Source organism: Mesorhizobium sp. WSM1343 (assembly GCF_055901535.1).
Window position 1 is genome coordinate 5,640,054 of the sequence record NZ_CM148370.1, and the last position, 56,052, is coordinate 5,696,105.

Annotated in this window: 56 protein-coding genes and 2 pseudogenes (2 of these 58 running past the window's edge); 33 read left to right on the top strand and 25 right to left on the bottom strand. The window is 61.7% G+C overall.

Features of this window, described 5'->3' with window-relative positions; all coding sequences use genetic code 11:
• The 5 genes and pseudogenes from AC0NIL_RS27475 to AC0NIL_RS27495 all read right to left on the bottom strand — a co-directional run.
• A protein-coding gene (locus tag AC0NIL_RS27475) for an Ig-like domain-containing protein (RefSeq protein WP_474048261.1) crosses the window boundary here: on the bottom strand, nt 1–1,017 show its start. 6,348 nt of this gene lie to the left of the window's left edge; only the first 1,017 of its 7,365 coding nucleotides appear in the window; it begins with the start codon at nt 1,015–1,017; its stop codon lies beyond the left edge, outside the window.
• Between the two features lie 199 nt (nt 1,018–1,216).
• A pseudogene (locus AC0NIL_RS27480) lies at nt 1,217–4,078 on the bottom strand (Ig-like domain-containing protein); the annotation flags it as partial.
• Between the two features lies 1 nt (nt 4,079).
• A complete protein-coding gene (locus AC0NIL_RS27485; RefSeq protein WP_275953908.1) occupies nt 4,080–4,220 on the bottom strand; it encodes a hypothetical protein in 141 nt (46 codons plus the stop codon).
• 715 nt (nt 4,221–4,935) lie between these two features.
• On the bottom strand, nt 4,936–5,538 hold the full coding sequence (locus AC0NIL_RS27490; RefSeq protein WP_024502379.1) for a general stress protein: 603 nt from the start codon (nt 5,536–5,538) through the stop codon (nt 4,936–4,938).
• Between the two features lie 20 nt (nt 5,539–5,558).
• A pseudogene (locus AC0NIL_RS27495) lies at nt 5,559–6,301 on the bottom strand (DUF4142 domain-containing protein).
• A 163-nt stretch (nt 6,302–6,464) separates the two neighbouring features.
• On the opposite strand from AC0NIL_RS27495, the gene AC0NIL_RS27500 reads away from it, so the two are divergent.
• Nucleotides 6,465–6,644: a hypothetical protein gene (locus AC0NIL_RS27500; protein ID WP_024502377.1), complete on the top strand. Its 180-nt coding sequence runs from the start codon at nt 6,465–6,467 to the stop codon at nt 6,642–6,644.
• Between the two features lie 152 nt (nt 6,645–6,796).
• Nucleotides 6,797–7,051 carry a DUF982 domain-containing protein gene (locus AC0NIL_RS27505; protein WP_275953909.1) on the top strand — a complete coding sequence of 85 codons (255 nt, stop codon included), beginning with the start codon at nt 6,797–6,799 and terminating at the stop codon, nt 7,049–7,051.
• A 447-nt stretch (nt 7,052–7,498) separates the two neighbouring features.
• On the opposite strand, the gene AC0NIL_RS27510 is transcribed toward AC0NIL_RS27505, so the two are convergent.
• The 9 genes from AC0NIL_RS27510 to AC0NIL_RS27550 form a co-directional block, all read right to left on the bottom strand.
• Nucleotides 7,499–7,834, bottom strand: a complete 336-nt coding sequence (locus AC0NIL_RS27510; protein WP_244506918.1) for a hypothetical protein — start codon at nt 7,832–7,834, stop codon at nt 7,499–7,501.
• The gene (locus AC0NIL_RS27515; RefSeq protein WP_473574029.1) at nt 7,834–8,193 is read right to left on the bottom strand and encodes a hypothetical protein; all 360 of its coding nucleotides are present in this window, start codon (nt 8,191–8,193) and stop codon (nt 7,834–7,836) included. Before AC0NIL_RS27515 ends, AC0NIL_RS27510 begins: the two co-directional genes overlap by 1 nt.
• Nucleotides 8,193–9,413, bottom strand: coding sequence for an NRAMP family divalent metal transporter (locus AC0NIL_RS27520; RefSeq protein WP_473574030.1), 1,221 nt, complete (start codon nt 9,411–9,413; stop codon nt 8,193–8,195). The genes AC0NIL_RS27515 and AC0NIL_RS27520 overlap by 1 nt, the downstream gene beginning before the upstream one ends.
• Entirely contained in the window at nt 9,410–9,865 is a 456-nt protein-coding gene (locus AC0NIL_RS27525; protein ID WP_473574031.1) for a hypothetical protein, read from the bottom strand. The genes AC0NIL_RS27520 and AC0NIL_RS27525 overlap by 4 nt, the downstream gene beginning before the upstream one ends.
• Nucleotides 9,866–10,263: 398 nt before the next feature.
• A complete protein-coding gene (locus AC0NIL_RS27530) occupies nt 10,264–10,494 on the bottom strand; it encodes a hypothetical protein (RefSeq protein WP_082826657.1) in 231 nt (76 codons plus the stop codon).
• Between the two features lie 123 nt (nt 10,495–10,617).
• Nucleotides 10,618–11,220 (bottom strand): diguanylate cyclase, encoded by a 603-nt coding sequence (locus tag AC0NIL_RS27535; protein ID WP_474048810.1) that lies wholly within the window; start codon nt 11,218–11,220, stop codon nt 10,618–10,620.
• A 47-nt stretch (nt 11,221–11,267) separates the two neighbouring features.
• The gene (locus AC0NIL_RS27540; protein WP_063170164.1) at nt 11,268–11,483 is read right to left on the bottom strand and encodes a hypothetical protein; all 216 of its coding nucleotides are present in this window, start codon (nt 11,481–11,483) and stop codon (nt 11,268–11,270) included.
• 4 nt (nt 11,484–11,487) lie between these two features.
• On the bottom strand, nt 11,488–11,706 hold the full coding sequence (locus AC0NIL_RS27545; RefSeq protein WP_063170163.1) for a hypothetical protein: 219 nt from the start codon (nt 11,704–11,706) through the stop codon (nt 11,488–11,490).
• Nucleotides 11,703–11,969 carry a hypothetical protein gene (locus AC0NIL_RS27550; protein WP_063170162.1) on the bottom strand — a complete coding sequence of 89 codons (267 nt, stop codon included), beginning with the start codon at nt 11,967–11,969 and terminating at the stop codon, nt 11,703–11,705. The genes AC0NIL_RS27545 and AC0NIL_RS27550 overlap by 4 nt, the downstream gene beginning before the upstream one ends.
• A gap of 131 nt (nt 11,970–12,100) precedes the next feature.
• Here AC0NIL_RS27550 and AC0NIL_RS27555 point away from each other — a divergent pair, with 131 nt between their 5' ends.
• Together AC0NIL_RS27555 and AC0NIL_RS27560 are read left to right on the top strand one after the other, a co-directional pair.
• A complete protein-coding gene (locus tag AC0NIL_RS27555) occupies nt 12,101–12,334 on the top strand; it encodes a hypothetical protein (RefSeq protein ID WP_473574034.1) in 234 nt (77 codons plus the stop codon).
• A 343-nt stretch (nt 12,335–12,677) separates the two neighbouring features.
• Complete coding sequence (locus AC0NIL_RS27560; RefSeq protein WP_473574035.1) at nt 12,678–13,856, top strand: zinc-dependent alcohol dehydrogenase; 1,179 nt, start codon at nt 12,678–12,680, stop codon at nt 13,854–13,856.
• Between the two features lie 422 nt (nt 13,857–14,278).
• On the opposite strand, the gene AC0NIL_RS27565 is transcribed toward AC0NIL_RS27560, so the two are convergent.
• Both AC0NIL_RS27565 and AC0NIL_RS27570 read right to left on the bottom strand, forming a co-directional pair.
• On the bottom strand, nt 14,279–14,659 hold the full coding sequence (locus tag AC0NIL_RS27565) for a response regulator (protein ID WP_063170160.1): 381 nt from the start codon (nt 14,657–14,659) through the stop codon (nt 14,279–14,281).
• The gene (locus AC0NIL_RS27570; RefSeq protein WP_473574036.1) at nt 14,656–17,766 is read right to left on the bottom strand and encodes a CheR family methyltransferase; all 3,111 of its coding nucleotides are present in this window, start codon (nt 17,764–17,766) and stop codon (nt 14,656–14,658) included. Before AC0NIL_RS27570 ends, AC0NIL_RS27565 begins: the two co-directional genes overlap by 4 nt.
• 271 nt (nt 17,767–18,037) lie before the next feature.
• Between AC0NIL_RS27570 and AC0NIL_RS27575 the strand changes: the two genes are divergently transcribed.
• Nucleotides 18,038–18,694 (top strand): response regulator, encoded by a 657-nt coding sequence (locus AC0NIL_RS27575; RefSeq protein ID WP_473541575.1) that lies wholly within the window; start codon nt 18,038–18,040, stop codon nt 18,692–18,694.
• Nucleotides 18,695–18,796: 102 nt separating this feature from the next.
• Here AC0NIL_RS27575 and AC0NIL_RS27580 read toward each other — a convergent pair whose 3' ends face one another.
• The gene (locus AC0NIL_RS27580; RefSeq protein ID WP_063170158.1) at nt 18,797–19,069 is read right to left on the bottom strand and encodes a hypothetical protein; all 273 of its coding nucleotides are present in this window, start codon (nt 19,067–19,069) and stop codon (nt 18,797–18,799) included.
• A gap of 205 nt (nt 19,070–19,274) precedes the next feature.
• Here AC0NIL_RS27580 and AC0NIL_RS27585 point away from each other — a divergent pair, with 205 nt between their 5' ends.
• The 9 genes from AC0NIL_RS27585 (at nt 19,275) to AC0NIL_RS27625 (ending at nt 28,498) form a co-directional block, all read left to right on the top strand.
• Nucleotides 19,275–20,381, top strand: coding sequence for an NAD-dependent epimerase/dehydratase family protein (locus tag AC0NIL_RS27585; protein WP_473574037.1), 1,107 nt, complete (start codon nt 19,275–19,277; stop codon nt 20,379–20,381).
• Nucleotides 20,378–21,451 (top strand): NAD-dependent epimerase/dehydratase family protein, encoded by a 1,074-nt coding sequence (locus AC0NIL_RS27590; RefSeq protein WP_473574039.1) that lies wholly within the window; start codon nt 20,378–20,380, stop codon nt 21,449–21,451. Before AC0NIL_RS27585 ends, AC0NIL_RS27590 begins: the two co-directional genes overlap by 4 nt.
• The gene (locus tag AC0NIL_RS27595) at nt 21,448–22,740 is read left to right on the top strand and encodes a TIGR04295 family B12-binding domain-containing radical SAM protein (protein ID WP_013533194.1); all 1,293 of its coding nucleotides are present in this window, start codon (nt 21,448–21,450) and stop codon (nt 22,738–22,740) included. The genes AC0NIL_RS27590 and AC0NIL_RS27595 overlap by 4 nt, the downstream gene beginning before the upstream one ends.
• A complete protein-coding gene (locus tag AC0NIL_RS27600; protein WP_473574040.1) occupies nt 22,725–23,825 on the top strand; it encodes a glycosyltransferase family 4 protein in 1,101 nt (366 codons plus the stop codon). The genes AC0NIL_RS27595 and AC0NIL_RS27600 overlap by 16 nt, the downstream gene beginning before the upstream one ends.
• Nucleotides 23,826–23,827: 2 nt before the next feature.
• Nucleotides 23,828–24,958 carry a CgeB family protein gene (locus tag AC0NIL_RS27605; protein WP_275953912.1) on the top strand — a complete coding sequence of 377 codons (1,131 nt, stop codon included), beginning with the start codon at nt 23,828–23,830 and terminating at the stop codon, nt 24,956–24,958.
• Nucleotides 24,955–26,049 carry a CgeB family protein gene (locus AC0NIL_RS27610; RefSeq protein WP_013533197.1) on the top strand — a complete coding sequence of 365 codons (1,095 nt, stop codon included), beginning with the start codon at nt 24,955–24,957 and terminating at the stop codon, nt 26,047–26,049. The genes AC0NIL_RS27605 and AC0NIL_RS27610 overlap by 4 nt, the downstream gene beginning before the upstream one ends.
• Nucleotides 26,046–27,149: a CgeB family protein gene (locus tag AC0NIL_RS27615; protein ID WP_275953913.1), complete on the top strand. Its 1,104-nt coding sequence runs from the start codon at nt 26,046–26,048 to the stop codon at nt 27,147–27,149. The genes AC0NIL_RS27610 and AC0NIL_RS27615 overlap by 4 nt, the downstream gene beginning before the upstream one ends.
• Nucleotides 27,150–27,172: 23 nt before the next feature.
• Entirely contained in the window at nt 27,173–28,219 is a 1,047-nt protein-coding gene (locus tag AC0NIL_RS27620; protein WP_013533199.1) for a UDP-glucuronic acid decarboxylase family protein, read from the top strand.
• A gap of 93 nt (nt 28,220–28,312) precedes the next feature.
• A complete protein-coding gene (locus AC0NIL_RS27625; RefSeq protein WP_013533200.1) occupies nt 28,313–28,498 on the top strand; it encodes a hypothetical protein in 186 nt (61 codons plus the stop codon).
• Nucleotides 28,499–28,507: 9 nt separating this feature from the next.
• Here the strand turns inward: AC0NIL_RS27625 and AC0NIL_RS27630 are convergent, their stop codons facing one another.
• Nucleotides 28,508–30,457 (bottom strand): hypothetical protein, encoded by a 1,950-nt coding sequence (locus AC0NIL_RS27630; protein WP_473574041.1) that lies wholly within the window; start codon nt 30,455–30,457, stop codon nt 28,508–28,510.
• On the opposite strand from AC0NIL_RS27630, the gene AC0NIL_RS27635 reads away from it, so the two are divergent.
• From AC0NIL_RS27635 to AC0NIL_RS27680, 10 genes are all read left to right on the top strand, one after another.
• Nucleotides 30,406–31,509 carry an inositol-3-phosphate synthase gene (locus AC0NIL_RS27635; protein WP_275953915.1) on the top strand — a complete coding sequence of 368 codons (1,104 nt, stop codon included), beginning with the start codon at nt 30,406–30,408 and terminating at the stop codon, nt 31,507–31,509. The genes AC0NIL_RS27630 and AC0NIL_RS27635 overlap by 52 nt on opposite strands.
• Nucleotides 31,506–32,102: a histidine phosphatase family protein gene (locus tag AC0NIL_RS27640; protein ID WP_473574042.1), complete on the top strand. Its 597-nt coding sequence runs from the start codon at nt 31,506–31,508 to the stop codon at nt 32,100–32,102. The genes AC0NIL_RS27635 and AC0NIL_RS27640 overlap by 4 nt, the downstream gene beginning before the upstream one ends.
• A 14-nt stretch (nt 32,103–32,116) precedes the next feature.
• Nucleotides 32,117–33,217 carry a CgeB family protein gene (locus AC0NIL_RS27645; protein WP_127368127.1) on the top strand — a complete coding sequence of 367 codons (1,101 nt, stop codon included), beginning with the start codon at nt 32,117–32,119 and terminating at the stop codon, nt 33,215–33,217.
• The gene (locus tag AC0NIL_RS27650; RefSeq protein ID WP_024502357.1) at nt 33,217–34,020 is read left to right on the top strand and encodes a sugar phosphate nucleotidyltransferase; all 804 of its coding nucleotides are present in this window, start codon (nt 33,217–33,219) and stop codon (nt 34,018–34,020) included. Before AC0NIL_RS27645 ends, AC0NIL_RS27650 begins: the two co-directional genes overlap by 1 nt.
• 2 nt (nt 34,021–34,022) lie before the next feature.
• Complete coding sequence (locus AC0NIL_RS27655) at nt 34,023–34,784, top strand: TIGR04290 family methyltransferase (RefSeq protein ID WP_013533206.1); 762 nt, start codon at nt 34,023–34,025, stop codon at nt 34,782–34,784.
• On the top strand, nt 34,777–35,709 hold the full coding sequence (locus AC0NIL_RS27660; protein WP_027164026.1) for a glycoside hydrolase 5 family protein: 933 nt from the start codon (nt 34,777–34,779) through the stop codon (nt 35,707–35,709). The genes AC0NIL_RS27655 and AC0NIL_RS27660 overlap by 8 nt, the downstream gene beginning before the upstream one ends.
• Nucleotides 35,710–35,716: 7 nt before the next feature.
• Nucleotides 35,717–36,865, top strand: coding sequence for a glycosyltransferase family 4 protein (locus AC0NIL_RS27665; protein WP_275953916.1), 1,149 nt, complete (start codon nt 35,717–35,719; stop codon nt 36,863–36,865).
• Nucleotides 36,862–37,848, top strand: coding sequence for a GNAT family N-acetyltransferase (locus AC0NIL_RS27670; RefSeq protein WP_275953917.1), 987 nt, complete (start codon nt 36,862–36,864; stop codon nt 37,846–37,848). The genes AC0NIL_RS27665 and AC0NIL_RS27670 overlap by 4 nt, the downstream gene beginning before the upstream one ends.
• A 4-nt stretch (nt 37,849–37,852) precedes the next feature.
• Nucleotides 37,853–38,767, top strand: coding sequence for a class I SAM-dependent methyltransferase (locus tag AC0NIL_RS27675; RefSeq protein ID WP_064993463.1), 915 nt, complete (start codon nt 37,853–37,855; stop codon nt 38,765–38,767).
• A gap of 305 nt (nt 38,768–39,072) precedes the next feature.
• The gene (locus AC0NIL_RS27680; RefSeq protein WP_013533211.1) at nt 39,073–39,249 is read left to right on the top strand and encodes a hypothetical protein; all 177 of its coding nucleotides are present in this window, start codon (nt 39,073–39,075) and stop codon (nt 39,247–39,249) included.
• Here AC0NIL_RS27680 and AC0NIL_RS27685 read toward each other — a convergent pair whose 3' ends face one another.
• Nucleotides 39,250–39,813 (bottom strand): sigma-70 family RNA polymerase sigma factor, encoded by a 564-nt coding sequence (locus tag AC0NIL_RS27685; protein ID WP_013533212.1) that lies wholly within the window; start codon nt 39,811–39,813, stop codon nt 39,250–39,252. It lies immediately after the preceding gene.
• Nucleotides 39,814–40,104: 291 nt separating this feature from the next.
• Here AC0NIL_RS27685 and katE point away from each other — a divergent pair, with 291 nt between their 5' ends.
• Nucleotides 40,105–42,216 carry a catalase gene (katE, locus tag AC0NIL_RS27690; RefSeq protein ID WP_275953918.1) on the top strand — a complete coding sequence of 704 codons (2,112 nt, stop codon included), beginning with the start codon at nt 40,105–40,107 and terminating at the stop codon, nt 42,214–42,216.
• A gap of 74 nt (nt 42,217–42,290) precedes the next feature.
• Here the strand turns inward: katE and AC0NIL_RS27695 are convergent, their stop codons facing one another.
• From AC0NIL_RS27695 to AC0NIL_RS27705, 3 genes are all read right to left on the bottom strand, one after another.
• Nucleotides 42,291–42,785 (bottom strand): hypothetical protein, encoded by a 495-nt coding sequence (locus tag AC0NIL_RS27695; protein ID WP_013533214.1) that lies wholly within the window; start codon nt 42,783–42,785, stop codon nt 42,291–42,293.
• An 87-nt stretch (nt 42,786–42,872) separates the two neighbouring features.
• On the bottom strand, nt 42,873–44,168 hold the full coding sequence (locus AC0NIL_RS27700) for an Nramp family divalent metal transporter (RefSeq protein WP_473574043.1): 1,296 nt from the start codon (nt 44,166–44,168) through the stop codon (nt 42,873–42,875).
• A gap of 249 nt (nt 44,169–44,417) precedes the next feature.
• Nucleotides 44,418–44,972, bottom strand: coding sequence for a LysE family translocator (locus tag AC0NIL_RS27705; protein ID WP_474048268.1), 555 nt, complete (start codon nt 44,970–44,972; stop codon nt 44,418–44,420).
• A 307-nt stretch (nt 44,973–45,279) separates the two neighbouring features.
• Here AC0NIL_RS27705 and AC0NIL_RS27710 point away from each other — a divergent pair, with 307 nt between their 5' ends.
• The 8 genes from AC0NIL_RS27710 (at nt 45,280) to AC0NIL_RS27745 (ending at nt 54,647) form a co-directional block, all read left to right on the top strand.
• On the top strand, nt 45,280–46,242 hold the full coding sequence (locus tag AC0NIL_RS27710; RefSeq protein WP_474048812.1) for an ATP-dependent DNA ligase: 963 nt from the start codon (nt 45,280–45,282) through the stop codon (nt 46,240–46,242).
• A gap of 106 nt (nt 46,243–46,348) precedes the next feature.
• On the top strand, nt 46,349–48,103 hold the full coding sequence (locus tag AC0NIL_RS27715; RefSeq protein WP_473574044.1) for a thiamine pyrophosphate-dependent enzyme: 1,755 nt from the start codon (nt 46,349–46,351) through the stop codon (nt 48,101–48,103).
• 94 nt (nt 48,104–48,197) lie between these two features.
• Entirely contained in the window at nt 48,198–49,079 is an 882-nt protein-coding gene (locus tag AC0NIL_RS27720; RefSeq protein ID WP_473574045.1) for a cytochrome c oxidase assembly protein, read from the top strand.
• A gap of 152 nt (nt 49,080–49,231) precedes the next feature.
• Nucleotides 49,232–50,308 carry a cytochrome c oxidase subunit II gene (gene coxB / locus AC0NIL_RS27725; protein ID WP_473574052.1) on the top strand — a complete coding sequence of 359 codons (1,077 nt, stop codon included), beginning with the start codon at nt 49,232–49,234 and terminating at the stop codon, nt 50,306–50,308.
• Nucleotides 50,305–52,245 (top strand): cytochrome c oxidase subunit I, encoded by a 1,941-nt coding sequence (gene ctaD, locus AC0NIL_RS27730; RefSeq protein ID WP_127384536.1) that lies wholly within the window; start codon nt 50,305–50,307, stop codon nt 52,243–52,245. Before coxB ends, ctaD begins: the two co-directional genes overlap by 4 nt.
• On the top strand, nt 52,242–52,844 hold the full coding sequence (locus AC0NIL_RS27735; protein ID WP_013533222.1) for a cytochrome c oxidase subunit 3: 603 nt from the start codon (nt 52,242–52,244) through the stop codon (nt 52,842–52,844). The genes ctaD and AC0NIL_RS27735 overlap by 4 nt, the downstream gene beginning before the upstream one ends.
• 1 nt (nt 52,845) lies before the next feature.
• Entirely contained in the window at nt 52,846–53,187 is a 342-nt protein-coding gene (locus AC0NIL_RS27740) for a hypothetical protein (protein ID WP_063170140.1), read from the top strand.
• 233 nt (nt 53,188–53,420) lie between these two features.
• Nucleotides 53,421–54,647 (top strand): c-type cytochrome, encoded by a 1,227-nt coding sequence (locus tag AC0NIL_RS27745; RefSeq protein WP_473574046.1) that lies wholly within the window; start codon nt 53,421–53,423, stop codon nt 54,645–54,647.
• Here the strand turns inward: AC0NIL_RS27745 and AC0NIL_RS27750 are convergent.
• The 3 genes from AC0NIL_RS27750 to AC0NIL_RS27760 form a co-directional block, all read right to left on the bottom strand.
• A complete protein-coding gene (locus tag AC0NIL_RS27750; protein ID WP_063170138.1) occupies nt 54,632–55,057 on the bottom strand; it encodes a c-type cytochrome in 426 nt (141 codons plus the stop codon). The two genes, AC0NIL_RS27745 and AC0NIL_RS27750, sit on opposite strands and share 16 nt — an antisense overlap.
• Nucleotides 55,058–55,127: 70 nt before the next feature.
• Nucleotides 55,128–55,451, bottom strand: a complete 324-nt coding sequence (locus AC0NIL_RS27755) for a hypothetical protein (protein WP_013533226.1) — start codon at nt 55,449–55,451, stop codon at nt 55,128–55,130.
• A gap of 539 nt (nt 55,452–55,990) precedes the next feature.
• Nucleotides 55,991–56,052, bottom strand: the end of a protein-coding gene (locus AC0NIL_RS27760; protein ID WP_013533227.1) for a CsbD family protein. 142 nt of this gene lie beyond the right edge of the window; 62 of the gene's 204 nt are visible here — the last part of the coding sequence; the start codon falls outside the window, past its right edge; the stop codon is at nt 55,991–55,993.

Consider the following 56,052-nt stretch of genomic DNA (forward strand, 5'->3'; position numbering starts at 1 on the left):
TGCCGCGCCGGCCGCGATGTCGACCGTGATGTCGGCGGTGGAGCCGTCCGTCGCCGTCACATCGAAGGTGTAGGTCGTGCCGCTGCCGGAGAAGTTCGATACCGTGCCGCCCGCCACCACCAGGTCGGCGGCGGTAAAGCCGGTCACCGCTTCGCTGAAGGTCACGGTGTAGCCGACCACCGGGTCGCTGTCGCTGGCCGTGCCGGGCTGGTCGTCGGCGATCGACACCGTGGGGTTGGCGGTATCCACCGCCTGCACCGCCTGGGTCGCCGCCACGCTGAGGTTGCCCACGGCGTCATTTGCCGCGCCGGCCGCGATGTCGACCGTGATGTCGGCGGTGGAGCCGTCCGTCGCCGTCACATCGAAGGTGTAGGTCGTGCCGCTGCCGGAGAAGTTCGATACCGTGCCGCCCGCCACCACCAGGTCGGCGGCGGTAAAGCCGGTCACCGCTTCGCTGAAGGTCACGGTGTAGCCGACCACCGGGTCGCTGTCGCTGGCCGTGCCGGGCTGGTCGTCGGCGATCGACACCGTGGGGTTGGCGGTATCCACCGCCTGCACCGCCTGGGTCGCCGCCACGCTGAGGTTGCCCACGGCGTCATTTGCCGCGCCGGCCGCGATGTCGACCGTGATGTCGGCGGTGGAGCCGTCCGTCGCCGTCACATCGAAGGTGTAGGTCGTGCCGCTGCCGGAGAAGTTCGATACCGTGCCGCCCGCCACCACCAGGTCGGCGGCGGTAAAGCCGGTCACCGCTTCGCTGAAGGTCACGGTGTAGCCGACCACCGGGTCGCTGTCGCTGGCCGTGCCGGGCTGGTCGTCGGCGATCGACACCGTGGGGTTGGCGGTATCCACCGCCTGCACCGCCTGGGTCGCCGCCACGCTGAGGTTGCCCACGGCGTCATTTGCCGCGCCGGCCGCGATGTCGACCGTGATGTCGGCGGTGGAGCCGTCCGTCGCCGTCACATCGAAGGTGTAGGTCGTGCCGCTGCCGGAGAAGTTCGATACCGTGCCGCCCGCCACCACCAGGTCGGCGGCGGTAAAGTTCGGTCACCGCTTCGCTGAAGGTCACGGTGTAGCCGACCACCGGGTCGCTGTCGCTGGCCGTGCCGGGCTGGTCGTCGGCGATCGACACCGTGGGGTTGGCGGTATCCACCGCCTGCACCGCCTGGGTCGCCGCCACGCTGAGGTTGCCCACGGCGTCATTTGCCGCGCCGGCCGCGATGTCGACCGTGATGTCGGCGGTGGAGCCGTCCGTCGCCGTCACATCGAAGGTGTAGGTCGTGCCGCTGCCGGAGAAGTTCGATACCGTGCCGCCCGCCACCACCAGGTCGGCGGCGGTAAAGCCGGTCACCGCTTCGCTGAAGGTCACGGTGTAGCCGACCACCGGGTCGCTGTCGCTGGCCGTGCCGGGCTGGTCGTCGGCGATCGACACCGTGGGGTTGGCGGTATCCACCGCCTGCACCGCCTGGGTCGCCGCCACGCTGAGGTTGCCCACGGCGTCATTTGCCGCGCCGGCCGCGATGTCGACCGTGATGTCGGCGGTGGAGCCGTCCGTCGCCGTCACATCGAAGGTGTAGGTCGTGCCGCTGCCGGAGAAGTTCGATACCGTGCCGCCCGCCACCACCAGGTCGGCGGCGGTAAAGCCGGTCACCGCTTCGCTGAAGGTCACGGTGTAGCCGACCACCGGGTCGCTGTCGCTGGCCGTGCCGGGCTGGTCGTCGGCGATCGACACCGTGGGGTTGGCGGTATCCACCGCCTGCACCGCCTGGGTCGCCGCCACGCTGAGGTTGCCCACGGCGTCATTTGCCGCGCCGGCCGCGATGTCGACCGTGATGTCGGCGGTGGAGCCGTCCGTCGCCGTCACATCGAAGGTGTAGGTCGTGCCGCTGCCGGAGAAGTTCGATACCGTGCCGCCCGCCACCACCAGGTCGGCGGCGGTAAAGCCGGTCACCGCTTCGCTGAAGGTCACGGTGTAGCCGACCACCGGGTCGCTGTCGCTGGCCGTGCCGGGCTGGTCGTCGGCGATCGACACCGTGGGGTTGGCGGTATCCACCGCCTGCACCGCCTGGGTCGCCGCCACGCTGAGGTTGCCCACGGCGTCATTTGCCGCGCCGGCCGCGATGTCGACCGTGATGTCGGCGGTGGAGCCGTCCGTCGCCGTCACATCGAAGGTGTAGGTCGTGCCGCTGCCGGAGAAGTTCGATACCGTGCCGCCCGCCACCACCAGGTCGGCGGCGGTAAAGCCGGTCACCGCTTCGCTGAAGGTCACGGTGTAGCCGACCACCGGGTCGCTGTCGCTGGCCGTGCCGGGCTGGTCGTCGGCGATCGACACCGTGGGGTTGGCGGTATCCACCGCCTGCACCGCCTGGGTCGCCGCCACGCTGAGGTTGCCCACGGCGTCATTTGCCGCGCCGGCCGCGATGTCGACCGTGATGTCGGCGGTGGAGCCGTCCGTCGCCGTCACATCGAAGGTGTAGGTCGTGCCGCTGCCGGAGAAGTTCGATACCGTGCCGCCCGCCACCACCAGGTCGGCGGCGGTAAAGCCGGTCACCGCTTCGCTGAAGGTCACGGTGTAGCCGACCACCGGGTCGCTGTCGCTGGCCGTGCCGGGCTGGTCGTCGGCGATCGACACCGTGGGGTTGGCGGTATCCACCGCCTGCACCGCCTGGGTCGCCGCCACGCTGAGGTTGCCCACGGCGTCATTTGCCGCGCCGGCCGCGATGTCGACCGTGATGTCGGCGGTGGAGCCGTCCGTCGCCGTCACATCGAAGGTGTAGGTCGTGCCGCTGCCGGAGAAGTTCGATACCGTGCCGCCCGCCACCACCAGGTCGGCGGCGGTAAAGCCGGTCACCGCTTCGCTGAAGGTCACGGTGTAGCCGACCACCGGGTCGCTGTCGCTGGCCGTGCCGGGCTGGTCGTCGGCGATCGACACCGTGGGGTTGGCGGTATCCACCGCCTGCACCGCCTGGGTCGCCGCCACGCTGAGGTTGCCCACGGCGTCATTTGCCGCGCCGGCCGCGATGTCGACCGTGATGTCGGCGGTGGAGCCGTCCGTCGCCGTCACATCGAAGGTGTAGGTCGTGCCGCTGCCGGAGAAGTTCGATACCGTGCCGCCCGCCACCACCAGGTCGGCGGCGGTAAAGCCGGTCACCGCTTCGCTGAAGGTCACGGTGTAGCCGACCACCGGGTCGCTGTCGCTGGCCGTGCCGGGCTGGTCGTCGGCGATCGACACCGTGGGGTTGGCGGTATCCACCGCAACCGTGTCGGAGCCGGCAGCGCCAGCATTGCCGGTAGCGTCGGTGTAACCGCCGGCCGTTACCGAAACGGAGCCAAGGCCATCAAAACCGTCTGCCGCCGTGAACTTCGCCGTGTAATGCGAAGCATCGATCGTCACAAAATTAGACAGCGTTCCGTGGGTTGCCATCACATCGTCTAAAGTGAAGCCAGTCACTGGACCAGTGAATGTGAACGTTACAACCGAGTTGTTGTCATTGTCATTCAAGGAAGAATCGACAATATTAACGAATACAGGAACATGTCCGCCGCTATCAAGAACGGTAACCCGCTCGATCGCGGAAACCTTGAGGTTGATCGTGGTGAATGTAAATTCTGCCTGGCCTGCTTGGCCGGTGTTCGAGTTCGAGTTTGCAGCAATGAAGGCACGAAATTGAGCAAGTTCGGCGTTAAACGCTGTCATGAATGACGTGTTGGCTAGTTGATCATTGCTTAGATAGATAGCAAGCGTATCGATCTCGGCAGTGCCTTTCGCAGCATTGCCGTTGCCGCCGTCATAGGTGTCGTAACCGGAAAAGGCTGTTTGTCCTCCGGTTGTCCCTGTGCCGTATACTAGGCTACCAATCCTGTACTGATTTTCCCACGCTCGATAGATAAGCGTATCCGCACCCGACCCACCAAGAAGAGTATCGAAACCGCTTCCGCCGTCTAAGGTGTCGGCGCCGGACCCACCATTAATATAGTCATTGCCCCCACCGGCGACGATGACGTCGGTCCCGCTCCCGCCAATAAGCTTGTCATCCCCATTAGTCACCACGCCGACGTAGCTGCTGCCACTCGCACCCATACTAACCTCCCAAGATCATGGATTGAGACGCGGAAGCGAGGACGACCGTATCCTCGGTGAGATTGAACAGGTCATCCTTCGCCTGCGGTGTATTGGAGAAAGACGTCGTGGTGCCGCCGGCACCGGTGACCTGAGTAGCCATTTTTCAACCCCCCTTTTAAGAACAGACGCCTCATCTGTTTTATCGACAGTACTGAACGACCGGCTGCTTCCAGCCGAAGAAGAACCGCGCGAATCCAGGCAGGCATGAATTTTCGCCCTCATCCAGGCACACCGCCGCGCTTGGAACAGCCGCCTCAAGCTGGCCATTCACGGACGGATATTGACCCGATGCTGCTGGACGCGACGACTGGTCGTCACGCTACGTTCCCTACCCAACCTACATCGTCAAACTCGTGGCTTTCGACCACGAACTTTAGATGCTTCTTATATTAGGAGATTATTAACTCTTATAGAGAGGAAGCGTCAACGCCCAACTTGGCCGAACAGTTAATAGTCGAACATAAGGGGAGCCACAGTCACTAGAATCGAGTTGTGAGATCGAACAGGCGCGCCCGATATGAGCCAGACGGCAGACGTGCGGCTCAGCGTGACCAGAGCCCGCCAGCGCACCACCATACCAACACCGCACCTTGATCGCTGAGTACTTTTCGTGCAGCACGCCAACCCGACAGCCAGCCAGTTCGCTTGAACGGTCGGGGATTCAACTGAGATCACTTAACGCGCCGGACAGCCGGGAAGCTTCATGCCCTTGCTCACGGAGATCTTGAAGCCGGGCAACTCGAACATCTGTCCCACACGCTCCGTAGCACTTCGTGAAACCTCGTCGTTCGGTACGTGCGACCACACCTCCTCGTTCAAGGCCGATTGATCGTCCGAGCGCTGTCGCGATCGGTCTCGTCAGGGATATATTCGCCGGCATTGGCATCGAAGCCGGTCCAGCCGCCAGCCTCGTAAGCCCTGCGGCGTTCGGCAAGATCGACCGATCTGGATTGCCCCAGAATTTCCTCGGCATTTGCAATGAGTTCATCGTCCACCCTGGCCGTGACCAACGTGCCGCCGCGGCGTACGCCCTCCGCATACACGTGGGCATCGTTCTCGGGCACGCCGGACTCCGTCAGAGCGCCGACAATGCCTCCGACCGCACCGCCTGCCACCGCCCCGGCAACGACACCTGTCGCGGTGGCGGCGAGCCAACCCGCCGCGACCACAGGTCCGACGCCCGGGATGGCCATGACCCCCAGCCCTGTCAGCAATCCGCCGGCACCGCCGATCACGGCGCCAATCCCCGCGCCAGCCCCGGCATCCTCGGCAGCCTCCGAACGGTCGCCCTCGTACCAGTCATCCGAGTTGTTGGCGACGATGCTGATGTTCGCATGCGGGACGCCCGTGGCTTCCAGTTCGCGGACCGCGTCGGCCGCGTCGTCATAGTTGTCGAACAGTCCAGTTACCGTTTTCATTGATTTCTCCTGATCCGTGCTCACTTGCTGGCGGCAACGACGTTGCCCTGATAGTCCAGGCCGACGGCGAGGCTTTCGCCTGCCTTGGTGGCATGGCCCGCCAGATGCCCTGGTCGTCCTTGGTAAGCTTCGACACGTTGGTATAGCCTGCACCCTCGATGCGGCTCTTGGCCTGGGCTTCGGTGAAGCTGTTTGCGCCGGGAACGAGAGCGGCGGCATTGGGGGTATTGTCGGTCTTCACCGCCGGTGTTGTCGCTCCCGTGATGGCGTCCTGCCCGGCTGCGATCTTTTCGATCATCTGCTGGTGCGTCTTCAGCGTATCGACCGTTTGCTGGGCGAATGTCTTGAGCCCGGCGTTGTCGCCGCCGCTGGCATAGGTTTCAAACAGCTTGACGGCGTCGGCATGCGCCTTGCGCTGCATGTCGACATAGGCTGGATCGATCGGAGCCTGCGCATTCTTGAGCTTGTCGAGATCGCCCTGGTGCTGGGCATCAAGCGCCGACGGCACTTTCAATTTTTGTTCGCCGGCCACCGTTGCCAGCTTGGCATTGGCCGCGCCGTGATCGCGGATCATCATCTGGGCGAAGTCCTTGATGCTCTGGTCCTGAACCTTGCCCAAGGCAATCTGGCTCGAGTCGACTTCGAACTTGCCGCCGATGGCAGCCTTGTCGACGAAGGCCTGGGCGCTGTCGGCAGCAAAAGCAGGCACGGCGAGAAGAATGGAAGCAGCGGCGAGCGATGCGAAAAATTGTCGTGTTTTCATCGGCTTTGTCCTTGCCTGGGATGCGTCGCCCTAACAGGCCAAGATGCGCTTTGTTCCGATACCCAGACGACATGCCTGCAGGCCCGGCAGCACCACGATCCACGCATGAGGCTGCCGGATTATCTCGCGTGAGATCTGCCACATCGACGGAAAATGTGGAGAAGTGACAGGCGACAGGAACGCCGGCACCATGAACCAGCGTGGCTGCAAAAAAGCCGTGGTCGAGACAAGCAGTTTCCAGGCGCCGCTATTCTACATGCAGCATGGGTTCGAGGAATTCGGCAAAGTCGAATTCGGAATTCCAGGGCACGCACGCATCTTCCTTCGCAAGGACCTGTTGTAAGTCTTGGGACGGGCGCGCACGGATGGCCATCGGCTAGTTGTTTCAAACGCCAGGTGCTCTGGAACAAATCGACGGTTGCGGAGTTAAAGCGCGTCGCGACGCGCAGTCTTGCAGTCGCGTGTCGAATGGAGTGCATCCCGCTGGAGAGGCATGTGCGTACTGGACATTTCAGAAAGCCGATTGTCATTCAACCTGGCCGGATAGACCGCGACAGGGTTGTGGTTTCGGTGTCGGACGCAGCCGAAGTGCTGCTGCGGGACTGGCCAAAGCCGACATCCGAGAGGCGTCTTGCCGCGATCAGAGCGTGCCTTGCCGTCATGCGAGGCGAAAAGCCGACAAGGGCGGCACGACAGGCGTTCATCGTTGCGGCCAAGGACGCCAGGATTCTGCTGAGCGAGCAAATCTGACCCTGGTGGGTCGCCTCAGTGCATGCAAGCTTGGTTCCGCCGGCGCCTGCAAGTGCGATACTGCCGAGATCGGTTCGAAGGGGAGAGATTATGGCTAAGGTCTCAGGTCTCACGCCTGCCGCGGCCAGAGGCGAAGTTCAGGCAGGAGCAACGCACGACAAGACGCCGGGGTTCGATCCCGCCATTGCCCCGCTTGAGACAGACGCAGAGGCCGCGGACACACAAAATCCGGTCGCTGAGACAAGTCCGCCGCGCACTCGTCCAAAATTCGAAAACGATGCCAGCTTTGCCAATGCCATGCGTCCGGTCGAAGGCGAGCCGGAACTGCGGCCTGGCGGCAACTGGCCGGTGTTGGTGATTGCAGCTGTCGTTTTGACAGCAGCCGTGGTCTTCCTCGCGGCAAGCATGCTGCGATGAGACTAATCCCGACGATGCAGCACCCACGACCTATTCCTGGAGGTCTGGCGCGTCCTTCATGCCTGAGAGTTCGGTCATTGGGCACAGCAGCCGCGGTCGCGCGGGATCGGAAATGTCGAGCTTGTCCCAAGGAATGCGGTATAGACCGTCGCGGCGGCGCAATCGGAAAAGATCCAGCACCGCCACGCCTATGGCCGAAGCCGAAAGACGCTCGAAAGCAGCGTAGACCCCGACGTGGAACTCGGTGACGACGAAATCGTCACCATCCCGTTCGGCGCGGATCTCCTCGATATAACCGACATTTTTGCCGCGCTGCGAGAGTACGCGCCGCCCCGCCAGATGCTCCAGATTGACCGTGATCATCATCAAGCTCCCGGAATGCGCCCGATGATATGGTCGCGCAACCAGTCCTGCCAGGCGAAGATCGACGTTTCTCGCACATCGATGTCGAACTCGATATCGATGCCGATATCTTTCACCTTGCGCCAGGCGACCCGATGAGGTTCGCCATGCTGCGTGCCACCCAGCTTGACCGCGAGCCGCGCCATCCAGCGCCCGGGCCGTGCGCCGAGGCGACGCGCCAGGGTGATGGAGCCGAGTTCGATGGCAATGATCCGAGGCGGCTTGCCAGGTCGCAACTGCGCCACCAAACCGTCGACCTTGCCGATCTTGACCTGCTCGCGGTCGACCACCTGCTTGTCCAGGAGATCACGCAGCAACTTCATCATGTGCCTCCGAATATCTGCAGCGGGATGGTCACCACCGCCAGTACGAAGCCAAGCGCGATGATGAAGATGACGGCGGCATTTGACAAAATGCCGTTGCGATGCTCGCCGACATAACGTTTGTCGTTCAGCAGAAACAGGAACGGAACGACGGTCAGCGGAAGGCTGGCAGCCGTCAGCGCCATGGAAAAGATGGTGAGCCTCAGCGGGTCAAGACCAAGCGCGATGGGAATAGCCGCCAACAGCAATGATATCGTGTAGATGGCGCTGAAACCCGGATCGTCGCGCGGCTTGCGATCCTCGCCCCAATTCCAGCCGAACCCTTGGGCCACAAGATAGGCCTGTTGCAACCCGACCTCGAGTGCGGCGCCGAAGCAGGCGATGGCGAGAGAAGCAACAAACAGCACGAAGCCCCAGAAGCCGAATATGGGGATCAGCATCAACGGCAATTGGTGATAGTCGTCCACCTGGGTGACGCCATGCGTGGCGAGCACGAGAGCGGCCACGATCAACACGCCGATCGAGATGGTGCCCCCGAAGGTCATGCCCAACCCCGCTATGGCCCGATTGGCGCCGAGATAGCTTTTGTCCCACCGGTCCTCGATGGCCCCCGAGGAATAGAACATGAACAGGTAGGGCGATATCGAGGCGCCCAGAATGCTGACCGCCATGAACCAGTAATTGGCGGCATCGTGGACCGGCAGCGAAGGCACGGCGCCCCTTGCGACTGCCGTCCAATCAGGTCTCAGCATCACCGCTCCGACGACGAAACACAGCGTCACCAGACCGAGAATCGAAACGCCCTTCTCGATGAAGCCGAACGTGCCTTTCCAGAGCAGCAGCCACGCCAGCAAAGCCACCGGGAGTGCCCACCACTGGAAGCCTATGCCGGTGGCAAGTTCGAGCGCAATGGCAACGCCGCCGATCTCGGCGGACAGCACCAGGAAATTGACCAGCAAGGCGGCAAGCAACGGCCATAGAAAGACGTTGAAACCGAACCTTTCGCGGATGCCGTCGGAGATCGTGTGATGGCTCACGGCCGCGAACCGGCCGGACATTTCGACAAGAAAGATGATGCAGATGGTGCCGAGCACCACCGCCCAGATCAACTGGAAGCCAAACATCGCCCCTGCCTGCGCCGCCGTCGCCATGGACCCAACTTCGAGGAAGCCGCCGACGCTGGTGACGACGCCGAGGGATATTTCCATGAGCTTCTTCATGGCTTCGGCGCGAAGTACTTGGCGTAGGCGGCAGCGAGCGAACGCGACGCCAGCCGTAAATCCTGTTGCGCGTCTTGGACTTCCAGCCGGTCATCTGCCTGCAGTCCGGCCTTGGCACGCGTCACCGCGACCGACAAATCATTGACTGCTTTTGTCAGAGAAGCTTGCTCGGTGGGTTCACTGGTTTCGGCGGACCGGATTTGCGCCCCCGTATCTACGAGCGTCTTGCCGATCGATTGCAGCGTGTCCACCGTGTATGCGGTCGGTGCCGCCCCTGCCGCCCAGGCGTCCAGCGCCATCAACACGGTCTGCGATGCGGACGCCACGGTTCGTGATTGCTGCTCGATCTGATCGGAAGATGAGCATGCCGAGAGCATCAGCAAAAGCAGGCACAGGCAATCGAGCCTGAGATAGCGGCGGCTAACGATCAAATCAGGCGTTTGGTGCGCCACAGAATAGTCTCCCCTAGTGCCGAACGAGCGGTGGTCGGCTTGAATTGACCTAGAGCGTTCAGCGGGCGCGTCAACGAAAGCCTATCCGGCGGGGCGGCTGCAGGGCATGTGGACGCGACAGATCTCAGCCGGCCACCGCAACTCAAGCGGAACAAAGGATCGCGTGCGGAATTAGGAGCACAAGGAGGCGGCGGAGCCGACTTCAATTCCGTCCTGATCATCACGTCGACGTGAATGGACTGCTGGCACGGAGAATCCCGCAATGCCTCGTCTCATATCCTGGATAGTGATCGTGGCAGTCGCGATCGTCGCGGCTTGGCTGTGGTTCGGCGGCCATAGAGCAAGCAACGATGGCGGCAGCCAACCCGCGCCTCACGCGATAGACCAGAACGGGTAGGTCAATCCTGATCGGCCGGGCTGCGAGGGGCCACGATCCTGTATTCGTGGATCAGGCCGAAAACCTGATTTCTCACCGTCTCGCGCGCTTCGGGCTGGATGAAAGGCATTAGCCGGTCGACGCTTTCAACGAGTTCCGGCGGCAGGTCCGCCACCGCATCCGTGAGTTCGCTGGCATGTTCATACATGTTGTCCGTCAGCTTTTTGTCGAGGTCGGAAAGGATGCTCATCATCACGCTCCATGTCTGTCCTCTCCCGTTCTGTTAATGACCAGTCCGGCAGAGATGTTCCGCGCGAGACGGCGCTCAGACCGCCGAGTACTTGTGGTCAAGGGAGCATCGTTTCAGACCGCCCCATCACCGCAACGTCGTGTGGCCCGGGTCGCGTCGCCTGGCTTTCGGCGGGATCAGCCTCCCGGCATTGGCCCGTAAGCCCCTGACGAATTCCTTCACATACGGAAGCAACTCGAAAAGTACGATCACGGCCATCACGCAGACGATATAGATCAGTGGCAACTGCTGCGATTTCCAGACGATATCGAAGCGCGCGGTTTCCGGCCCCGCCCCGAACAACGCAAGAAACTGCGTCCAATGGAGGGAGACGACGCTGACCAGGCCCATCAGCGGGATCATTTCCAGAAAGCTGTGCACATGCTGTTCGATCGGCGTTACCCTGCGCGCCGTGGTTGCATAGCGTACATCCCACATCGCCGTCGCCTCGTGGATGAAGAAGGTGACGATCATGACAGCGATGACCAAGGCATCCACCTCGAGGAACATGGCTGCCAGCAACGGCACGCCTACTTCGGCGAACATCAGAAGATGGATCAAGGATTCCTTGGCGCCCGTGGTCGACTCGATATGTGAGGCGCGGTGGCAAAGCCAGTCTGCAAAGCCAGCGACAAGCCAGACGGGAAGCAGAAAGTACATAAGGATCAGCACGGTGGGACCTGACAGCATAAACGCGTCTGGCCTGGTTCGAGGTCTACTCAGAGACGAGCTGTCGATCACTGCCCAGGCATTTCGGTGTTTTCCTTGGGATTCTTCTGGACGCCCGCGGCTGGTGAGGTATCCGCCGGGGCGTTGCCACCCTGGTTCTGTTCAGGCGCGCGTTTCAGCGGCGAGGTCTGCCAGCCCATATCAATGTAGAAAAAGCCGACGACGAAACCGACAATGATGACTGCGGCTATCACCAGCGAGATTATCGCGTTGCGTCGCTCCATAGGCCTAGCCGCCACTTGGCTTGGGAGATGCAGGCTGGGCTGGCTGCGTACCTTGCTGATCGCCGCCGGTGCTGGTCTGCGGTGTCGGGTTGGTGTCCGTCGTGGGATTCTTGTCGACCGGTTGGCTGTTCGTGGTATCCGTCTTGGACTTGGCTGGATCGGCATTGTCATTACACGCCGCCAAGGCGAGCAATGCGGCCGACATCAAAAGCACTGCCCTCATGCTGATTTCTCCTGGCTGAGTTCGGGCGAAGCCGCCTGCCAATGACCTATCCGGTCGAACCGCACCGACAGCCCTTGTTTGACGGCGCTTCTGGCCAGCAGATGGTCCAGTTCGGCGTCCTCGATCGGGCTTCGTACGACCTGGCGGATGGCCTTACAGGCGAGTTCGGTCGAGACGAAATCATATCTCCTGCTCCTGGCGACAACATATTGTTCGACCAGCATCTTTACGCGCCTGAGCGCGATTTCTTCCGCGAATTGCATTTTGTTCCTCCTGCACGCCGAACTGCTGAACGGGTACGTTGTTCCAAAGATTTAAAACATGGCGGCCTGCCCATAGAAAGCCCGCGCTGCCGCGAGGGCGCGCGGGCTGATCAGGCTGAGGGGACCCGACCGTGCAGCATCAAACAAGGGGAGCGATGACGCTGCACGGCTACCGAACTCGCACAAACTTGAGTTGTTCCACCGCCATCATGAGTTGTTCACAGTCGAATGTGCCCAGAACAAAATCGCTTTTCATGGCCGGCATAAAGCCGCCCATTCAATCCTATCCGTACGGAACAATCAGCCTCGATGGTGGTTCGGCCGAAGCGAAATTCGGAGGACGTTATGACGAATATGACGAATGAAAAGTTGGCCGTGGTGAGGGCAAGGTCGGCACCGATGAGAAGGACAATCCCACCGATGTAGTCATAGCCGGTTACGAGGCGATGATGGCCGGCGAGGAACAAGTCATCAGCAGTTGGAGAACAAGCTGCAGGTCGCCGCGGCGCATGTGATGCCGGCAGGCACGCTGGCTGAACAGCACCGCAAGATGGCCGAGCCGGGTTCCGCATCCAAAGACTGAACAATCGGGCATCACGGCAGCAACTCCCATGTGTTGACCTGTACATCGACGGATTGCTGCAGACGCTCAGACGGTGCCTTTTACACGATTTGCCTTCCAACCTTCTTCCAACAAGGAGCAACCTCATGAAAGCGCTCACATGGCACGGCAAAGGCGACATCCGATGCGACCAGGTGGCTGATCCCGCTATAGAGGATGATCGCGACGTCATCATCAAGGTCACCTGCTGCGCCATATGCGGCTCGGACCTGCATCTGATGAACGGATATATGCCGACCATGGAATCGGGCGACGTGCTTGGACACGAGACCATGGGCGAGGTCGTGGAAGTCGGCCGCGGCCATTCGAAATTCAGGAAGGGTGACCGCATCGTGGTGCCGTTCAACATCTCATGCGGCGAATGCTGGTTTTGCCAGAAGGGGCTGTTCTCGCTTTGCGACAGGTCCAATCCCAATGCCAAACAGGCCGCCGAAGTGATGGGACAATCCCCGGCGGGCCTGTTCGGCTATTCGCATCTGGTCGGCGGCTATTGGGGAGGGCAAGCCGAATATCTGCGAGTCCCTTTCGCCGATGTCGGTCCGATAAAGGTGCCCAAAGGAATGGACGACGAACAGGTGCTGTTCCTCTCAGACATCTTCCCGACCGGCTACATGGCGGCTGAAAATGCCGGCATCGAGCCAGGCGATACCGTCGCTATCTGGGGCTGCGGTCCGGTCGGCCAGTTCGCCATCCAAAGCGCATGGATGCTCGGCGCCGGCCGCGTTATTGCCATAGACAAGGTGCCGGAGCGGCTGGCGATGGCTCGCGAGCACGGCAAGGCCGAGACGCTCGACTTCAGCAACTCCGATATTTACGACGCCTTGATGGCGATGACCGATGGCCGCGGTCCTGATCGCTGCATCGACTGTGTCGGCACCGAGTCGGATCCCGGCGCCAGTGCCGACGCCATGCTCGACAAGGTCAAGGCCGCCGTCTACCTCGGCACCGACAGGCCGCATGTACTGCGCGAAGCAATCTACTCCTGCCGCAAAGGCGGCACCATCTCGGTGCCCGGCGTCTATATCGGTCTCGTCGATCATATTCCGTTCGGCGCCGCCATGAACAAGGGCCTGACCTTCCGGATGGGTCAGACCCATACTCAGCGTTACCTCGAACCGCTCCTGGACATAGTCCAGAAGGGCGACATCGATCCCTCCTTCGTGATCACGCACCGGGCGGATCTCGGAGCCGGGCCGGATCTCTACAAGACGTTCCGTGACAAGCAGGATGGCTGCATCAAGGTGGTGATGCGGCCGCATGGTTGAGGTGTCGGGCTCTCGCACCAGGTCTGCCCTGAGTAAGTCGGCGGCCGTGGATCGCAATGGACCCGTTGGCACCTGGAACCTTCGATCGCGGCGACGGTTTGACCTGCAGACTTCACAGCGGCGGGACTACCGTGCCCCACCCGATGCAAAGAAAGGTGCTGCCATGAGCAATGAGAGTTCCACATCGAAACCCAGCGTCCGGTCTCCGAACGCCGATGGTCTGCCGCACCCGAGACGGGACGCCAGTGACACGGATGCCGGTGGCAAGCCGGAGACGCCGAAAACCGCAGGCACATCCCGGCCGTCGACCGCGCCGCTTGACAATCCGGTTGCCAATCGCAAGGCCGGGCGGCCGCGTCAGGCGAGCACCACGCCTCGGCCGACGGACAAACCCCTGGACTGATCGAAACCGCCTGTTGAAATCACGACGAGTGCGTGTCGGGACGAAGCAATGCCAGGTCGGCCAGGGTGTTGAGAAGGGCAGCGTCGCCTGCCGGCTTTGGCACGAATTTGCAGCTTCGGAAGGGTTGGGGAACATCACGCGGCCCAAATCCGGTCATGAAGGCGAAGGGGACGCCGCGAGCCAGCAATGTTTCGGCTACGGGCAGACTCGTTTCACCGTTCAATTGAATGTCGAGCAGCGCCACGTCGACTTTGCCTGCATCGATAAGTTGACGAGCCGCGGCGACCGACGAGACCGGGCCGATCACGGGATAACCCGCCGCACGCAGGCGAGACGCGACGTCTTCGGCGATCAGCCATTCGTCCTCGACCACCAGAACGCGCGGCCTGTCGTCGCTCACGGCGCCTCCTTGTGGTTTGCTGGAAACGCGATCTGGACGCTGAGGCCGTCCTTGTGGAACGCGGTCTCGACATGGCCGCCGAGCCTGTAACCAATTTCTCCCTGCAGCAGTGTCAGGCCAAAACCATTGTCCAAGGGCGCCTTGACAACAGGGCCGTCCTTTTCGCGCCAGCCAAATGTGAAACTGTCCTCCTCGATCGACCATTGCACACTGACCTTGCCGTCGGTTTTTGACAAAGCGCCGTACTTGGCCGCGTTGGTGGCCAGTTCATGAATGGCCATGCTGAGGGAAAGCCCCTGTTGCGGACCTAGTTTGACATCCTCGCCATCGAGTTCGATCCGCTCGATGCCGAATGGTTCGAGCTCCTGCTGGAGCAGTTCCCTGACCGAGGCTTCCTTCCATCTCTCCCGGGTCAGCAGGCCGTAGGCCCGCGACATGGCATGCAGGCGACCGATCAGCGCATCCGCGAACTCCTCCTTCGTATCAGAACTTTCCCGCGTGCGGCTTGCAATGCTGGCGATCACCGCAAGCATATTCTTGACCCGGTGGTTGAGTTCAGAGATGAGCACCTGCTGATGCTCTTCCGCCTGTGCCAGAGTGGTGACATCGACAAGTGTCACCACCACGCCCTGGATCCTGTTGCCCTTGTCGCGATAGGGATTGATGCGGACCATGTGGAACAGGCCCCTGGCATCGCGTGCCAGATGGTGATTCAGGATCTCGCCTGTCTCGAAAACCTTGTCGATGTGCTGCTTCAGCTCGGGGTAGTCGAGCTGGCTAGACAGATCCGTCAGCGGCCGGCCGACATCGGAGGGACGCAGGCTGAAGAAGGATGACGCCGCCGGCGTGAAGGTACGGACCACAAGGCTGCGGTCGAGGAAAATGGTCGCGATGTCGGTGCTTTCGAACAGGTTGCGCAGATCGCCGTTGGCGTGGTCGAGCTCCTCTATCTTGGCCGTCAACTCGGCGTTGATCGTGTTGAGCTCCTCGTTGAGCGACTGCATCTCCTCCTTCGAGGCTTCGAGTTCCTCGTTGGTGGACTGCGCCTCCTCATTGACGGAGACGAGTTCCTCGTTCGACGATTTGACCTCTTCCAGCGCGGTCTCGTATTCCTCGATCGTCGATTGCAGGCGCTCCCTGGTGTCGCGCAGCTCCCGCTCGAGATCGGCGGTGCTGTCACTGTCACGGCCGCCGCCGTCTTCCTCTGAGCGGGCCTGGGTCGGCCCCGACGGTTCGAACAGGACGAGATAAAGCGGCTCGCCATTGCCACGTTCGGTGAGCGGTTCGATCGTGAGCCTGATCGGCTGGACCCGTTCGTCGTCTTCCTCTACGATGAGGTTTTCCCGCACCACTGTGCGGCGCGTCGTCGTCGCTTCCCGCAACGCCGCGCGGAGGTCCAGCCGCAGCCCACGCCTAGCCATCGTCAGCAACTGCCGGCTGGGAATCCCTTGCGGCGCTTCGAGATATCTGCCGGTCCTGGCCGAATAATAGACGACATCGCCCTCAGCGTTGACCAGGACATGCGGCGGAGCGAAGCGCTCCAGCACCTGCGCCTCGACAGCCTGGCGCAGCGGATAACCGGCGGCTCCCTTCCTTAAGCCGGCGCTTTCAGAGGGAAAGACGCCGGAACGGCTCTCACCGATCAAGGCGGGCAGCCTGATATGCGGCGAGGCATGCTCGCGCGCCTGGAAGAGACGATGTTTCTTGTCGACAGTGGCAAACAGATTGTCGTGCTGCCCAACGCTTTCGGAGGTGCCGAGGAACAGGTAACCGCCGGGTTTCAATGCATAGTGAAAGACAGGGATGACACGGCTCTGGATGCTCGGGCCGAAATAGATCAGCAGATTGCGGCAGGAGACCAGATCCATGCGCGAGAAAGGCGGATCGCGAATGACGCTGTGCGGCGAGAAGATGCACAGTTCCCGTATCTCGTTGCCAATGACATAGCTCTCTCCGTCGCCGTTGAAGAACCGCTGTCGGCGTTCGGGTGAAAGCCCTTGCAGCAAGGCTTCGGGATAGCGTGCCGCCCGGGCCACCGCCAGCGCTGGCTCGTCTATGTCGGTGGCAAATATCTGGACGCGCGGAACGACCGTAAGCTTCTCCATGTGTTCGCGCAGCAGGATGCCGATGGAGAACACCTCCTCGCCGGTGGCGCATCCGGGAACCCAGACCCTGACGGTGTCACTGGCGGTCTTGCCTTCGAACAACTGCGGTATGATCTTTCGCTCGAGCAACTCGAAGGCATCGGGGTCGCGAAAGAAGTTGGTGACATTGATCAGCAGATCGCGAAAAAGGTTCATCACCTCGCGAGCATCTTTCTTCAGCCAGTCTATATAGGCGCTGATGGAATGGACCTGGGCGATCTGCATGCGTCGCTTCACGCGGCGCAGGAACGTCTTGGTCTTGTAGCCCGAGAAGTCGTGGCCGGAGTGGCTGCGCAGAATGGCGTATATCTGTTCTCGCACCTTATCGATGTCGGCCGTATGGTCGCCATCTTCTTCCGCCAGCCCTTTCAGCGTGTCGAAGCCGCGGGCGAAAGCCTCCAGCTTCGCCCCGATCTCCTCGGCGGGCACAGCGACGTCGACGAGCCCGCTGGCAATAGCGCTCTGTGGCATGTCGGGATTGCGCGGCCCGTAGCCGTCGTGCGCTTGCGCGACAGTGAGGCCACCCCGCTCCTTGATCGCCTTGGCGCCCAGCGTTCCATCGGAATCACCGCCCGACAGAATGACGCCCACGGCATATTCGCCCTGGTCTTCAGCGAGCGCACTAAAGAAAATGTCGACGGGTTTGCGCTCTTGGGTAAGCCCGTTGGGCCGCCGCAGGCGCAGCACACCGTTGGCGATCGCCAGAGTGACGTTTTGTGGCATCACGTAGACGTGGTCAGGTACAACAGCTATGCCATCTTCGGCCACAACGACAGGCATCTCGGTGTAGCGGCTGACAACTTCATGCAACAGACTTTCTCGCTTCGGGCTGAGATGCGTGATGATGATGAACGCCATGCCGGGCTGGCTGGTAACGCCTTTGAACAAGCCTTCCATCGCGGGAATGCCACCCGCGGACGCGCCGATGCCAACGATGGGAAATCTAGTCGATCGGGCAGTCACGGCATGTCCCCCTTTCGCCGACCCGACATGAAGTCTCCTCAAGGCCGGATCGAACAGGACACAACCATATAGCGCGCAAGAGGTATGGAACAAGACGTCAGGGATGACGTTGAACCCGATATCAATGGTGGTTCAATGACGAAACGCTCTGCTGACATAAAACTCCGAGCGCCAGTGGTGTCAGGGGCGCCTGGATCGCTAGCAGATTCCGATGCGGGGCCCGTCCCGGATCGCATGCTGATGCTTGCGAAGCGGTTGCAGGCGGCCTTGGATGACAGAATTCGGAAAGCAAATCCTCTGCATTCTAACCTCCGTTGCAAGAAAGGATGACGACGTGCGCGACCTGCGGGGGCTGCATATTCTGATAGTTGAAGACGAATGGACGATGGCGGGAGATCTTGCGCGGTTTTTCAGCAATATGGGCGCCATAATCCTTGGTCCCGCTGCAACCGTCGAACAGGCTTCCAAACACACCGGGACGGCCGAAGCTGCAATCCTCGACGTCAATCTCAATGGCCGACGCGTGTTTCCAATCGCCGATGAGTTGATGCGCCGGGGTGTCCCCTTCGTGTTCTTCAGTGGCGATGACGACATCGCCATTCCCGACCATCTCCGCTACGCCAGCAATCTGCGGAAATCCTCGGGCAGCCAGGCGGTGTTCAACGCACTCTTTCCCCCGCAGGAATCGGGGCGGGCGACCCCCGGACCGGACCCGTCCGACGACGTCTTCGCGCTTTTGCCCAAACTGCGACTTGCGGCGCGCCTTTTGCTGGGAGACGTCGACGCATCGGATCGGCTCGTCGAGAGGACGCTCGAGCAAGCGATCCGGGATGTCGACCGCAGACAGCCTGGTCAATCCACTGAAAACTGGCTCAACGGCATCATGCGAGAGATGGCGAAAACCCGCGGCGCAAACCTGATGCATTAATTTTACCCTCCCTCTCAGGCTGAAGTGCTAAGCCGCGGGGCCGTCATTGTTGACCACATCTCGACAACTGGGCCGTACAGATCAGCCGCTTGGCTTGCGTCATCAGCCCTTCTGATCGCGCTCGACGAATTTGTTGAAACGGCTGGCTTTCCCCTCCCCAGTCTTGGCCTGATACAGAAAGGCCAGATCGTTCTCGTCGAATATCCGGAAGAACTCGTCCCATTCGATGGGCTCGAATGCTTCCTCAGGCTCACCGAAGTCGATCCGCAGGATGCCGCCCTCGCCTTTTGTGCGCACCACTGCCGGCCGGCCGTCCCGCTCCTCGGCCCACTTGCGAATTTCGTCGTGGTCGGTGGTCGTTTGCGACTGAGACATTGAAATCTCCTTTGATCGGCGTTGCCCCATGAGACACGCGGGCTGTCGGGCGTCCTAACAGCACAAGGGCGTCAATGTTCCAGCACCGCGCCGTGATCGCGATGCCGGCCCAACGAAGTCCGCCAAAGGAACTTTGTTGAAGCAAGGGAACAAACCTTTTGCCGAAAAGTTCGGGGCGCCGAGGTTACTTGTCTGAGGAGTCGTCGTGAAACGCATATTGGTTACAGGAGGCTGCGGCTTCATCGGCCGGCATGTCGCACAGGAACTCGTCGAGCAGGATTATTCGGTTCGCATCCTCGATGCGCTGCTGGAGCAGGTGCATGCGGGCGAAGCCGTCGCGCTTCCCGCCGGGACCGAACTGATCAAAGGTGATGTCCGAGACCGGGAGGCGGTCGCCAGTGCGCTGGAAGGTGTTGACGCGGTCATTCATCTGGCGGCGGAAGTCGGCGTCGGACAATCGATGTACGAGATCGCGCGCTATGTCGGCGCCAATGATCTCGGCACCGCAACGCTACTTGAAGCACTGATCAAGCACCCGGTCGAACGGATCGTCGTCGCCTCGTCGATGAGCGTCTATGGCGAAGGGCTCTATGCAACGCCAGACGGCCGGCGCATCGACAATGCCCGGCGCAAGGCGAACGACATCAAAAGCGGGCAATGGAATCCGCTATCGCCAGAGGGAGCCCCCCTCTCGCCGCTGCCGACGGACGAAGAAAAGCCGGTCGATCTCGCCTCAATCTATGCGCTGACAAAATACGTACAAGAACGCGCTGTGCTGATCTTCGGCGAAGCCTATGGCATCGATGCTGTCGCGTTGCGCCTGTTCAATGTCTTCGGCGCCGGCCAGGCATTGTCGAACCCCTATACCGGCGTGCTGGCCAACTTCGCTTCGCGTCTCGCCAACGGCCAACGGCCAATGATCTTCGAGGATGGCGAACAGAAGCGCGATTTCGTCCATGTGCATGACGTCGCCCGCGCCTTTCGCCTTGCACTGCAGCAACGCCAGGCAAAGGGTCATGTCATCAACATCGGCAGCGGCCGAGCCTACGCGATCAGCGAAGTCGCACGATTGCTGGCCGAGGCCATGGGGACACCGAACCGCTCGCCCGAACTGCTCGGCAAAGCGCGCTCCGGCGATATCCGCAACTGCTTCGCCGATATTTCCAAGGCCCGTGAGCTGCTCGGTTTCGAGCCGGTGCGGCAACTGGAGAATTCGCTCGGCGATTTCGTTTCCTGGGTGCGTAACACGTCCGCCGTCGACCGCGGCGCCGACATGAAACGCGAGCTCGAAGAACGCGGGCTGGTGTCATGAACACACGCAATCGACGCGACGCGCCGGTCGCCATCGTCGGCGGCAGCGGCTTCATAGGATCGAACCTCGCCGACAGCCTGTTGTCGGATGGCGAACCGGTGCTGGTGATCGACAATCTCAGCCGTCCGGGCGTCCAGCAGAACCTTGAATGGCTGGCACAAAAACACGCCAGTCGCCTCACGGTGGAGACCATCGACGTGCGGGACGCCAACGCCTTGGCGCCGGCTCTGACGGGTTCAAAGGCAATTTTCCATCTGGCCGCGCAAACCGCCGTCACCACAAGCCTGGTCCAGCCGGGCGAGGATTTCGACATCAACCTTCGCGGAACATTCAACGTACTGGAGGCGGCGCGACTGAGCGGTGAGTGTATTCCTGTTGTCTTCGCCAGCACCAACAAGGTCTATGGCAGCCTGCCCGACGTCGCGGTCCGCGAGGACGGCGACCGCTATGTGCCTTGCGACAGCGTCATCCAGGCGAACGGCATCGATGAGGCTCGGGGCCTGGACTTCTGCACGCCCTACGGTTGCTCCAAGGGCGCGGCGGACCAGTATGTGCTCGACTACGCCAAATCCTACGGCATGCCGACGGCGGTGCTGCGGATGAGCTGCATCTATGGACCGCGCCAGTTCGGAACCGAGGACCAGGGCTGGGTCGCGCACTTCCTGCTCAGCGCGCTGACGGGACGCCGCATCACCATTTACGGTGACGGCAGGCAAGTGCGCGATATCCTGCATGTTTCCGATGCCGTCGCCGCCTACAGGGCCGTACTCGACCACATCGAGACGACCAAAGGCCAGGCATTCAATCTTGGCGGTGGCCCGGAAAATGCGCTCAGCCTGCGCACGCTGTTGAGCGAGATCCGTGGCCTGACCGGCCATGAGCTTTCAATCCGCCATGATGGCGAACGCACCGGCGACCAGCCCTTCTTCGTCGCCGACACCCGCAAGATCAAAACCGCGCTTGGCTGGATGGCCCAGGTTTCATGGCGCGAAGGCGTCCGCGACCTAGCCGACTGGCTGCAGCGCCACCGGCTCGAGCCTCACCCCGAAGCCGTGAGGTACGTCGCATGAAAATCGCTCTGGTAAACCCATTCTGGACCTACGATGACAGCATCTATTTCGGCTGCCGCCAACCACATCTGCCGCTGGAACTCGGCTATTCGAAGGCCCTGCTCGAAGCCGCCGGACATGAGGTGCTGATGCTGGATGGTCAGTTGCAGAAGCTCGACAATTCCGGTCTTTGCGAGCGGGTGGCCGATTTCGCCCCGGCAATGACTGTCGTCAGTACCGCGCCGACCTATCTGTTCTGGCGCTGCGCACCGCCGGAATTGCGCGTGCCGGCCGATTTCCTCAACCTTCTCGCCGGGCGCGGTGGACGCACGGTCGCCGTCGGGCCGCACGGCTCGGCCACGCCGGCGCCAACCTTGCGCAAGCTCGGCGTCGACATCGTCGTGCGCGGCGAATGCGAAGAAGTCGTCGAGCAACTTGCCCGGCGCGACGATTGGAGCGCAGTGCCCTCAACCGCTTATCTGCGGGATGCCAGGGTGGTTTCGAACGGCGGCGTCCACGCCAGCTCGTTTGTCGATCATCCACCCCTCGAATGGCCTGCGGACTGGATCGCAGCCCATTCGCACCACCATCACAGGTTCGATGACAATCAGGTCGGGTTCGGCGCGGAAGTCGAGGCATCGCGCGGCTGTCCCTACAATTGCAGCTTCTGCGCCAAGATCGATTTCCGTGATGCCTATCGCCGTCGAAACCACGAAGCGGTGGTCGCGGAGATCGATCGGCTGATTGCCCAAGGTGTCGGCTACATCTACTTCATCGACGAAATCTTCCTGCCGCAAAAAGCGTTGCTGGAAGCCTTGGTCGATCGCAATGTGAAATTCGGCGTGCAGACCCGCATCGATCTGTGGAAGCCCGAGCTGCTGGAATTGCTGGGCGCCGCAGGCTGCGTCTCCATTGAAGCAGGGCTCGAAAGCCTGACGGTTGAAGGCCGGGCGATGCTGGCCAAGCGCTGCCGGCTGGGCACCGAGGAACTTGCCGCGCTGCTCGTCGATGCTAGACGTCACGTTCCATTCGTTCAAGCCAATCTGATCGGCGTGGTCGAGGATGATCCCGCCCTGGTCGAGCACTGGCGAACCCACCTGATCGACCACGGCGTATGGGCCAATGAACCTGTTCCGCTTTATCCGTATCCGAGTTCGCCCAGCTATCGCGAGCTTTGGGGCGAACCCGACGACCTTGCCTGGGAGCGCGCCCATGACCACTATCTCGCATCCTTCCAGAAATTCAGTGACATCCAGGAGAAGCGGCCCCGGCCGCTGGCGGAACTGGAGGCGACATGTTGCGGACACTGACGCCGCGCTCGCGGCGCATCCTGATGACCGTCGATGCCGTGGGCGGCGTATGGCGCTATGCGCTTGATCTGGCAAGGGAACTTGTGAACGGCGGCGACAGTGTGGTGCTTGCCGGGCTCGGTCCCCAGCCGACGAGGCAGCAGGCTGCGGAGGCAGAGGCTTTCACCACGCTGATCTGGTTGAACACGCCGCCGGATTGGATGACCCACAACGGCGGCGACCTGGATGCGCTACCGCGAGAATTGCTTGCGCCCATGCGCGACCACGCCATCGACCTAGTCCATTTCAACGCGCCGACGCAGGCGGCGGGATTCGATGCGCCGTGCCCAGCCGTGGCGGTCTCCCATTCCTGCGTGACGACATGGTTCCACGCCGTCAGGAAACAGGCAGTGGATGGCGCATGGGCCTGGCAGAAGGAGCGCAACAGGCGTGGCTTCAATCGGGCCGACGCAGTCATCGTGCCGAGCCGCAGCCACGCCGACATGCTTGAGACCTGCTACGGCCCGATCGCGCGTCTGAGTGTGGTGGGAAATAGTGCCAGTCCGGTGCCGAAGGCCGAAAAGCGCCAACCGCTCGTCTTCGCCGCTGCCCGCTGGTGGGACGAGGGGAAGAATGCGGCGGTGATCGACCAGGCCGCGTCGCTGACGCGATGGCCCGTCTTTGCCGCCGGTTCGATGCACGGTCCGAACGGCGGGCGTACCAGCTTCAGCTATGCTGTTCCCCTGGGAGCACTGCCGTCTCACGAGGTGCGCTCCTTGATGGCGCGCGCCGGCATTTTCGTGTCGCCGTCGATCTATGAGCCATTCGGTCTGGCCGCGCTGGAAGCTGCCATGTCGGCGACGCCCCTGGTGCTTTCCGACATCGCAACCTATCGCGAACTATGGGACGGGGCCGCGATGTTCTTTGACGCGCGCAATCCGCACGACCTCGCTGCCGGCCTCAATCGTCTTTCCAGCGATGCCGAACTCAGGCGAGAGCTCGGCCAGGCAGCGATGCGGCGGAGCCGCCGGTTTACACTGGCCAGGCAAGCGGCAGCCATGCGAGGCGTCTACGACAAGGCGGCCCTGGCTATGGCGGGGCGTTGACCATGCGCTTTTTGTTCTACACCCACTCGGTCGTATCCGACTGGAACCACGGCAATGCCCATTTCCTGCGCGGTATCATGCGGGATCTGATCGCGCGCCAGCACCAGGCAGTCGCGCTGGAGCCGTCCGACGGCTGGAGCCGTTCGAACCTGTTGGCCGAGAAGGGATCCTTCGCCATCGAACGCTTCCGCAAGGATTTCCCAGAGTTGATGCCGGTTACCTACGATGCCGGGTTCGATCACGAGGCCTGGATCGCCGAGGCCGACGTTGTGATCGTTCATGAGTGGACGGATCCGGAGCTTGTCGCACGCATCGGCCGGGCCCGGGCCGCTGGCGGCAACTTCATCCTTCTGTTTCATGACACCCATCACCGGGCCGTATCGGCGACCGAGGCAATCTCGGCGCTACGGTTGGAGCACTATGACGGCGTCCTCGCCTTTGGCGAAGCGTTGCGCGAGAGCTATCTGCGCGCCGGCTGGGGCAAGCGCGTCTTCACCTGGCATGAAGCCGCGGACGATCGCCTGTTCAAGCCGCACCCAGGAATCCATCCCATGTCCGATCTGGTCTGGATTGGAAACTGGGGCGACGATGAGCGGACTGCCGAACTCAAGGAATTTCTGATCGAGCCAGTACACGATCTCGGTCTCGAGGCCACTGTTCACGGCGTACGCTATCCCAAGTCCGCACTTGCGGACCTGGCCGCCGCCGGACTGCGCTATGATGGATGGATCGCCAATGCCGATGTGCCGAAGGCGTTCGCCGCGCATCGTGTCACCGTTCACATCCCACGGCGCCCCTATCGTGAGGGATTGCCTGGAATTCCGACGATCCGGATGTTCGAGGCGCTCGCCTGCGGCATTCCGCTGATTTCAGCACCCTGGTCCGATGTCGAGCAGTTGTTCAGGCCCGGCGTCGACTTCCTGTTTGCGGAGAACGGCTCTCAGATGCGGCAACACTTGCGGGCGGTATTGGCCGATGCGGATTTCGCGGCTTCCCTGGTGACTTCGGGCCTCGAGACCATTCGCTCCCGGCATACCTGCCAGCACCGCGTTGACGAGCTGTTCCGCGTGCTCACGGCATTCACGACCGAACATACCATCAACAACACCACCGCAAAGGAAGCCGCCGCATGAAGATGGCATTCTACGGATCGAGTCTTTTGTCGTCCTACTGGAACGGTGCCGCGACTTACTATCGCGGGTTGCTGAAGGCGCTTTCCCAATTGGGCTACGAAATCACCTTCTATGAACCCGACGTCTACGACCGGCAGAAGAATCGCGACATCGAGGCGCCTGACTGGTGCACTGTCGTCGTTTATGAAGCGACCCAGCACGCGCTGATGCAGGTCGCGGCACGTGCCGCCAGCGCCGACATCGTCGTCAAGGCGAGTGGCGTCGGTTTCGAGGACGAGGCGCTGCTGCGCGCCGTTCTCGACCACGCCCGCAGTGACGCCTTGGTGGTATTCTGGGACGTGGACGCTCCGGCAACCCTTGCCCAGTTGCGCGACGAACCGGACCATCCGCTCCATAGCGCCCTGCAAGAAATCGACCTTGTGCTGACCTATGGAGGCGGCGACCCCGTGGTATGGGCCTACCGTGCCATGGGGGCGAACGAATGCGTGCCGATCTACAATGCGCTCGATCCCCAAACGCATTATCCGGTCACCAGCAATGCGCGTTTCGCTTGCGATCTGGCGTTCCTTGGCAACAGGCTGCCGGATCGTGAGGCACGGGTCGAAGCGTTTTTCCTCGATCCCGCATGCCAGCTGCCGAAACAGCGTTTTCTGCTCGGTGGATCGGGCTGGGGGGACAAGCCGCTTCCCGCCAATGTCGGCTGGCTCGGTCACGTCGGCACCCGCGATCACAATGCCTTCAACGTCACACCCAAGGCGGTTCTGAACATCAGCCGCGACAGCATGGCCGTAAACGGTTTTTCACCGGCCACGCGTGTCTTCGAGGCGGCCGGCGCCGGCGCCTGCCTCATCACCGATGCGTGGCTGGGCGTGGAACTGTTCCTGAAACCAGGCGAGGAGATCCTGGTGGCGCGCGACGGCGGCGATGTCGCCGAGATCATGTGCTCGCTGACCTCCAGTCGGGCAAAGGCAATCGGCCAGGCCGCACTTTGCCGCGTGCTGGCCGATCACACCTACGCGTTGCGGGCGGACGTGGCCGATGCAGTCTTCAAACGTCACTTCGAGCAGGGGACCGTGGAGGCAGCGGAATGACCAAGCAATTGGACATCGTCTTTCTTGGCCTGTCGCTGTCCTCATCCTGGGGAAACGGCCACGCCACGACGTTTCGAGGCCTGCTGAAAGGTCTGCACGAACTCGGCCACCGCGTGACCTTTCTGGAGCGCGAGGTGCCGTGGTACGCAAACCACCGCGATCTGCGCGATCCGGATTTCTGCGCCTTGCGCTACTACGAAACCACCGCGGAGTTACAACGCGACTACGCCCGGTGCCTGGAGCAGGCCGACATCGTCGTCATCGGCTCGTTCGTGCCGGAAGGGCGCGTGGTCATCGACATCGTCGCTTCACTTTGCAAAGGGCGCTTCTGCTTTTACGACATCGACACGCCGGTGACCGTGGCGCAGCTTTCAGCCGACGATTGCGATTATCTGAGCTGGCGGCAGATTCCTTACTTCGACGTCTACTTCTCGTTCACCGGCGGGCCGATGCTTGGCCGTCTGGTGGAGGACTTCGGCGCGCGCCGCGCCGAACCGCTCTACTGCTCGGTCGACCCGGAACGGCACCACCGGACCGGCGATCCGATCCGCTGGGATCTCGGCTATCTCGGCACCTACAGTGCCGACCGGCAGGCAACGCTGAACGCGCTGCTGCTCGAGCCCGCACGGCATATGCCGGACCGGCGTTTCGTCGTGGCCGGTTCGCAATACCCATCCGACATCATCTGGCCGGACAATGTCGAACGTATCGAACATCTGCCGCCCGCCGATCATGCCGCGTTCTACAACCGTCAGCGCTACACGCTGAACGTCACACGCAGTTCCATGATCGCCGCGGGATGGTCGCCCAGTGTGCGCCTGTTCGAAGCGGCTGCTTGCGGCACGCCCATCATCAGCGATCGCTGGCCAGGGCTCGACAGCTTCTTTCCCGCTTCCGCGATCCACACCGCCGGGGAAACGGACGATGTCGTCGAGATCCTCTTCGGCGAGCCCGAGCGCACACGCCTCGCCATGGCCCGCCGGGCCCGCGAACGCGTCCTCGCATCCCACACCGGTGCGGCCAGGGCCCGCGAATTCGTGGCGGCGTTGACACAGCCAAGGGCGGCGGCCCTCGATTTCGACATCGGAAGCGCAGCATGACCAGCAGACAGGAGAAAACGGCGATGCGACAAACACGAAACGCGCGAAGGGCAAAGGCAGTGCTTGTTGCCGGCGGTGCGGGATTCCTCGGTTCGCATCTTTGCGAAACATTGCTCCGCAACGGCTGGCGCGTGATCTGCGCCGACAATTTTCTGACTGGGCGCATGGAGAACATCATCTCGATCATGGACCATCCGGGTTTCCGGTTGATCGAGCAGGATATCTGCCGGCCATTGGATCTCGGCGAGCCCGTGGAGCGTATCTTCAACCTGGCATGCGCTGCCTCGCCGCCGCGTTACCAGGCCGACCCTATCCACACCACGCGAACCTGCGTGATTGGAACGCTCAACCTGCTCGAACTCGCTGTCCGATATGACGCGCGGCTGCTACAGGCCTCGACGAGCGAAGTGTATGGCGATCCGGAACAGCATCCCCAGAGGGAGGATTATGTCGGCCACGTGAACTGCACCGGTCCGCGCGCCTGCTACGACGAGGGCAAACGCACCGCCGAAACGCTTTGCTTCGACTATCTGAGAGCCGGCAAAGCCGACGTGCGCGTCGCGCGCATCTTCAACACCTACGGTCCGAGAATGGATCCGGCGGACGGCCGCATCGTCTCGAACCTGATCATGCAGGCGCTCGAGAAACGTCCCCTGACGATCTTCGGCGACGGCTTGCAGACGCGATCCTTCTGCTATGTCTCCGATCAGATCGATGGATTGCGGCGCCTGATGGATATCGATCCCAATCCAGGCAAGCCGGTCAATCTGGGCAATCCCGGAGAATTCACCATCGTGCGACTGGCTGCGTTGGTGAAGGCGATGACGGGTACCAAATCGGATCTGAGATTTCTACCGCTGCCGCAAGACGATCCTCGGCGCAGGCAGCCCGATATTTCGCGTGCAAAAGCGCTGCTCGGCTGGACGCCGAAGGTGCCCCTCAACGAAGGGCTCAAGCTGACGATCGATTATTTCGCAGCTCTCGAAGGCAGCCGCATCGGCGATCAGATGACGGGCTTTGCCAAAAGAGCGAGGCCCGCACCCGGAGGGCTGCAGAACCTTCCGGCGTGATGCGAGATGGTACCGAACCTTTCCCGAGATCGTGCGGAACATCCGCCCAGGCTTGTGGTTTGGCAGGAGGACCCGATACGGAGGATCACCCTCATGCAACCCAAGCGCCCCTCGAGGGATATCGACCAGATGGCCGAACGCGAGACCGCTGCCTATCTGCGGCGCGCCTCGATTACCTATCTCGAGTGCTGCGTCAGCCTGATGATGACGCATCTGCAGCGCGAGGAAGTGGCCACTATTCTCGAGCAGGAAGCAGACATGCTGCGAAGGCTGGACTGATCGGAACGATCATATCCGGCATTCGTCCAGGAACCGTATCAGCGGCATCCTATATCGGTCTGCCATCTCGGCCAGCCTTGTTTTTTCCCCGCCGTTTTCGGATTGCGCAGCCGTGCTCCAGAGCCCGAGTTGGAATGCCAAATAGCATGGTTCGAAAAAGCCGATGTGGTCACGGTCGATGGCAAGTTCCATTCCCTCGACCAAGGTCCTCACATCGCTGTCGGACAGTCCATACTCGACGCGGGCGCCGGCAATGTCCCACTCAATCGGTTGGCAGCCGATCAAATCATGTGCCCGGCAGTGGTCAACAGCATCTGTCTTGAGCACCGTGCCATCTGCACGAACGAGAAACTCCCACGGTTGAAGCTTTCCGTCGATTTCAACGCGCTGCAGCACATGCGCGGAGGTCGGTTTCGAGAGCCAACCGCGCAACGTCGCTGCGCGTTTCTCGCCCATGGCTTCCGAGGCATTGGAAACAGCCATCTCCGCGAGCGCAAGCAATGATGCACCCGGTTCGCAAGTTCGAAGATTGAGCGCACGCCAGGTCAGGTAGTTTGTGAGCTCCGCGATCAGTCTTTCCCTGGGCAGCGGCGCCTGATCCATCGTGCTGCCGTCAATCCACCGTTCAACCAGAAAGCCATGGCAAAGCGCGACAACTTGCGATCCGAAGCCGGCTTCATGCAACATCGCCGCGGCTCGTTTCTTGCGCAGTCCGGTTTCGCCGAGGCCGGCGAATTTGACGAGCCAGCGGTCACGCCCTGCGGACGCCAGGAATTTACGCCGCTCGGTACCGCGTGGGCTCGGCGGCCAGCGTCCTTCGTCGGCATAGTGGGCGGCCCGCCACTCGCCACCAGATAGTTCGGTCAGGTTTAATTCCGGCCTGCCGACCGCCTCGGCCACCCAATCGCGCAGCGTGGGAATTTTCGAGCTTTCGGAGAAGGTGCATTCAAACGCCGTCGCCACATGTTTCGGACAGCGCGACCACGTTTCCCGAGCCTCCGGCGACGCTTCGCTGCCCGGGCCGCCTGAATGGCTGGGAAACAGGTGAATGCGGTCCGTATCGACATCCAGTTCACGCAGCCAAACGACAACGGCATGCATCGAACTGCCGGACAGGCCGGGACCCTCGTCGACAACGGCGAAACGCGCCGATGGATCGTTCTTCCAGGCGGTGATCGACCGCGGATCGGCGTTGATGTGCCTGTGGAAGGGATGGCCGATCGGACGAACGCTGAATGGCGCCGGCGCGCCAATCGAGGCCGCCACCATAGCTGCGAGCCCAAGGCCAATGCTGCGGACACCGATAACGCATGTGTTCGCATCGAGCCCCGACTTCTGCGCCGCGTCCAAATAGCTTTCGGGATAAAGCGCATAATGCGCATAACCCTCAGCGGAGCCGGTCAGAACCTCGGCCTGACAGTCGAGCCCGGCCAGCAGCTTGAGAAGTCCCGGATCGATGCCACCGCCAACGTTGAAACCGCTTCGCCACGACTTCGCTACCTCGGCGGCAAGCCCGACCAGCAGCCTGGCGCCTTGCTGTTGCCGTGGCGAAAAAATGTCGATGCCGCAGGTTTCGAAATCGACGTCGGCAAGCGCCTGAACCAGCTCCGACACGCTGATGAACAGTCCGACCAATGCAGCATGGCGTCGGATGCCATGAGACATCCGATCAAGTCTTACGGCCATTTCGCCTGCTGCTTCGCGAAGCTGTTGTGCGTCCTGCGTCCGCTTGTGGTCGCCGTAGACGATCATCGATCGGTTTCCAATGCTTGCCGTGCGGGAACGCATCGGATGCGGCTTCGATCCATGCTGTCTCGCGCAATTTTTCGATGGGCGGAGGAACATTCCGGCAAGCTGATGGTTCGGCGCCAGGAACTTACCTTTGAACAACATAGGGTGGCGGTTTCGTGGGATCGAAAAAGGTTCGTGTTGGTATCGTTGGGGTCGGCAATTGCGCATCCTCCCTGGTGCAGGGCCTCTCGTTCTATCGTCACGCTAAAAGCAACGAACCAATCCCTGGGCTGATGCATGCCGACCTCGGCGGTTACCATGTCGACGACATCGAGATTGTCTGCGCATTCGATGTCGCCAAGAGCAAGGTTGGCCTCGACGTCGCGGAAGCGATCTACGCCGCCCCCAACAACACGTTCCGCTTTGCCGACGCCATGACAACCGGCGTTCGCGTCGAGCGCGGACCGACGCTGGACGGGATCGGCAAATATTTGCGCGACGAGATTGAAGAAGCTCCCGAGCCGGCTGCCAATGTCACCGAGATCCTGCGTGACAGCAGCGCTGACGTGCTGGTTTCCTACCTGCCGGTGGGTTCCGAGGAGGCGACCTGCTTCTATGCCGAATGCGCACTCGAGGCCGGCTGCGCCTTCGTCAATTGCATACCGGTCTTTATCGCCTCACGTCCGGAATGGCGACGGCGCTTTGAGCAGCGCGGGCTGCCGCTGGTCGGCGACGACATCAAGAGCCAGGTCGGCGCGACCATCGTGCATCGGTTGCTAGCCAATCTCTTCCGTGAACGCGGCGTACGCATCGACCGCACCTATCAACTGAATTTCGGCGGCAACACCGATTTTCTCAACATGCTGGAACGCGAGCGGCTGGAATCGAAGAAAATCTCCAAGACACAGTCCGTGGCCAGCCAGTTCGATGTTCCCCTGGAGCCGGGCAACATCCATGTCGGCCCGAGCGACCATGTGCCTTGGCTCACCGATCGCAAGTGGGCCTATATAAGGGTCGAAGGCACGACCTTCGGCGGCGTGCCGCTCAATGCCGAGCTCAAGCTGGAGGTCTGGGATTCGCCCAACTCGGCCGGCGTGGTGATCGATGCGGTACGCTGCGCCAAGCTGGCGCTCGATCGCGGCATAGCTGGCGCGCTGACCGGTCCCTGCAGCTATTTTATGAAGTCGCCTCCGGAACAGTTCACCGACGCCGAAGCGCGGCAGCGCACGCTCGCTTTTATCGCAGGCAAGGACGAGCCTTTGCTCGATGCCGCAGAATGACGACGACCTTCTTTCTGATCCGCCATGCGGCACACGAAAATGTCGGCTCCTATCTGGCAGGCCGTATGGACGGCGTTTGCCTCGGCGATGCCGGTAAGGCGCAGGCAACGCAGCTTGGCTGCCGCATGGCCCGGGAGCCCATCGTCGCGATCTTGTGCAGCCCGCGCGAGCGTACCCGAGAGACGGCGCTGCCAGTTGCGCTCGCCTGCGGTGTCGGAGAAATCGCGATCTGCGCCGAACTTGACGAGATCGACTTCGGCGACTGGTCGGGAAAGACTTTCGATGAACTGAATGGCGACGCCAGCTGGCGAGCCTGGAATGATCAGCGGCAAGTGGCAAGGACACCGAGTGGCGAGACCATGCACTATGTCCAGCAGCGCGTCGTCGCGGTGATGAATGCTGTCCACGAGAAGCATCAGAATCAGTGTGTCGCCCTGGTCAGCCACGCCGATGTGATCAAGGCCGCCGTCTGCAAGGTCCTTGGCTTGCCGGCCGGCGACTGCTTTCGCTTCGACATTGATCCCGCTTCGATCACGACGATCGTGTCGGGGGACTGGGGGGCGAAGCTGATCCGATTGAACGAAGTTGCCTGACGAGGATTTGCCGGATGCAGATGGTCATTTTCGGTCTTACCGTCACGTCTTCATGGGGCAACGGCCATGCCACCTTATGGAGGGGACTGATCCGAGCCCTCGCCCGGCGCGGCTGGTCCGTTACCTTCTTCGAACGCGACACGCCCTACTATGCCGGAGCGCGCGATCTTGATCGCCTGGACGGCGGCAACGTCGTGCTCTACCCGGACTGGGAGGACATCCGCCGGGTCGCGGAGCAAACAGTCAAACAATCGGATGTCGTTATCGTCACCTCTTATTGTCCCGACGCCGTGGACGCCTCGCGGCTGGCGCAGCAGGCAGGCCGCGGACTGCGTGTGTTCTACGATCTGGACACGCCGGTCACGCTTGCCCGCATCGAACAAGGTGAGCGTCCACCCTATTTCGGCCCTGAGGGTCTTGCCGATTTCGACCTCGTCCTAAGTTACACCGGCGGCTCGGCGGTCGACGCGCTGAAGACGGTTCTGGGTGCGCGCCATGTGCTGCCGCTCTATGGGCACGTCGATCCCGACCAACACCGGCCGGCAGAGAAGCGGGCCGAATTCGCCGGTGATCTGTCCTATCTCGGGACCTACGCGGCGGATCGCCAGGCCGGCGTCGAAAAGCTTCTGGTCCGCACCGCCGCGCGTCTACCGGATCAACGCTTCATCATCGGCGGCGCACAGTATCCGCAGGAATTCCCGTGGGGCGACAACATCTTCTTCGTCAGGCATCTGCCACCGGCCGATCATCCGGCGTTTTTCTCATCCTCCCGACTGACGCTGAATGTCACCCGCGAGGCGATGGTGCAAAAAGGCTGGTGTCCTTCGGGCCGGTTGTTCGAAGCGGCGGCATGCGGGGTGCCGATCATAACCGACACCTGGCCTGGCCTGAGCAGCTTCTTCGAACCCGGCAGCGAGATCCTGCTGGCCCACGACACCGATGACGTGGTCGCGGCGCTCGCCTTGCCGGCAGATGAACTCGATGCCATCAAAACCCGTGCGCGCGAACGGGTTCTGGACGAACACACTTCTGCCCGGCGCGCGGCGGAGCTGGACCACATTCTAAACGACGCCTTTCAAAGATCTCCCCGCGAACCGATGATGGAAGCAGTCTGATGTTGGGCATTGTGCCCGCTGCCGGGCGCGGCAGCCGCATTCAACCGCTCGGCTTCTCGAAAGAGCTGCTGCCGGTAGGCAGTCGGATCGATGGACAGACGGAGCGTCCCTGCGCGGTGAGCGAGTACCTGGTGCGGCGGATGGTGCGCGCCGGCGTCGACAAGATCTGTTTCATCATCGGATCGGGCAAATCCGACATTCTCGAATATTACGCCGCCGGCTATGGTGACGCTGCCGCTCTGTTCGTGGTGCAGCCCAACCCTGTTGGACTTTGCGATGCGATTTTTCGGGCAGCGCCTCTCGTCGCGCCCGACGAGACGGTTTTGATTGGTTTGCCCGATACGATCTGGTTCCCCGAGGACGGCTTCTCCTGCCTGCCGGATAGTTCCCTATCGTTTCTGCTCTTCCCGGTGGACCGCCCGGAATTTTTCGATGCCGTGGTTCTCGACGAGGGAGATCGGGTGAAGGAAATTCAGGTCAAGCGGCAAGACGCTGCCACGAACTGGATCTGGGGGGCGTTCAAGATGCCGGGCCGGATCTTGCACCAGCTCGCTGCACTCTGGCGTGAACGGGACCGGCGTGACGAATATATCGGCACCCTGATCAATGCCTATCTGGCTGCCGGCGGCGAAGCCTACGGTGTCAGGGCCGGAGTCTCCTACGTCGATGTCGGCACCTTCAACGGCTATCGCACGGCTCTTCGGCTGCTCGAAGAGGGCGTCGCATCCGAACAACGCCAAACCGCCATGCTTGTGGGTGGAGCACACCCGCATGTGCCTGTCGTTCCCGGCGAAGGAGCCTGACCATGCTGCATTCCCATGCCGAAATCCGCCGCCGTATCGATGCTCTCGGCCCATGGTTCCACAACATGGAACTGGCCGGTGTCGAAACCGCTCCCAACCATTTTCTCGGCAATTACCCGCTGATCAAATGGCGCAAATTCGCCGAGGCCATTCCCGCGGATCTGACAGGCAAGACGGTGTTGGACATCGGCTGCAATGCCGGCTTCTATTCCATCGAGATGAAACGGCGAGGTGCTGCCCGTGTCCTCGGCATTGATTTCGATGAGGCTTATCTGGCGCAGGCCCGCTTTGCCGCCGAGATCGCCAATTGCGAGATCGAATTCCAGAAACTGTCGGTCTACGACGTCGGCGCCCTGCGCGAAACATTCGATATCGTGCTGTTCATGGGGGTGCTTTATCACTTGCGCCATCCGTTGCTTGCGCTCGACCTTATCCGTGAGCATGTCGCCGGTGATCTGATGATCTTCCAGTCCATGCAGCGCGGCAGCACCGATCTTCCCGAGATGGAAGAGAACTATCATTTCTGGACGCATGACCTGTTCGACCGGCCGGAATTTCCCAAGCTCCATTTCATCGAGCACCGCTATGCCGACGACCCGACCAACTGGTGGATACCCAATCGAGCCTGCACCGAAGCGATGCTGCGCAGCGCCGGTTTCGAGATCGTTCTGCACCCCGAGCAGGAGGTCTATTTCTGCCGGGCCGCAGGCGACCCGGCCAGTGGCGGTCCCGTCTACCCCTCGAAAGGACAGCGCCATGATTGAAGCCGCGATGATCTGGAACGAGCCCAACAACAAATCGCATTGGGATCCCGAGCTCGACCCCGACTGGAGCCGCTTCGCCAGGATGGCAATCCTGGCGGCGGACGCAATCGCATCTGAAAACCCGGCTTTGACCAAAGTGCTCGGTGGCATCTCGCCGATAGACCCGGGATTCATCACCCGCATGAAGGAATTCGGCGTGCTGGATCATGTCGACGCCGTCGCCGTGCACGGCTTTCCGCTCGACTGGAACCTGTGGCAAATCCAGGAATGGCCGCAGAAGATCGGCGAGATCGCGACCGTCACCGACCTTCCCATCTGGGTCAGCGAAGTCGGCGTATCGACCTTCGGCGCCGAGGAAATCCAGGTCTGGGGGCTCAAGCGAACAGCTGAATTGCTGCTCGGCAATGCACCACGCGTCCAGTGGTACAGCCTCTACGATCTTCCGCGTGAATGGGAAGCAACGACGCGTCACCGCGAAGCCGAAGGCTCCTCTTATTACCGTCATTTCCATATGGGGCTGCTGCGCCAGGACGGCACGCCAAAGCCCGCGCTGGAGGAATTCCTGCGCTATACACCCGCAATGGGACTGGTGCAGTGGTTTCATTTCGAAGATCCGCGGCTGGACGACGCCGTCGCCTGGATGAAGCGGCTGGGTGTCACCAATATGCGTACCGGGCTTTCCTGGGCAGACAGTTTTCGGCCGAATGCGCTGGACTGGTTCGACCGGCAGATGGAAGCACTCGCCGATTTCGACGTGACGGTCACCTTCTGCTTCACACCTCAGCATCGCGGAATGATGCCCCACCACACCAGCCCGCCACTTGTGCCGGAGGAGTTCGCGGAATTCTGCTCAACCATGATCCGCCGCTATGCGCCTGGCATGACATCCGCCTCGCTCCCCACGCGGCGGGCCTCGGCCGCGTGAAATCGTCATGCTGCCCATGCATCAGATGCCGGACTGCGCAACACCACTGACAGGTGGGGATGCGGCGCAGGGCACCGGGACGCAACCGGCCGCGACACTCACCGTCCTCAATGTCGCCTACCCTCTCGCGCCCGTCGGACCCGACGCTGTCGGCGGTGCCGAACAGGTTCTGTCGATGCTCGATCGGGCATTGGTTCACGCCGGCCATCGATCTATCGTCATTGCTTGCCGTGGCTCCAGCACGAGCGGCACGCTTGTGGAAATACCGGCCGAAAACGGCATGCTCGACGAGGCGGCGAAGCGCCGCGCGCAAGAGGCCCATCGCAAAGCGATCGCCGCTGCCCGCACCCGATGGCACATCGATGTGGTTCATCTGCACGGCATCGATTTCGACGCTTATCTGCCCGACGATGGTCCTACCTTGGTGACCCTCCACCTGCCGTTGGATTGGTATCCGGCCGCGGCATTGCGCCCGACGCGTGGCGACCTCTGGCTTCATGCGGTCTCGCCCAGCCAGCAGAAAACCGCGCCATCAGGCGCCAGGCTGACGGCACCGATTCCGAACGGCGTCGACATCCAAGCACTGAACCTGCCGCAGCCGAAGCGCGACTTTGCCCTGGTTCTGAGCCGGGTTTGCCCGGAGAAGGGCATTCACCTGGCGCTCGATGCAGCCAAACTGGCAGGCGTTCCGCTGGTCGTCGGCGGTAAGGTCTATCCCTACGAAACACATACGCGGTACTTTCGCGACGAGGTCCAATCTCGCCTCGATGGCCGCCGCCGCTTCCTTGGCCCGCTCGGCTTCACCGCCAAGCGACGCTTTCTCAACGCAGCGCGCTGTCTGGTCATTCCGAGCCTCGCAGCCGAGACCAGCTCGCTTGTGGCCATGGAGGCCCTCGCCTGCGGGACCCCGGTAGTCGCCTTTCCAAATGGTGCGCTTCCCGACGTCATAGAGCACGGCAGAACGGGCTTTCTCGTCGACACGGTCGACGAGATGGCCCAAGCCATTCTTGCGGCGCCCAGCTTGGATACCGAGACATGCAGGGCCGAAGCGCGACGGCGATTTTCGCTGGAACGGATGATCTCGTCTTACATGGATGCCTATCAGGCGCTGGCACAGCTTGGCACTGGTCGCCGGCGCTTGGCTGCGACGCCGTGAGCAAAGCGGTGCTGCGCTGCGAAATCATCGGTGACCCCGCGCAGTTCGACGCCTTGACGCCGCACTGGTGGAAACTGTGGCAGCAGAGTCCCTCGGCGACGCCGTTTCAATCTCCCGCCTGGCTGGTGCCATGGTGGCACGCATTCGCACCCGGTGAACTGGCGACAGTCGCGGTCTGGCGCGGCGGCGATCTGGTCGGGCTGGCGCCGCTCTATCTCGAGCACGGGACGGCCGGTTCGAAGCTGCTTCCGGTCGGCATTTCGCTCAGCGACTATCTGGACATCCTGGCTGTCCCTGGGATCGAAGCCGAGGTTGTCGGCATTATCAGCGAGTCGATCTTCTCGATCGGGTGGGCGCAATGGATCTTGTCGGACTTGCCGCAGGACAGCGTCGCCCTTGCGATGAAGCATCCCGAGATGGATCGGCCGACCGCCCATGCCGCCTGCCCCGTGCTCGCCATCGCCGGCGACGAAACGCTGGCAGGCTGCGTCCCCGCAAGACGCAGACGCCAGTTGCGTCGGGCGCGCCAGGCCGCATCAAGATGCGGCCGGATTGCGCTGTCATCGGCAAGCGGCAGTCCGCAAACCTTCCTCGATCAATTGATCCGCCTGCACAATGTGCGATGGGCCGAACACGGAGGGGGGGTGTTGGCCAACCCCGCCGTCGAGCAATTCCATCGGCTCTCGCTTCCCTTGCTCGATGCTCATGGTCTGGTGCGATGCTGGCTGCTCGCGATCGATGGCAGGACCATCGGTGCCTATTACGGATTTCACCACCGCGGCCGTGCCTACGCTTATCTGGGCGGGTTCGACCCTGCTTATGCCGAGGAGAGCCCGGGCGCGATCCTGATTGGCCACGCAATCGCGGAGTCGATCCGCGAAGATGCGCGCGAGTTCGATTTCCTGCGCGGCCGGGAGGCCTACAAATATGGCTGGGGCGCCGCCGACAGGTGGACGATGCGCAGGGTCTGGACGCGGAGTTGACCCATTGAGTGTAACCGCACCGAAAGGCGCCCAGCGCCGGACATCGGTCAGGCTGGCGGTTGAAGACTGCATGGCCGACGGTATTTGCGCCGAAGGTGTTCTCGTCAGGCTGGCGCTCCACCTGCCGCCCACAATTGGGGCAGCGGAATTGGCGGAGGTCGTGCTGAAAGTCCGTCCGGCGGATACCGGCGACGCGGCAAGATTGCGGAAGGTCGCCGGACTGCTGCGCTGCAAACCAGACGTCTTTGCCATGTTGCGAGCGACGGGCGGCGCCGTTCGCCATGAGCGCAATGAGGACGAGACGAATGCCGCTGTCGTCATGCGGCTGGCGTCCAGCTTCGATGCCGCGGCAGCGATTTCGGGAGCCGCGAGTGTCCAACTGGCATCCCTCGGCGATGAGGAAAGGCTCACAGCCACGACCAACGAAATCGTCGCATGGCTGGAAGCCCGAGAATTCACCGGAAGGGAACGGAGCATTCTCGACATCGGTTGCGGCATCGGCCGTTTCGAGCGTGCGCTGTGCAAATCCTTCAAGCGGATGGTCGGTATCGATATATCGTCGCGAATGATCTCCATCGCCTCAGAGCAATGCGCCGCACTCGGCAATGTCGAGTTACGACAAACCTCCGGTCTCGATCTGGCCGATTTCGACGATGCCAGTTTCGATTGCGTGCTGGCGGTCGACAGCTTTCCCTATCTGGTTCTGGCCGGCATGGCAGAGCGGCATTTCGAAGAAATTGCGCGCGTTCTGAAACGGCCGGGCTGGCTCGCCTTGCTGAACTATTCCTATCGCGGATCGCTTTTCTCAGACCGCGACGATATCGGCCGTCTGGCGCAAGCTCATCAATTGCGGGTCCTCATCGACGGTGAGAAGCCGTTTCGATCATGGGATGGCAACGCTTTTTTGCTCGCTCGGTGAGACGGAACATTACAGCACGATGCCAGTTCGGACGTCGAGCAAAGGGCACCAACGAGTGTCCTCGATTCGAAGGAGGAGCGCGGGCTGGACGGCAATCGGATCAAGTCCGATGGATTACGCCGCTAATCGATTGCCGAAGGACTGAACGCCACCGCGCGGGCCTGTGGTCCGCGGGGCGACGAAGGAGCAAGGAAATAAACCTGTGCAAGGGTCCGCCGGTCAGCTTCTCGGCGGTGGACACAGGCTTGTAATGCCGGGCGCTTATCACCACACTACGATCAAGGGACCGCTATCAAGAGAATGTGATGTCTCGTTCGAGCGACGATACCGCGGATCCGCATGTCGAGATGGCGGTGGATCGGGAGATTGCCTCCCTGCTGGCAGCCATAGAGCAGGAAAAGATTCCGGACCGCCTCACCAAGCTGGCGATCGAATTGCAGAACGCGCTCGTCGAGAAGCGTCGGCGCGACGCGAACAACTGACTATCTGCGGCTGTCGACCTCGACGTCGAGCTGACCGTCCGACAGCTGGTTTCTCCTCTCCATCAATGTCTCCAGCGAACTCTCCCCTAGGAGTTCAAGGATGTTGGCGCGCGCACGGTTCAGGCGGCTTTTGACCGTCCCGACCGCGCAACCGCATATGTCGGCGGTTTCCTCGTAGCTCACTCCCAAAACGCCGATCAGCATCAGCACCTCGCGTTGGTGTTCAGGCAGTCTTTGAATGGCGCCGTGAACTTCCCTGCTCTGAACGGTCCATTCCTGGGTGGCTTCCGAAATTGGTCTCGAAGAGGCGCAGTCGAGCAGGCCTGGCGCCTCCCGGGCAGCGATCTTGACCCGGGTATAATAGGTGTTGCGCATGATGGTGAAGAGCCACGACTTCATTCGCGTACCGGGTTCGAACTTGTCGATGTTGGCGAGACCCTTGGTCAGTGTCTCCTGCACGAGATCGTCAGCATCGTCGGGGACGCGGCAGAAGGTGCGCGCGAATGCCCGCAGGGCGGGTATCAGGTCAACGATGGAAACTTCATTGGTTTCCTGGTCGGCCAAAAGGCAGCCTCCGGATGACAATGGTCCAGCTCCCAGCAGAAAGAGTGTGTGAACGCAGCCTCAGCTAAATGCATGGAAGTTTGGTTCGTTCCTCTTGCTGGAGACAACTCTTCATAATTCTTCGCGGGCGGAGATGTCTGTCATGCGATCGGCGCATACCATCGCCGCAGCAGCGACGCCTCCTTCGACAGTGGTATCTAACAGCGTCCGCTTTTTTACGGGAACAAAGCCGTTCACCGGCAGTTTGATGGCTTGCCACTTCAACCTTCCAGTATCGATCGAGGACCTGTCATGGCCAAATCCGCTCGCCCCTCCGCTCGCCAATCGGCAAGTGGACTGGATCAGAATAGCGCGCGCGGAAATGGCGGCGAGTTGCACCAGATCGCGGGAGACGACACGCCTGTCCTTACCACGGCGCTCGGAACGCCTGTCTCCGACGACCAAAACACATTGCGGATCGGTGAACGCGGACCATCGCTGATCGAAGACTTTCACTTTCGCGAGAAGATTTTCCACTTCGACCACGAACGCATCCCGGAACGGGTCGTCCATGCCCGCGGCTATGGCGCGCATGGTTATTTCGAGACCTACGACTCACTGGCCAAATACACACGTGCCGACATTTTCCAGCGAGCTGGTGAAAAGACGCCGGCATTCGTTCGTTTCTCGACGGTTGCCGGCAACAAGGGCTCGTTCGATCTCGCCCGCGACGTGCGCGGCTTTGCGGTCAAGCTCTACACCAAGGAAGGCAATTGGGATTTGGTCGGCAACAACATTCCGGTCTTCTTCATCCAGGACGCCATCAAGTTTCCCGATCTGATCCACGCCGCCAAACAGGAGCCCGACCGTGCTTTTCCGCAGGCACAGACGGCGCACGACAATTTCTGGGACTTCATCAGCCTGATGCCGGAATCGATGCACATGGTGATGTGGATCATGTCGGATCGCGCCATCCCGCGTTCCTTCCGCTTCATGCAAGGCTTCGGTGTGCATACGTTCCGCCTCGTCAACGCCAAGGACGAATCCACCTTCGTCAAGTTCATCTGGAAACCCAAGCTCGGCATGCAATCGGTGGTCTGGAACGAGGCGGTCAAGATCAACGGCGCCGATCCCGACTTCCATCGCCGCGATCTGTGGGAGGCCATACAGGCCGGCAATTTCGCGGAATGGGAGTTGACGGTGCAACTGTTCGATCAGGCGTTTGCCGACAGTTTTGACTTCGATATCCTGGACGCAACGAAGATCATTCCCGAAGAGGTTCTCGAACCAATTCCGGTCGGTCGGCTGGTGCTCGACCGGATGCCGGATAATTTCTTCGCCGAGACCGAGCAGGTTGCATTCATGACGCAGAATGTGCCGCCCGGAATCGACTTCTCCAACGATCCGCTTCTGCAGGGCCGCAACTTCTCCTATCTCGATACCCAATTGAAACGACTGGGCAGCCCGAACTTTACCCATCTGCCGATCAATGCACCGAAGTGCCCGTTCGCCCATTTTCAACAGGACGGGCACATGGCCATGCGCAATCCGGCCGGGCGCGCCAACTATGAACCGAACTCATGGGGACTGGGACCGCGCGAGGATCCGCAGCGTGGCTTCCGTTCTTTCGCCGATGTCGAACAAGGGCAGAAAGTACGTCTGCGCGCGGAGAGCTTCGCCGATCACTACAGCCAGGCCCGGCAATTCTTCAACAGCCAGACACCACCGGAGCAGCGTCACATCGCAATGGCGCTGACGTTTGAACTGAGCAAGGTCCAGGCCCCGGCGATCCGCGAACGCATGGTTTCGCATTTGTTGAACATCGATGAAACGCTGGCGACCACGGTCGCCGACAAGCTCGGCATCCGTGACATGCCCGAACCTGCCGAAGCCGCCGTTCCACCGCGCGATGACTTGCCGCCGTCGCCGGCGCTCAGCATCATCCAAAACGGGCCCGACAGTTTCGAAGGCCGCAAAGTCGGTGTCATGCTCAGCGATGGAGCCGATGTCGCGCTGTTCGAGGAACTTCGTTCCGCCATCGAAGCGGAAGGCGCGGTGATGGAGGTGGTTGCGCCCAAGGTGGGCGGCGTCGAAGCCGCCGACGGCACCCACATCGAGGCAAGGCACATGATCGACGGCGGTCCATCCGTTTTGTTCGACGCGGTGGTGCTGCTCCTCTCCGAGGCGGGCGCCGAGCTACTGGTCACGGAGGCCGCTGCGAAGGATTTCGTGTCTGATGCGTTTGCGCATTGCAAGTTCATCGGCTTCACCTCCGGGGCCGAGCCGCTCCTGATCAAAGCAGGCGTCGCTCCCGATGCCGATGAGGGGCTGAGGCGGCTGGATTCGGCAGCTTCGGTAGCTGCGTTTGTGCAGTCATGCCGCAAACTGCGGCTCTGGGCGCGGGAGGCGGCTGTCAAGCTTTGATGCGATGGCGTCAGCTGTTTCCGTTGGCGCGTCCGCACTCTTTGGTTTGCCGCCAACCCAGCCGGCACCGCGGTCTACGAGCGATCTTCCTTGCTGGACGCTTGTCGCCGCTGCTTCTCCAGGACCTCGTCGGTCCCGACCAGCTTCTTTGCTCCGCCTGAAATGGTCGTGGACACCACCGAAGGCGGATCGCTCGCCGGAAAGGAATCCTCCAACCCCGCCTGCAGTTGGTCCTCGAGCGTGCGTGGTTCTTCGGACCGGCCGGGCGTTCTGCGCGTGTCGATCTTCTCCAGCGACTGTTTCTTTTTCGGCGAATCGTTGGCGTTCCGGACCAGGGCGTAAAGCTGCTCGATCGCGAGTTCCTTGATCGTTTCGAAATCGGCCCGATCGTCCTTGGCAGCCTCGATTTGATCAACCATGGCTTTCTCGAAGCGGTCGAGGCTGTCGCCTCCGCAGGCATGGGAAAGGCGCAACAGGGCTTCGTTCAGCATCAACGGAGCGAAATGTGCTGAAGCTTCAAGCCTGAGTTGCCTTAAACGGTCCGGAGTTGCGGCCTGCAACTTTGACATGGACAACCTCCTTTCTCCCACAAGCGTCTCAACGGGATTTGACCGCCGATGTTCCACCGTGCCTGAACATCTGTCATGCCATGCGAGCTACAGGAACCAGCTTGCCACCAATCCCGCCGACGCCGCAAAAATCGCCAGGGTCGTCACGCCGCCGAGGATGTTCGTGCTTGTGCTGTTGACCTTGTCGCCCATGATCTTGCGATTGTTGGTCATGATGAGGATGAGAAGCAGCAGCGGCGGCGTTGAAAATCCTTGCACGATGCCAGACCAGACGAGAGCTTTCATCGGGTTGAAGCCGAAGAAATTGAGACCCACCGCCACCAGCGTTATGACCCCGATCGCGATGTAGAATTTGGGAGCCTGCCGGGGTTTGGCATGCAGGCTATTCTTCCATCCCATCGCCTGGGCGAAATCGAAAGCAGCGCCAGCGGTCATGATCGGCACGGCCAGAAAGCCGACACCAATTACACCGGCCGCAAAGAGAATGCCGGCAGCGTCGCCGGCAAGCGGCCGCAGCGCTTCGGCCGCCTGTGCCGCTGTCTCGATCTGCGTGTGTCCGGCCTTGTAGAGCGTCGACCCGGTCGAAAGGATGATAAAATACATGATCAGATTGGAGAACGTCATGCCGATCAGGATATCGCGGCGGGATCGGCGCAGTTCACCCTCGGTGGCGCCTTTGCGCTCTTCGAGGCTCGTTCGACCCTTGGCGATCTCCTCCTCCACCTCCTGATTGGACTGCCACGTGTAAAGGTATGCGGAGAGAGTGGTCCCGACGATGGCGATGAGGATGGACAGGTACTCTCGGCTGAACTCGATTTGTGGCAACAGCGTGCCACGCAGGACGGAAGCGGCATCCGGTTTGGCAAGTACCGCGGAGACCACATAGGCAAGCAGAGCCAGAGCCAGCCACCGGAACACGTTTCGGATCAATTTGTACGATCCGAGCACCTGCAGGGCAAAAATGACGACCGCAACGGCAGTGACGACCAACGGAGCAGGCAGCGGAACGAACAGCACAATAGCCGCCGACATGGCGCCAAGGTCGGCGGCTGCCTCGATCGTGTTGCCAATCAGCACGCCCACCAGCACGGACCACAGCAGCCAACGCGGATAGAAGTCCGATATGACCTGGAAAAGCCCGCGACCCGAAACCTGGCCAAGTTTGGATGAAAGGTAGACGACGAGATACATCATCGGCAGCGTGACAGGTGCCGTCCACAGCAGGTCGGGGCCGAACCGCGCTCCGGCGCTGGCGTAGGTACCGATGGCCGAGCAGTCGTCATCGGCCGCGCCGGTGATCAGGCCAAGCCCAAGAGCCCGAACGACGTCGCCCCCTTTTCGCCTGCTTTCCCTTTGGCCAGCATTCTCAGGCGGCTTGTTCATTGAAGGCGCGTCTTTACCGAGGCCACGCAAGAAATCATGACGAACATTCCAATCGGATGGCGATGAAGCGTTGCAGCTGCATTGAGATCGAGGTTCGAACCTCCGGTCAGGTTTTTTGTTCCTGGACACGGTCCCGGCCCGCGACGGCGGCGGAGCCGAACGTCAAAGCGAATGCTCCGTCCCCCTGAAGAAGACAATGCTTGTGTCGAAGCCAATCCTTCAGGCGACGTGGCAAGCTATTTCTTGAAGTCAGCGGCTCGTACTGCCGCCGATCACCATCCGCACGCCGAGGCCGATGATGAGACAGCCGGCGAGCCGCTGCTGCCAAAGCCCTGCGCGAGGGTGCCGCATGACCCATGCGCCGACCGCGCCCGATGCCAAGGCGTAGGCTCCCAGCACCAGCACACCGGTTATCTTCTGTGTTGCGCCAAGCAGCACCAGTTGCAACGTGACGGAGCCCCTATGCGGGTCGACAAATTGCGGCAGGAACGCAACCATGAACATCAAAGGCCAGGGATTGCTCAGATTGGCGATCATTCCTTCCCGGGCGGCGGCGAGCGGCCGCAGGGCCTTGATGTCACCTGTGGGAATGGTTGCCGAGGCTGAAAGCAGCAGCCGGAAACCCAGCCACATGATATAGGCCGCCCCTGCCCATCGAAGCAGATTGAACGCCACCGGCGAGGCGTGGACAAGCGAAGACAGGCCGAATGCAATCAGCGGAAGCTGCACCAGTCCGGCGCCCAGCGTCATGCCGAGTACCGTGAACAACGCCACGCCGCGCCCGTGTCCGATGCCGCGGGCCATCACCAGCATGCTGTCGGGGCCTGGCGGCACCTGCATCAGAATGACGGTTCCGACAAAAGCTGTCCACAATGAGAGGTCGATGGGCATCTCCTTTCGCGCCGCCGATGACATCAAAGCGGCCAGCCGTCACCGGGTTCCGGCGGCAAATGAAAATGTCCATCGCGAAGGACCTGCCATGAACCCGTCAGATGGAACGCGGTGCTGTCCTGGAAGTTGAAAAGCCGGAGCCGTTCCTGAACCGGTTTTGGAGGCCTGATCCGTGCATGAGCCGATAAACGCCTTCCCGCTCCCGCTGGATACGTCTCCGATGGAGGCCAGGCTTGCCGATGCAATCCCAAGGGATGGGAACCGCTGGCAGTACGAGCCTAAATGGGACGGATTCCGCTGCCTTGCTTTCAAGAGCGGCGACACCGTTGACCTGCGCGCCAAATCCGGCAAGCCGCTCGGCCGCTATTTTCCGGAAATCACGGAGATCCTGCGTGACCTCAAGCGCGGGCATTTCGTCATCGACGGCGAGATTGTCATCGAGGTGGACGGTGAGCTTTCCTTCGAGGCGCTGCAGATGCGTCTTCACCCGGCACAAAGCAGAATCCGCAAACTGAGTTCGCAGACGCCTGCCAGTCTGATCCTCTTCGACATGCTTGCCAGGCCGGGCGGCGAGGTCATCACGGGCAAACCACTTGTCGAAAGGCGGCGAGCGATCGAGGACTTCGTGACCTCCTCGAACAGTCCGGATCTTCGCCTGTCGAAGTGCACTTATGATGCAGCGACGGCGGCTCGATGGCTGAACGGGGCCGGCCATGCATCGACCGACGGCATCGTGGCCAAAGTGCTCGACGAGCATTATCTGTGCGGCGAACGTGCGATGGTGAAGGTAAAGCCGAGGCGCACCGCCGATTGCGTTGTCGGCGGTTTCCGCTATCTCGCGGGTAGCCGTGAGGTCGGCTCACTGCTCCTCGGCCTCTACAATGACGACGGCAAGCTCGATCACGTCGGCTTCACGTCGACCATCGCCAGGACCGACAGAGGAGCGCTCACGCGCCGGCTGGAAGGGCTGCGGTCAGAGCCCGGATTCACCGGCAAGGCGCCCGGCGGCCCGAGCCGCTGGAGCACGGAGCGCAGCGGACAATGGGAGCCTTTGGAACCTGAACTGGTGGTGGAGGTCCGCTTCGACCACGTCACCGGCAATCGGTTTCGCCATGGCACCAAACTGCTGCGCTGGCGCCCCGACAAGGCGCCACGGCAATGCACGTTCGAGCAGATCGAATAGACCGCCCCAGGAAGATCGCCCCAGAAACCTGTCACGATTTATTGCGACGAAGGAACCAACTCGGGATTCACCGGTTCGGACACCATCCACCCGGAGCTACCCTGACATGCCGAATGCAGCAGAAATTCTGATCGACACACTCGTCGCCTGGGACGTGGAGGTGGTGTTCGGCTTGCCGGGAGACGGCATAAACGGGGTCATGGAAGCGTTGCGGACGCGGCGCGACAAAATTGCCTTCGTTCAGGTCCGGCATGAAGAGTCGGCTGCCTTCATGGCATGTGCATATGCCAAGTGGACAGGAAAGCTGGGCGTGTGCCTTGCGACGTCCGGCCCCGGCGGAACACATCTTCTGACCGGCCTCTATGACGCCAAGCTCGACCAGGCTCCGGTGCTGGCGATTACGGGCATGCAGTTCCACGATCTGATCGAGACGTTCACGCAACAGGATGTCGATCTGACGCGCGTGTTCAACGATGTCTCCGTTTATAACGCCCATGTTGCCGATGCCGCGCATATGGAAAACGTCGCCAGCCTTGCCTGCCGAACGGCGCTGGCGCGCAAGGGCGTCGCCCATCTTTCGATTGCCAGCGACATCCAGGAGCAGGAGCGTGATCCGTCGAAGCGCTCCAAGCGCAATCGCCCGGCGCACACGCCGCAGGATATGTTCGCCGGTCATAGCGTACCGCTGGACGTTGAGCTCGACAAAGCCGCCGCCATTCTCAATGACGCTTCGCGGGTTGCGATCCTGGCCGGACGCGGCGCCATCGGCGCGGCCGCCGAACTCGAACACACGGCGCGCCTGCTGCAGGCGCCTGTCGCGAAGGCTTTGCTGGGCAAGGCGGTGCTGCCGGACGACCATCCCTACACCACCGGCGGGATCGGCATTCTTGGAACCCTGGCTTCGCAAGAGGCGATGGAGAACTGTGACGCGGTGCTGATTATCGGTTCGACCTTTCCCTACATCGAATACTACCCGAAGCCCGGACAGGCCCGTGGCGTCCAGATCGACTGCGATGCGCAACGGATCGGCTTGCGCTTTCCGGTCGAGGCCGGCCTTGTCGGCGACGCGGCAGAGACATTGCGCGCGCTCAACCAGCGCCTGACGCAAAAGCCCTCGGATGAATTCCTGCGCCGTTCCCAGGAGACCATGAGAAAATGGCGCGAGATGATGCGGCAGTCGGAAGACATGCAGGCGCAACCATTGAAGCCACAAGCGATTGCCCGGGCTTTCGGACAAAGATTGGCCGACGACACAGTGATGGCCACGGATTCCGGTCAGAATACGGAGCTGGCCGCCCGCCATGTCGATCTTCGCAGCGGCCAGGCATTCGGGGTGTCCGGATCGCTGGCGTCGATGGCTTGCGGTCTGGCCTACGCCATCGCTGCCGGCATAGCGTTTCCCGGTCGACCGATTGCCGCTATCGTCGGCGATGGCGGCTTTGCCATGCAGCTCGGCGAATTCTCGACGGCGGTGCGCTACAAGATCCCGCTCAAGGTTCTGGTGATCAAGAACAACATGCTCAATCAGATCGCCTGGGAGCAGATGATGTTTCTGGGCAACCCGCAATTCGGTTGCGAATTGCAGCCGATCGATTTTGCTAAGGCGGCAGAAGCAATGGGCGCAAAGGGTTTTCGCATCGAGCGGGCCGATCAGATCGAGACGGTTCTCGACCAGGCTTTCGCCACGCAAGGCCCTGTCGTGATCGAAGCGCTGGTAGATGCCTATGAGCCGCTGATGCCGCCCAAAATGCCGGCAGACTACGCCAAGAACTTCCGCCAGGCCCTGCCGCGGACGCCGGGACACGAACGCATAGAAGAAAATATCGCCCGTGAGCCGGCGAAATCGATGATGGATGCCTAGAGGCGGCGCAGGGAGGTGGAACAGCGCACCTCAGTGGCTTCATTCTGAATCTTTCCAGATGAACCCGCGCTCTTCCGGGTGACGGATGCGGATCATGAGCTTCGACGCGCTCTTTTCGACCTCGATTTGCTATGGCAACGGCGCTCCGCAGGCTGGTTGGACTCTGGCGCTACCCATCACATTGCCACTGGCGGCAATCCTTTTGCTGTATGTTGCCGGCGCTGGCCGGCTGTGGCGACGGAGCGGACGTGGACGTCGCTTGCGATCGCGGCAGGCCTTGCTGTTTGCTGCCGGCTGGTCCGTCCTGGCGTTCGCCCTTGTAAGCCCGATCCATGCATTGGGCGAACATGTGTTTGCGGCGCACATGATCGAGCACGAATTGCTGATGGCGGTCGCAGCGCCTCTGCTGGTTGCCTCCCGCCCGACGGCGGCGATGATGTGGGCCCTGCCGGTACAGCTGCGCCAGATATGCGGAGTGGCCGGACATGCAAATGCGCTTCGGGCGGTCTGGGCGTTCATCAGCCGTCCTGTGGTCGCGACCGTCCTGCACGGAGCCGCGATATGGATCTGGCATGTCCCGGCGCTGTTCGAGGCTGCCCTCCAGCAGGGCTTCCTGCACTATGCCCAGCACGCGAGTTTCCTCGGTAGCGGGCTTTTGTTCTGGTGGGTGCTGCTGCCTCGCCTTGGCCGCGAGCAGGCTTGCGGCAATGCCGTGATGCATCTTTTCTTCACCTCCCTCCACACCGGGCTGCTCGGGGTGTTGCTCGTCGTCTCGCCCAGGTTGTGGTATCCGGATAATGCGATCGGCTCGGATTTATGGGGGCTCAACCCGCTCGAGGACCAGCAACTTGCAGGCTTGATCATGTGGATTCCCGCCGGCCTGATCTATGGCGGAGCCGCACTGCTCCTGGTCGCTTTCTGGATTCAAACGAGCAGTCGGCGGCAACAGGCTTTCCAGCAGTTGCGCATCGTCTAACCCGCACCGCTTCGCGTCGGTTTTCAGCCGGGCGGTGTTGCCAAGCATCCTTTTTCAGTCAGCCGCGTTATGGCCTTGGCAACGATGGTGGATCCTTCATGGCGAGGTGCATGAGTCCGTTGGCCAGCTCTCGCAGGCTGACACGACCGCGAATGTCGCTTGCCCCCACATGTCCAAGGCAAATCTTGCCTGGCACCTTTCAGGGAACGGCCGCGCAACGGCGTTTGAGGGCGATCAGCGCAGCGCCGATATTGGCCTTGGCAGGATGCGGCGACAAGCAATCGGCCCTCCATGCACACGGTGCGAATGCCCGGAGAATCCTTGATCTGATCTGGTCTTTCAGCGCAATCGCAGTGGCCACGTGGCTGCTTGTCATGTTGATCCTGGCGGCAGCGCTTTTGCGTCGTCGCCTGTCCGAGACAACGCGCTCGCCGCTCGAGATCGATTCTCGTCAGGAGCGCCGATTTACCCGCGCTGTCGGCAGCGCCATTGCGTTGACCGTTCTGGTGCTCGTCATGATGACGATAGCGAGTTTTTTCGCCGGCAAATCCATTGCTTCACTGAGTGGAACGGAAACGCTTGCCGTGCGCATCACCGGGCACCAATGGTGGTGGGAGGTCCGGTATCCCGGAGATGATCGGTCCCAATCGATCGTCACGGCAAATGAAATCCATGTCCCGGTTGGCGAACCGGTCAAGGTCGAACTCGATTCGCTCGATGTCATTCATAGCTTCTGGGTGCCGAACCTTGCCGGCAAGCGCGATCTCATTCCGGGCCGGCCGAGTGAGCTCACACTCGTCGCCGATAAGCCCGGCATCTATCGTGGCCAGTGTGCCGAATTCTGCGGCTATCAGCACGCCCATATGGCCATCACCGTCATCGCGCAAAGCCGCGAAGCGTTCGAAGCATGGCAATCCAGGCAAAACGCCGTCGCATCCGCGCCTGGCGGCGACGAAGAGCGCCGCGGCCAACAGGCATTTCTGTCCACCGGCTGTGCGCTCTGCCACACGATAAGAGGCACGCCTGCCAGCGGAACGGTGGGACCTGACCTAACTCATCTCGCCAGCCGACGCGCACTGGCCGCGGATACGCTCGCCATGACCCCTGGCGCGCTCGCCGCCTGGATCGCCGATCCACAGTCGATAAAGCCCGGCGCCAAGATGCCACGCATTGCCCTTAGCGCCGACGATCTCAACGCGGTCGTCACCTATCTCGGAAGCCTCGAATGAGTGGCCTTGCGGGAAAGCTGGCCGAGCACACTCAGGAGGCCCTGAAAGGCATCCGTGACACCGGTCTCGAAGAGGTGAGACTGCGCGCCTTTCTGGCGCATGCCTGGCGAACGCCGAAAGGCTTCTACGGCTGGCTGGTCACGGTCGATCACAAGCTGATCGGACGGCGCTATATCGTGACGGCTTTCCTGTTTCTCATCCTTGCGGGTCTGTCAGCGCTCGCCATGCGCTTCCAGCTTGCCCAGCCTGAGGCCGGCCATATCGGTCCCGATCTCTACAACCAGTTGTTCACCATGCACGGCACGACGATGATGTTTCTGTTTGCCGTGCCGGTGATGGAAGCTTTCGCCATTTACCTGGTGCCGCTGATGATCGGCACTCGCAATGTCGCCTTTCCGCGGCTCAATGCATTCAGCTACTGGGTCTATCTTTCCGGCGGGCTGATGATCTGGATCGCCTTCGCCTTCGAAACCGGTGCGGATGCCGGCTGGTTTTCCTATGTGCCGCTCGCCGGACCCGAATATGGCATCGGCAAGCGCCCCGATTTCTGGGCGCAGATGGTGACCTACACCGAAGTGTCCGCCCTCGCGGTAGCGGTCGAGATCATCGCGACAGTTTTCAAACAACGTGCCCCCGGCATGTCGCTCGACCGCATCCCGCTCTATGTCTGGTCCGTCCTCGTTACGGCTTTCGTCATCCTGTTCGCCATGCCGGCCGTGATGGTCTCGAGCACAATGCTGATCCTCGACCGCCTGGTCGGCACAAAATTTTTCGACCCCGCAGCAGGCGGCGATGCACTGCTGTGGCAGCATCTGTTCTGGTTCTTCGGCCATCCCGAGGTTTATATCATCTTCATTCCGGCGACCGGCTTCGTTTCCGCGATCCTGCCGACCTTCGTTCGCCGCCCGGTGTTCGGCTATCTCGGGATCGTGCTGTCGTTGATCGCGATCGGTTTTCTTTCCTTCGGCCTGTGGGTGCACCACATGTTCGCTACCGGCCTGCCGCAACTCGGCGAGAGCTTCTTCACCGCTTCCTCGATGATGATCGCCATTCCGAGCGGCGTTCAGATCTTCTGCTGGATTGCGACGATCTGGGGCGGCCGGCCGATCTTCGCCACGCCCATGCTTTTCGTTCTCGGCTTCATCTTCACCTTTGTGATCGGCGGCCTGACCGGCGTCATGGTCGCCTCGGTGCCGCTCGACCTGCAGGTGCACGACACCTATTTCGTGGTTGCCCATTTCCATTATGTGCTGGTCGGGGGCGCCGTCTTCCCCCTGCTCGGCGCCGTTTATTACTGGTTTCCCAAGATCACCGGACGCATGCTGTCCGAGAGGCTCGGCCGCTGGAATTTCTGGCTGGTCTTCCTCGGGTTCAATCTCACCTTCTTCCCCATGCATATTCTCGGTCTGCAAGGCATGCCGCGCCGCGTTTATACGTATCCGCCGGCGAGCGGCTGGGGAGAGATGAACCTCTTCATCAGCCTCTCTTCGCTGGTGGTGTTCGCGGGCTTCGCGCTTTTCTTCCTGAATCTCTTTCTCAGCCTCCGCAACGGCCGCATTGCAGGAGACAATCCCTGGGGCGCGAGCACGCTCGAATGGGCGACGACGTCGCCGCCGCCCTCCTACGATTTTTCGCGGCTGCCCGTGGTAACTCACCGCGAACCGCTTTGGGCCGAGCCCGATGTGCTCCCAGTGGTCGAAGGTCTGCGTGTCGACGCCCGCGAGGTGCTCGCCGGTACGGTCGCCGATGCGATGCCGCAAGTAAGGGTACCATCGGCTGACAACTCGATCTGGCCGTTGCTGTCGGCCATCGCAGTCGGCGGCGCATTTCTCGGTTCGATATACACGCCGTGGGCGGTGGTCTGGGGAGCGATCCCGGTTTCGATCGGCTTTATCTGCTGGTTCTGGCCGAAAGGCGAACCGGAGGACGAGGAATGAGGCACCGCCCCGTCGCCGACGTCAGTCACCTGCCCACATACGATTTCGGGTCAGCGAGCCCGATGTGGTGGGGAACCCTTGCCTTCATTGCCCTCGAGGCAACCGGTTTTGCCTTGGCGATAGGCACTTACTTCTATCTGGCCGTGCTGGCCCGGCATTGGCCCATTGGGGCCCCTGCGCCAGATCTGCTGCCGGGGACGGCAGTACTGGTTATTCTGGTTGCGAGCGTCGTGCCCAACCACATGATCGAGGTTTGGGCACGTCGCCAGGACCTGGCGAAAGTTCGCCTTGGCATGGTCGTCATGTCGATCGTCGGCATTCTTCCGCTGATCGTTCGCATCTGGGAATTTCCGGCTCTGCGGATTTCCTGGGATCAGAACGCTTACGGATCGATCGTCTGGTTCCTGCTCGGGCTGCATACGACGCATCTCCTTACCGATGTCGGCGACACGATCGTCCTGGCGGTTCTCATGTTCACGCAAAAAGGCAAGGCAGGCCGCCGCTTCAGCGACGTCTCGGACAACGCCTTCTACTGGGACTTCGTCGTCGTCTCATGGGTCGTGCTCTATCTTGTTATCTATTGGGCTCCGAGGATGTGAGATGCAGGCGATCCGTACCGGCGTTTCCTGGGCAGGCCTGGTCAGCGGACCAGTTGCGTGGGCAATAACGCTGCAGCTCGATTATTCGATTGCATCCTGGCAATGCCATGCCGGCTTTCGTCCCACTGCCTTGTTCTCGTTGATAGGCGCCGCGGTCGCCCTGGCAGGCGCGCTGCTGTCGTGGCACGCCGTTCATGACCGCGGACATGGTACGGTTCCGCCCCGGAAGGCGCGCACGCGCGCATTCCTTGCAAGGACTTCCGTGGGCATCGGGGCGCTGTTCACGCTCATCTTGCTGGCGCAGCTGATGGCAGGGCTGATCTTCAGCGGGTGCGAACTGTGACGAGGTCAAAGACCCGGAGATTGGCCGTCCGCCGGTGCCCGCCTTGGCCTGCCGCGGGCATTCCATTCCCGGCCGTCACCTCCCGGGCGGTCGCGCTCGTCTTGGCATCGTTGCCGCTTTGCACTGAGCTGCGGGCGAGCGAAATCCAGAAGGGTGAATACCTTACCCGAGCGGCCGACTGCATCGGCTGCCACACGTCCAATCCGAGCCGCCCGTTCGCTGGAGGCTATCGCGTGCCGACACCCTTCGGCGACGTATACTCGACCAACATCACACCTGATCCTGACACGGGCATTGGACGCTACTCCGCGGACGAGTTCGTGCGGGCCGTGCGGAAAGGTATCAGGCGCGATGGAGCCGATCTCTATCCCGCCATGCCCTATGACAGCTTCGCCGCGATGAGCCGCGAGGACGTGCTTGCGATCCGGACCTACCTCCTGGCGCAGCCGCCGATCTCGCAGCCGCAGCCGCGAAACATCCTGCCTTTTCCATTCAACCAGCGCTGGACAGTTGCGCTGTGGAAGCTCGCGAACCTGCATACCGGCAGTTTCACGCCCGATCGGAACCGGACCGCCGCATGGAACAGGGGAGCCTACCTGGTCGAGGTGCTCGGCCACTGCGGTGCCTGCCACACGCCAAGGAATGCAACGTTCGGCATGGATGAAGACCACAAGCTTGCCGGCGGCACCGCCGGCATCTGGCAGGCCTTCAACATTACCAGCGACAAGATCGCAGGCGTCGGCGACTGGAGCAACGAAGAGCTGTCTCGATTTCTCAAAACCGGCGCCGTTCCCGGGAAGGCTTATGCGGGCGGGCCGATGGCGGAAACGGTCATGAACAGCCTGCAACATCTTTCCGATGACGATATCCAGGCCATCGTCGCTTATCTCAGGGACGTGCCCGCCCAATCGGGAGACGAAAAGCAGCCGCGTTTCTCATGGGGTAACGCGGCCACGGCCGACGGCGATGCTGGAACCGAAGGGATGACGCAAGGCAGCGGGACCGCAGCCGGCGATGATCTCTATCGATCGCTCTGTTCGACATGCCATGGGGCGAACGGAGGCGGATCGTCAGACGGATCCTATCCGTCCTTGACCCGCAACAGCACCCCCGGCGCGGCCACACCCGAGGATGTCGCCATGACCATCCTTGAAGGCGTCAAAGCTGGCGACGTGGCGGGGCGTAAGTCGATGGCGGCCTTCGGCGGCTGGCTGGACGATGGCCAGGTGGCAGCCCTTGCAAATTACGTCACCGCTCGGTTCGGAAATCCCGACGTCAGCGTTACCGCGGCCGATATACGCCAGATGCGGGCCGGCTCGACAACAGGCCAGACAATCATGGTTCTGGCGGCTCAATCACTTGTGGCGTGCGCCGCCGTGTTGATGCTTGGGCTGCTGCTTCTGCTGGCAAGGCGCCTGCGCCGTCGGACCAGTTCAGTGGCGCCTCATGTCCGCGCATAGAGATAGGCGGTGATGTCGCGCGCCTCTTGAGGCGACAGATTTGTATTGGGCATGGCCGTGTTCGGGTCTACGTCCCGCGCTCTGCTGATCCAGCGCATCATCGCATCCGGGCTGGCTCGCGATGCCCCGATATATCCTCTTTCGACGACGCCCCGCAGGGAGGGACCGACGGTACCACGGGCGCCGGGCACCCCCGGGATTTCGTGACATCCGCCACAGCCGTTGCGGATCATGGCCGGGATGGCTCGTTGAGGGTCGCCGCCGATCGCCTGCACAAGCGTGGTTTCTCGCAGACTGTTGCTGCGAACCGATCCGCTGGCGAAGACGGCAAAACCGATGACGACAGCCGCCGATGCTCCTGCCAACCACCAGAATTGGGGCGGCGCTTGCTTGGCGGCCTGCCGGTTCATCTGCGCTTACCGCTCTCAGCGCTCAATGCGCTGCCGAAGCACTGGTCCGGCAACGGATTGAGGAGCCGGGTCATTTATTACAGTTCTGCACATTCGATGTTGTCGTGCCGGTCGCGGTGTTGTTGTCGATGTCGTTGCCTGCCGAATCTTTGCAGCGGTCAGTCATGCCACCTGATTTCGTTGTGGAATTTGTCGAATTTGTAGTGCTCGGATCGGAAGGATTCACGGATGTTCCAGAGCCGGTGCCGCTGTTGCCGCCGGTATTTCCAGACGTAGCCCCGGTGCCGTCGTTCGAGCCCGAACCGCTGTTGGAGCCGGAACTGTTCGACTGTGCCACTGCCGATGTGGCCAATGTGAGCGCGAGCACAGCGGCGGACAGAAGTTTGACGATCATGGTGGATCTCCTGGTTGGGTGTACCGCCACCAAACCAATCCTTTCCTGATATGTTCCCGGCGAAATCGTGTTCAGCAAAATTCTTGTGAAACAGGTTTTTGTGCCGGCACTGCAGACGGGCTAGCCGCGCGACGGCGGTCGATATAGGTGCGCCGCCTTGGCGTCGTCCGGCCGCGGAAGCAGCGCTGGCCGCATGCCCTCGCCTGAAGCATAGTTGCTCACTGGTGGCCGCTGCCCGCGTCCCCGACCAGTGCCCGATCATCCCCGGATCGGAGACAGCTCAATCATCGCCATGAAAGTCATAGCAACGGGCCGAACACGAATATAGCCAGTAGAGCAAGAAAAATCACGGCGATAACTGCGATCGCCCACGTGACAATTCTTCTTGTCCCCCGTTGCTCCTGCTTGCGAGAGATATTTTCAGCCACAGTACGAAATCCTTGCTGCAAAACTCAACCGACGACAAGGCTCAGCGCCCGCATGGTCCTGCCGGACTGTTGGGCCGCGTCCTGGAATGGCCACAGCCGGGGCTCACATGCCTACCAACCCTGCCGCCCGTACCAATCGTCGACATCGCGCCGCACGCGGTCCTTTTCGATGC

What these genes read in the sequence shown, in the direction of transcription:
- AC0NIL_RS27515 (WP_473574029.1), bottom strand. Translation starts at nt 8,193, where the DNA reads ATGAAGTTGCTGCGTGATCTCCTGGACAAGCAGGTGGTCGACCGCGAG.
- AC0NIL_RS27700 (WP_473574043.1), bottom strand. Translation starts at nt 44,168, where the DNA reads ATGAACAAGCCGCCTGAGAATGCTGGCCAAAGGGAAAGCAGGCGAAAA.
- katE (WP_275953918.1), top strand. Translation starts at nt 40,105, where the DNA reads ATGGCCAAATCCGCTCGCCCCTCCGCTCGCCAATCGGCAAGTGGACTG.
- AC0NIL_RS27560 (WP_473574035.1), top strand. Translation starts at nt 12,678, where the DNA reads ATGAAAGCGCTCACATGGCACGGCAAAGGCGACATCCGATGCGACCAG.
- AC0NIL_RS27490 (WP_024502379.1), bottom strand. Translation starts at nt 5,538, where the DNA reads ATGAAAACGGTAACTGGACTGTTCGACAACTATGACGACGCGGCCGAC.
- AC0NIL_RS27680 (WP_013533211.1), top strand. Translation starts at nt 39,073, where the DNA reads ATGTCTCGTTCGAGCGACGATACCGCGGATCCGCATGTCGAGATGGCG.
- AC0NIL_RS27520 (WP_473574030.1), bottom strand. Translation starts at nt 9,413, where the DNA reads ATGAAGAAGCTCATGGAAATATCCCTCGGCGTCGTCACCAGCGTCGGC.
- AC0NIL_RS27510 (WP_244506918.1), bottom strand. Translation starts at nt 7,834, where the DNA reads ATGATGATCACGGTCAATCTGGAGCATCTGGCGGGGCGGCGCGTACTC.
- AC0NIL_RS27755 (WP_013533226.1), bottom strand. Translation starts at nt 55,451, where the DNA reads ATGATCGTCAAACTTCTGTCCGCCGCTGTGCTCGCGCTCACATTGGCC.
- AC0NIL_RS27660 (WP_027164026.1), top strand. Translation starts at nt 34,777, where the DNA reads ATGATTGAAGCCGCGATGATCTGGAACGAGCCCAACAACAAATCGCAT.
- ctaD (WP_127384536.1), top strand. Translation starts at nt 50,305, where the DNA reads ATGAGTGGCCTTGCGGGAAAGCTGGCCGAGCACACTCAGGAGGCCCTG.
- AC0NIL_RS27610 (WP_013533197.1), top strand. Translation starts at nt 24,955, where the DNA reads ATGAAGATGGCATTCTACGGATCGAGTCTTTTGTCGTCCTACTGGAAC.
- AC0NIL_RS27535 (WP_474048810.1), bottom strand. Translation starts at nt 11,220, where the DNA reads ATGCTGTCAGGTCCCACCGTGCTGATCCTTATGTACTTTCTGCTTCCC.
- AC0NIL_RS27625 (WP_013533200.1), top strand. Translation starts at nt 28,313, where the DNA reads ATGCAACCCAAGCGCCCCTCGAGGGATATCGACCAGATGGCCGAACGC.
- AC0NIL_RS27655 (WP_013533206.1), top strand. Translation starts at nt 34,023, where the DNA reads ATGCTGCATTCCCATGCCGAAATCCGCCGCCGTATCGATGCTCTCGGC.
- AC0NIL_RS27540 (WP_063170164.1), bottom strand. Translation starts at nt 11,483, where the DNA reads ATGGAGCGACGCAACGCGATAATCTCGCTGGTGATAGCCGCAGTCATC.
- AC0NIL_RS27740 (WP_063170140.1), top strand. Translation starts at nt 52,846, where the DNA reads ATGCAGGCGATCCGTACCGGCGTTTCCTGGGCAGGCCTGGTCAGCGGA.
- AC0NIL_RS27575 (WP_473541575.1), top strand. Translation starts at nt 18,038, where the DNA reads ATGACAGAATTCGGAAAGCAAATCCTCTGCATTCTAACCTCCGTTGCA.
- AC0NIL_RS27605 (WP_275953912.1), top strand. Translation starts at nt 23,828, where the DNA reads ATGCGCTTTTTGTTCTACACCCACTCGGTCGTATCCGACTGGAACCAC.
- AC0NIL_RS27640 (WP_473574042.1), top strand. Translation starts at nt 31,506, where the DNA reads ATGACGACGACCTTCTTTCTGATCCGCCATGCGGCACACGAAAATGTC.
- AC0NIL_RS27620 (WP_013533199.1), top strand. Translation starts at nt 27,173, where the DNA reads ATGCGACAAACACGAAACGCGCGAAGGGCAAAGGCAGTGCTTGTTGCC.
- AC0NIL_RS27695 (WP_013533214.1), bottom strand. Translation starts at nt 42,785, where the DNA reads ATGTCAAAGTTGCAGGCCGCAACTCCGGACCGTTTAAGGCAACTCAGG.
- AC0NIL_RS27530 (WP_082826657.1), bottom strand. Translation starts at nt 10,494, where the DNA reads ATGATGAGCATCCTTTCCGACCTCGACAAAAAGCTGACGGACAACATG.
- AC0NIL_RS27665 (WP_275953916.1), top strand. Translation starts at nt 35,717, where the DNA reads ATGCTGCCCATGCATCAGATGCCGGACTGCGCAACACCACTGACAGGT.
- AC0NIL_RS27595 (WP_013533194.1), top strand. Translation starts at nt 21,448, where the DNA reads ATGAAAATCGCTCTGGTAAACCCATTCTGGACCTACGATGACAGCATC.
- AC0NIL_RS27720 (WP_473574045.1), top strand. Translation starts at nt 48,198, where the DNA reads ATGAGCTTCGACGCGCTCTTTTCGACCTCGATTTGCTATGGCAACGGC.
- AC0NIL_RS27580 (WP_063170158.1), bottom strand. Translation starts at nt 19,069, where the DNA reads ATGTCTCAGTCGCAAACGACCACCGACCACGACGAAATTCGCAAGTGG.
- AC0NIL_RS27550 (WP_063170162.1), bottom strand. Translation starts at nt 11,969, where the DNA reads ATGCAATTCGCGGAAGAAATCGCGCTCAGGCGCGTAAAGATGCTGGTC.
- AC0NIL_RS27710 (WP_474048812.1), top strand. Translation starts at nt 45,280, where the DNA reads ATGGAGGCCAGGCTTGCCGATGCAATCCCAAGGGATGGGAACCGCTGG.
- AC0NIL_RS27545 (WP_063170163.1), bottom strand. Translation starts at nt 11,706, where the DNA reads ATGAGGGCAGTGCTTTTGATGTCGGCCGCATTGCTCGCCTTGGCGGCG.
- AC0NIL_RS27750 (WP_063170138.1), bottom strand. Translation starts at nt 55,057, where the DNA reads ATGAACCGGCAGGCCGCCAAGCAAGCGCCGCCCCAATTCTGGTGGTTG.
- AC0NIL_RS27735 (WP_013533222.1), top strand. Translation starts at nt 52,242, where the DNA reads ATGAGGCACCGCCCCGTCGCCGACGTCAGTCACCTGCCCACATACGAT.
- coxB (WP_473574052.1), top strand. Translation starts at nt 49,232, where the DNA reads ATGTCGCTTGCCCCCACATGTCCAAGGCAAATCTTGCCTGGCACCTTT.
- AC0NIL_RS27485 (WP_275953908.1), bottom strand. Translation starts at nt 4,220, where the DNA reads ATGGCTACTCAGGTCACCGGTGCCGGCGGCACCACGACGTCTTTCTCC.
- AC0NIL_RS27590 (WP_473574039.1), top strand. Translation starts at nt 20,378, where the DNA reads ATGAACACACGCAATCGACGCGACGCGCCGGTCGCCATCGTCGGCGGC.
- AC0NIL_RS27615 (WP_275953913.1), top strand. Translation starts at nt 26,046, where the DNA reads ATGACCAAGCAATTGGACATCGTCTTTCTTGGCCTGTCGCTGTCCTCA.
- AC0NIL_RS27650 (WP_024502357.1), top strand. Translation starts at nt 33,217, where the DNA reads ATGTTGGGCATTGTGCCCGCTGCCGGGCGCGGCAGCCGCATTCAACCG.
- AC0NIL_RS27630 (WP_473574041.1), bottom strand. Translation starts at nt 30,457, where the DNA reads ATGCGCAATTGCCGACCCCAACGATACCAACACGAACCTTTTTCGATC.
- AC0NIL_RS27645 (WP_127368127.1), top strand. Translation starts at nt 32,117, where the DNA reads ATGCAGATGGTCATTTTCGGTCTTACCGTCACGTCTTCATGGGGCAAC.
- AC0NIL_RS27705 (WP_474048268.1), bottom strand. Translation starts at nt 44,972, where the DNA reads ATGGCCCGCGGCATCGGACACGGGCGCGGCGTGGCGTTGTTCACGGTA.
- AC0NIL_RS27715 (WP_473574044.1), top strand. Translation starts at nt 46,349, where the DNA reads ATGCCGAATGCAGCAGAAATTCTGATCGACACACTCGTCGCCTGGGAC.
- AC0NIL_RS27600 (WP_473574040.1), top strand. Translation starts at nt 22,725, where the DNA reads ATGTTGCGGACACTGACGCCGCGCTCGCGGCGCATCCTGATGACCGTC.